Source organism: Streptomyces diversicolor, assembly GCF_057537855.1.
On record NZ_BAAJXA010000005.1, the window covers coordinates 1 to 57,671 of the forward strand.

Consider the following 57,671-nt stretch of genomic DNA (forward strand, 5'->3'; position numbering starts at 1 on the left):
CGCTGGGAGAAACCCACCCCCACCGGCCGGACACCGACCCCCGGACGAGTCCGGCGAGGTTTTGCCCGCCTGGCACACCGACTCGGCACTCCCGCCAAACAGCCAAAACCCACCAGACCAGGCCCCGGACGCCCACAAGGCACCCACCGACCCCCACGCCAGCGCTACCCCGTCATCACGAAACAACAAACCAACCGCGACAGAAAACGAACCTGAGCAAAAAACTCAAGCTTTGGGGGGCGGCCCGTCGTTGGTTGGGTGCGGGTTCGTTGTGGCTGGGCGCGCAGTTCCCCGCGCCCCTTTGGGGGTGGCCCGTCGTTGGTTGGGTGCGGCTTCGTTGTGGCTGGGCGCGCCGTTCCTCGCGCCCCTTTGGGGGCGCGGCTTGGGGCTGGTTTGGGCATGGTGCCGGCCAGCCGCGGGGGTGGCCGGCACCTGTGGGGTTCAGAGGTCAGCGGACGTCGACGAAGTCGGCCTTGGAGACGGCGGCCGCGGTGTCGGCGGTGCCGGCGTAGGACCAGCGGTAGTCGCCGTCGGCGAAGGCGCGGACGGTGGCGGACACCGTGCCGTCGGCGGCGGTGTTGACGGTCTTGAGGGTGGTGAACTTGGTGCAGCCCTTGAGGCGGAACTGCAGCTGCACGGGCCGGCCGGCCGCCGCGGCGGCGTAGGTGCCGGTCGCCCAGTCCGCGTTCTGCACGCCGCCGGTGACCGTGAGGGTCCTGCCCCACTTGACCCGGTCCGGGGCGTCGACGCCGACGTGGGTGTCGCGCCGCAGGTCGAAGCCGGCGGCCTTCTCCAGGAATTCGGCGTCGCCGTCGGCGGCGATCGCGTAGGCGCTGACGCTCCAGGCGCCCGCCTGGGAGGCGTCGGCCGGTGCGCTGCCCGGGGTGAGGGTGAAGGTGAGGGTGCAGGTGCTGGTCGCGGCGGTGGTCGGACCGCAGGCCGCGGTCGCCGGAACCGTGCTGTCCTGGCTGGTGTACGAGCCGTGGTAGAGCGTGGCGTTGATCTGCTCGAAGCCGGACGGGTCGGTCGCGGTGACCTCCACGGTGACGGTTCTCGCGCTCGTGCCGAGGACGACGGGGTCACCGCTGTTGACGACGACGCCGGTGATGTCGGTGTCGCCGAACGTCTCGTCCGCGTGCGCGGCCGGAACGGCGAGGGCGGACAGGGCCACGACGCCGCAGGCGGCGAGGGCGGCGGAGTAAATGCGCATGCGAATTCCTCAAATCGTACGCCAAGGTCCGCCAATTTCCGGTCGGCGGGCCTGAATTGACGCCTGCACTGTACTCACTTTGTGGAGATTCAGGAACGTTTTTGGCAGCGGAGTGAAGGACATCGCCATTTTTCCGTCGAAGAAGTGCGGGCGAATATCGGGTGCGCCGATTCCATGGAAAACCGAAGGGGAAATTCGACTGGAATTTCAGCGGACCTGGCGACCACCTACGCGTACCGGGGCCCGCGCGCCGCCGCGGCGGAGCCGTCGCCCACGCCTCACGGTCGCGGTACGGCGGCCATGTGAACGAGGGGCAACTTTCCGATGAAGCATGCCGGGTACAGTAAAGACAGGGCAATCGTTGTCAATCACGTCTCACTACTCTGCGGATGCCGCACGAACGACGATCCGTCGTCGCACCGTGCGGCCTTCCTGACGTCGGGAACCGCAGGGGTGGGGATGGATGGCGGCAAGACAGGGGGGCGCGGCCGTACCCGGCACGCGCTGTCAGATAGACATATCCGCAGACGGAAGTTACCTGTGGCGGCTCACCGCCACGAACGGGCGGGTGATCGCCGTGGCGGCCCTGACGTACCGCAGTTACGAGGAGTGCCGGGCGGCGTTCGAGCAGATGTGCGCCACCGTGGCGGGATTAGCCGGGGGTGTGCACCACACCTCTGAGGGGAACGGCTGGGTCTGGCGGCTGCGGGACCCGGCCGGCGGCACCCTGGCCGTGTCGTCACGTGCCTATGAGCGGCACTCGACCTGCCAGGCCGCCTACGAACGTTTCCGGGCGCTCCTGGCCGACCTGGGCTCGGCCGGGGTGATCGCGTGGGACGACGCGCACTGACCTGAACCGGCCGTCGGCCTCGCAGTTCACCAGCGCACGAAGGGGTCCGGACCCGCCGCACCGGCGGGTCCGGACCCCTTCGTGTCTTCACATCGCTGCGTTCACGTCAAACCCGGAAGTTGCCTGTTAGGGATGCCTCGTTCATCTTTGTGTGCGCAGAAGTCCACTGGGCCTCAGGAGCGTCGGCACATGTGACGACGCGACTGTATGAGCGACCTGTGGCCCCGGCGGACGATCCTCCCAGACGCCTGTACGCCGACCCCGGTGTGGCCGACCGTCTGTTCCGGGGTGTGCTGCGCGGGGGCGGCACCCTGGTGCTCGCCATCATGCTGCTCGTCGGCGGCTTTCTGACGTACCGGGCCTGGCAGGCGCTGTCGGTCGCGAAGTGGGGCTTCATCACCACCGAGACCTGGGAGCCCGAAGGCGGCAACTTCGGCATCGCCGCCGTGCTCGTCGGCACGATCCTCGTCGCGCTCGTCGCCATCGTGTTCGCGGTTCCGATGGCGCTCGGCACCGCGCTGTACATCTCCGAGTACGCCCCGCCGAGAATCCGGCAGACCCTCATCAGCATCGTCGACCTGATGGCCGCGGTGCCCTCGGTGGTCTACGGACTGTGGGGCCTGTTCTTCTTCCAGGGCCACGTGGTCAGCCTGTCCCGCTGGCTCGCCACGTACTTCGGCTGGATCCCCCTCTTCGAGGTCGACGGCGCCGACCCGCGCGACCCGCTCGCCACCGCCACCGTCTACACCTCCTCCACCTTCATCGCCGGCATGGTCGTGTCCCTGATGGTCGCGCCGATCATCTGCTCGGTGATGCGGGAGGTGTTCTCGCAGGCCCCGGTCGGCGAGCGGGAGGGCGCGTACGCGCTCGGCGCGAACCGCTGGGGCATGATCCGCAGCGTCGTGCTGCCCTTCGGCAAGGGCGGCATGATCGGCGGCACCATGCTGGGCCTGGGCCGGGCGCTCGGCGAGACCATCGCCGTCTACCTGATCATCTCACCGGTGTTCGTGATCCAGCCGCACATCCTTCAGAACGGCACGAGCACGGTCTCCTCGCTGATCGCCCTGCGCTACGGCGAGGCAAGCCCCCTCGGCATGTCGGCGCTGATGGCCGCGGGCCTCGCGCTCTTCCTGCTGACCCTCGTCGTCAACTTCGCCGCGTCGTCGATCGTCGCCCGCAGCCGTTCCGGCGCGGCGAGCGACTCCTGAGGAGCCCGAGCCCGATGACCGTCACCACCGCACAGAGCCCGCCCGGCGACCAGGGGCCGCAGCCGGACCCGGCGGGGCCGCCCGAGCCGCCGGCGGCGGGCACCACCCTGCCCGCGCGCCGCAAGACGCGCACCGAGTCACGCCGCAACCTGTCCACGCTGCGCGCCACCGACGTGTACGCCATGCTCGGCGCCGGCGCCGCGTCCCTCTGCGTCACCTGGCTGATGTTCGACCGGATGCTGCCCTTCAACGGCGTCCTGGGCTTCATCGTCGTCGCCTACCTGCTCTTCCTCGGCCTGTACGCGCTGCTGGTCTCCTTCGACGAGGACGGGCCCGCGGTGCGCGACCGGGTGGCCGCCGCCGTCGTGCAGAGCCTCGGCGTGGTGATGCTGGCCGTGCTGGCGTTCGTGGTCGTCTACACCCTCTACGAAGGCCGCGACGCGCTGCCGCACCTGAACTTCTACACCGAGTCGATGGCCGACGCGGGCCCGATCGAACCGCTCGACGTCGGCGGCATCCTGCACGCGATCGTCGGCACGCTGTGGCAGATCTCCATCGCCCTGCTGATCTGCATCCCGGCCGGGCTGGTGTGCGCGGTCTTCCTGAACGAGGTCCCGGGGGCCTTCAGCCGGTTCGTCCGCACCATGGTCGAGGCGATGACGGCCCTGCCGTCCATCGTCGCCGGCCTGTTCATCTACGCGACCTTCATCCTGGCGCTGGGCTTCGACCGCTCCGGCCTCGCCGCCGCGCTGGCGATCTGCGTGATGATGCTGCCGATCGTCATCCGCGCGTCGGACGTGGTGATCCGGCTGGTCCCGGGCACGCTGCGGGAGGCGTCGTACGCCCTCGGCACCTCGCGCTGGCGCACGGTGTGGCACGTCGTGCTGCCCACCTCACGGTCCGGACTGACGACGGCGATCATCCTGGGCACGGCCCGCGGCGTGGGCGAGACCTCGCCGGTGCTGCTGACCGCCGGTTACACCGCGGAGCTCAACGCCGACCCGCTGCACGGCCCGATGGTGTCGCTGCCGCTCGCGACCTTCGAACTCGTCAAGTCCCCCGAACCCACCTACATCGCCCGCGGCTTCGGCACCGCGGCGGTGCTCCTGGTGCTGGTGCTCGTCCTGTTCGTCATAGCCCGCATCATCGGCGGACGCGGACCGGGCCAGCTGACCCGCCGTCAGGAGCACCGCCGGGTCAGGGCCTCCCGCCGGGACGCGAAGCGCTTCACGACGTACGGCCCCGCAGACCAGCCGTCAGACAGACCCGCACCGACGAGGAGCACCCCGTGATACCCGCACTTGTCCGTCGTCGTCCGCGCGCTACGCGCGTGTACCAGGCGCTGGCGCTGCTCGTCGCCATGGTCTGCGCGCTGCTCGCCGCCCATCCGCCGAACGCCTTCGCGGACACCTACACCAAGATCAGCGGCTCCGGTTCCACCTGGAGCTCCAACGCGATCGAGCAGTGGCGCCGCAACGTCCGCCAGCAGGGCATGACGGTGAACTACTCGGCGGTCGGCTCGTCGGTCGGCCGTCAGCAGTTCAAGAACGGCACCTCCGACTTCGGTGTGTCCGAGATCCCCTACGGTCTCAACGACCTCGGCCAGTCGGACCCGCCGCCCACGCGCAAGTACGCCTACATGCCGATCGTGGCCGGTGGTACGTCGTTCATGTACAACCTGAGGATCGGCGGCCGGCAGGTCACCAACCTCAGGTTGTCCGGCGAGGTGCTGACCAAGATCTTCACCGGCAAGCTGACGATGTGGAACGCGCCGGAGATCAAGGCGGACAACCCCCGGCTGAACCTGCCGGCCCGCCGGATCGTGCCGGTGGTCCGCTCCGACGGCTCCGGTACGACCGCGCAGTTCACGCTGTGGATGTCCAAGGAGTACGGCTCCCTGTGGAACGACTACTGCCGCCGGGCGGGCAAGCCGACGCCGTGCGGTCTGACGTCGTACTTCCCGGTGATCCCCGGCTCCGGCTTCGTCGCCCAGTCCCAGTCGCTCGGCGTGGCGGGCTACGTCAAGCAGTCCCAGGCCGAGGGCGCCATCACCTACGTCGAGTACTCGTACGCCAGGAACGCGGGTTTCCCGGTCAGCAAGGTCCTCAACCACTCCGGCTACTACGTCGAGCCGACCGCATCCAGCGTGGCGGTCGCCCTTACCAAGGCCGAGATCAACAATGACCCGCGCTCCGCGAACTACCTGACCCAGAAGCTGGACAACGTCTACACCTTCGGGGACAAGCGCACCTACCCGCTCTCCAGCTACAGCTACATGATCATCCCGACCAAGGAGGAGAGCGGCTTCACCAAGGCCAAGGGGAGGACGCTCAGCGCCTTCAACAACTACTTCCTCTGCGAGGGCCAGCAGCAGGCCGACCGGCTCGGTTACTCGCCGCTGCCGAAGAACCTGGTGGAAGCCGCCATGGACCAGACGCGGAAGATCCCGGGTGCCGTGAGTGCCGACATCGACATCAACAAGTGCAACAACCCGACCTTCTCCGGCGGCAAGAACCTCCTGATCCAGAACGCCCCCTACCCGCAGGCGTGCGACAAGAAGGGCTCGGACCAGTGCGCCGCCGGTACCGGTGGCGCCAAGACCCCCACGCCGGTCAACAACGGTGGTTCCGGCGGGTCCGGCTCGGGCGGCGGCTCCGGCTCCGGCGGTGCCGGCTCCACGGGCGGCTCGGGATCGACCGGCGGCTCGGGCTCCACCGGCTCGGGAGGCTCGACGGGCGGCTCCTCCGGCGGCAATGCGGCGGGCGGCACCGGTGGCACGGGCGGCACGAGCGGCGGCACGGCCGTCGACCCCGACACCGGTCAGGTCCTCGGCGACGGCCAGTCCACCGGCGACGCCTCCGTCGCCGCAAGCCCGGTCTCGCTCGGCGCTGACGACGCCCTCGGCCTGCGTACGGCGCTGATGGCGCTGTCGGCCGTGCTGCTGGTCGGCGTGGTCGTCGGGCCACCGGCCGTCGCGCGGGCGATGGCCAACCGGACGCGCCGCAAGGGCGGTGCGGCATGACCGAGCTGCTGACCGGGCGGCCCCGGCCGCGCATCCTCGTGGCCGTGGGCTGCCTGCTGGCCGGACTCGTGGTGGCACTGCTGCCGGTGCCGCCGGCGACGACGCCCGCGGTGGCGGCGGACAACGAGAACTCCGCGGTGACGAAGTCGGGGACGAAGGGCAAGTACGACGACTTCTCCGACCTGAAGGTGACCGTCCACCAGACGAAGAACCTGCACTCCCAGAGCGTGCGGGTCAGCTGGGCGGGTGGGGCTCCCACAGAACCGGAGGGTTTGTTCAACCGCAACTACCTCCAGATCATGCAGTGCTGGGGCGACGATCCGACCGGTCCCGACCGGGAGCAGTGCGTCTTCGGCGCCGGCACCACGGTGGGGGCGGGGAACGGCCGGATCGTGCGCTATGGGACCGGGACGGCCTCCGGCAGCGAGGACGACCCCGAGGAGGACGAGAAGTACACGGGCTCGTTCCCCTTCGTCCCCTTCCGCCCGGCCAACGGCGAGCCGCCCACCACGTCGTCTCACGACTACACCTACTTCGGTCTGCTGGACAGCAACGAGCAGAAGGCCGTACGGACCTTCGCCAACGGCACCGGCGAGACGGAGTTCGAGGTGCAGGACGGGGTGCAGGCGGACTACCTCGGCTGCGGCGTGAACACGGCGCCCTCGGGCAGTGCTCCCGCTCCGCGCCCCTGCTGGCTGGTGGTCGTGCCGCGGGGCACCCACGAGCCGAACGGCAATGTGGTCAGCGACAGTGACAAGCTCGTCTCCTCGCCGCTGTCCGCGACGAACTGGGCGCAGCGGATCGTCTTCCGGCTGGACTTCCAGCCGGTCGACGAGTTCTGCCCGGAGGGCCAGGCCGAGCGGGCCGTACCCGGCTCCGAACTCGCGGACGACGCCGTCTCGTCCTGGGCCCCCAAGCTGTGCACGACCACGGGGAGCACCTTCACCTTCAACCGCGGGCCCGAGGACGCCGCCAGGAACGAGGTGCTGGGCGCGACCCAGGAGACGCCCGCCATGGGCGTCACCGTCGATCCGGTGCCTCGGTCGGGGGACGGGGCGCGTGTCGTCCACGCGCCGGTCGCGGTGTCCGGGCTCGTGATCGCGTTCTTCGTCGAAGGCCCGTCCGGGATGATGCAGGAAATGAAGCTGACTCCTCGGCTTGTGGCCAAGATGCTCACGCATTCGTATGTGCGTGACGTCCCTTATGCGACCAACTGCAACCCTCAGCCCTGCCCGCCCGGTGAGCCGGCCCCACCCGAGTACATCAAAAACAATCCGCTGAACTACACCAAGGACCCAGAATTCCTGGACCTCAATCCGGAGTATGCCCACCTGGATTCCCAAACAGAGCCGCTGAGCCTCATGGTTCCGCAGGGCGACTCCGACACCACGCGGGTCATCTGGGACTGGCTCAAGTCGGACAAGGAGGCCAGGGAATTCCTCTCCGGGAAGGCGGACCCCTGGGGCATGGTGGTGAATCGCCACTACAAGGAGCTGGACCTCGCGAGCAACGCGTCCCCGACCGACTACCCCAAGTCGGATCCGACCGTGGCGACTCCCATCGGCAATGACTTCAACGACTCCCTGGAGTACACGATCCTGGACCTGGACCCCTACACGCTCGACCTGCATGACGGAGCCGTCAAAACCCGACGAGGCAACAACGGCCGCACCATCAATTACGTGGCCAGGAACGGTGAGGTGCCGGCCAAGCTGGCCAACCAGACCCCGGTGCCGGGCAGGCAGTGTGCCATAGCGATCGTCGACGCCGCGTCGGCCGCGCGTTACGGGTTGCAGACCGCGGCGCTGCGCAACGCGGACGGGAATTTCGTGAAGCCGTCGGCCGGCACGTTGCAGGCGGGCGTCGGTGTCATGCGCCCGTCGCCGGACAACTCCCGTGTGCTCAAGCCGGATCCGGCACGTGCCAAGGGCCAGGCGTATCCGCTGACCGCCGTGACCTACGCGGCGGCCTCGGTGGACCAGGGCGCGAAGGACCGCAAGGCGTACGCCGACTTCATCCGGTACGCCGCCGGACCGGGCCAGACGCAGGGCCGGGCGGTCGGCCAACTTCCCCCCGGCTACGCACCGTTGTCGGCCGAACTGCGCAAGCAGGCGAAGGCCGCCGCCGACGACCTGGAGCGCGGTGACCCCGCGAGCGGTACCTCACCCGACGATCCGAACGCGAACGGTTCAGGGGGACTCACCGGCGGGGCCGGCACCGGAGGAGCCGACTCCGGCGTGGCCGGCGGCGGGACGGGCGCGGGCGGTACCGGGTCCGGCGACACCGGCGGGCCGTCGTCCGAGGCATCCGCCGCCAGCGGCTCGGCGCCCCCTTCGTCAGGGCCGCAGCAGAATATCGGTCAAGCCAAACCAGGAATAACACCAGGCGACATCCTCGGTGTTATCCGCTGGGTTCTTCTGGCCGTCCTCTTTTTGGGCGGAGCATCAGGTCTTGCGGGCCCGGTAATGCTTCGCTATGCGCAACGGCGGACTCCCTAGGAGACACCTAGGAAGCCTTCCCGTAACCTTTCCCTCGTTGGGAATTTGTTGGTCACCGACGCGAAATTCTGGAAATGTATGCGGTGGCCGGCCGACGGGTCGGCAGCACGAAAATCCGGATTCAGCTTGAACGTCCAGTCTTCGGAAATCCAGAAAACAAGGGGTTCAGAAGTGAACGTCAAGTCTTACGCCAAGGTCGGTGCCGCCGTCGGTACCGCGGTCCTCGGTCTCGGCATCCTCGCCGCCCCGGCTTCGGCGGACCCGTCCTCGTCGACCGACTACCGCACCCTGGCCGCGGTCGGCTCGGACACCACGCAGTACGTCGTGAACGGCCTCGCCAACGGCACCGCTGTCGTGGACTCCACCGGCGCCAAGATCATCGCGTCCTGGGACGCCGTCACGCCGGCCGGTGGCACCGACCCGTACAAGACCAAGGCGGCCGCGGAGTGCCAGTACACCCGCGCCCAGACCAACGGCTCAAGCAACGGCATCGCCCGGCTGTCCGAGGACATCACCAACGGCGGCTCCACCTGCATCGACATCGCCCGCTCCTCGCGCGGTCCGAAGGCCAGCGTGCCCGGCACCGACCTCACCTACGTCCCGTTCGCCCGTGACGCGGTCACCTACGCCACGGACCTCGGCAGCACCGTGCCGTCCGACCTGACGGTGGCGCAGCTGAAGAGCATCTACACCAACTGCACCTACACGGACGCGACGGGCGTGCACACGGTGGCGCCGCTGCTGCCGCAGGCCGGCTCGGGCACCCGTCAGTACTGGCTGGACTCCATCGGTGTCACCACTCCGGGCGCCTGCGTCAACGGCAGCGTCCAGGAGCACGACGGCACGGCGATCACCGCCGCCAACCAGCTCATGCCGTACTCGGTCGCGCAGTGGATCGCCCAGGGCAAGGGCCTGTCGGACGTCCCGAACCGTCGTGGCGAGTCGCGTCTGCGGAACATCGCGGGCCAGTCCCCGACCACCGGCTCGGGCTCCTCGATCGCGCTCAACACCAGCTTCATCTTCTCCCGTGACGTCTACAACGTCGTCCAGACGTCCCGGCTGAACGAGTCCGCGATCTCCAGCGCGCTCTCCAAGATCTGCGCCGCGGGCACCGTCATCCAGAACTACGGCTTCGGCACCATCTCCAACTGCAACGCGCGCAACGTCACGGGTGGCCTGAACTCGTGATCGTCGTCTGAACCTCGCGTGACGGCCGGGCACCCTCCAGGTGCCCGGCCCCACGTGCTGTCCCGGTATCCATCAACCGACCGTCCCCCGGGGGGCCATCGCCATGTCCTTGCTCCACCCGTTCCGAAGAGCGGCGGCCATCGCGGCCGCCTGTGCCGTGCTCGCCCTGGGCGTTGTGGCCCTGGTGGCGTCCCAGTCCCAGCCCGCCCGGGCGGCGTCCGTCGGTGAGTTCACCATGACGCCAGGCAGCGGCAAGCTGAGCGATGAGCAGCCCTTCAGCGGTTCCATCGGTCTTCCCAGCAGGTGCCCTGACGCCTCGATCGAGGACGTCAATTGGTACAGCAACCTCAATCTCTATGTGGTCAAGGCAGACGGCAACGAAGCCACGGCGCTGATGGGTATCGGCAACGGAGGGCCTTACACCCAAGCGACCTCGACGGTCTCACTGGCCAAGGCCGACAACCCGGGGCTGGACGTACGCAGCCTGACCAATGTCTTCAGCGGCGACGGAACATACGAGTTGCGCGTGTACTGCGTGGACAATTATTCATGGGACAAGCCCAGCGAGGTTTACGTGCCGGGTAACCCCTACTGGTCCCAGAAGATCACCGTCACCGGTGACGACTGGGTCGTCGGCGAAGGGGCGAAGGCCACCAGCGTCGCGCTGATCAGTGATCCCGTCTCCGCCGAGCCCAAGCAGGAGGTGACGTTCACCGCGACGGTCACGCCGGCGGACGCGTCCGGCACCGTGACCTTCCTGGAAGGCGAGAAGTCGCTGGGCGAGGCCACGGTCGCGGGCGGGAAGGCCGAGTTCAAGACGAAGGACCTGGCCATCGGGACCCACAACGTCGTCGCCCGGTTCACCCCGACGGACACCACCAAGTTCGGGGCCTCCGAATCCACGCCCGCACGGGTGGACGTGCAGCCGGCGAGGGTTGAGATGCTGGACGCCGCATCAGGCGAACGACTCACGGACAACCCCGAACTGAAGCGCGGCCAGACGGTGAAGCTCACCGTTCACAGGTGCCAGCCGAACACCACCTTCGCCATGGCCATGGAGCGGAACGACGCCGAGTTCCCCAGCGCGAAGTCCGACGCGAACGGAGACGTGACCTGGGCGGAACTCACCGTCCCTGACGACGCCGTCGAAGGCCAGAGCGGGTGGGATCTGACCCCGAGATGCAGCAGCGACGGGTCGGGCAGCTCCGTGGGCGCCGTGCCGTTCACCGTGCCCGCCCCCACCGACGAGTCCCCGAGCGGCGACCCGTCGGACGACCCCACCGATGAGCCGACGGACGAGCCGTCCGACGAGCCGACCGACGGGCCCACGGGCGACACGGCCGGTACCACCGGCGGCGGCAGCACCACCGGCGGCGACTCCGCTTCCGGCGGCGGCTCCACCTCCGGCGGCACCTCGCCCTCCGGCGGCCTCGCCTCCACCGGCAGCCAGATCGCCCTGTTCTCCGGCGTCGGCGCCGTCGTCCTCACCGCGGCCGGCATCGCCTTCGTACGGTACGGCCGTCGCAACGGGCTGCTGACCTTCGGCGAGCCCCGCTCGTAACGGCAGGCGGACGTACGGGCGGCGGGCCCCCACCCCGCCGCCCGCACCGCCGTTTCTCCCCTCGACACCTCTTCACAGGAGCGCTTCCCGTGACCGTGCTGTCCCCGCCCCCGCCGGCCGAGGCGCCGCCGGCGCCGGCGCCTTCACCCGAGCCCGAGACCGGCTCCGGGCCGCCGCGGGCAGAACGCGCCGGCTTCGCCTTCGCCGGGGCCGCGCTGTGCGTGCTCGCCGCCCTGCTGCTCGGCTTCGCCGCCAACCTCACGATCGTGGGACACCTCCAGCACGCCCGCGACCAGCAGACCGCGTACGACGAGTACCGCCGCCAACTCGCCCTCGGGGTCGCACCGGTGGGCCAGCAGGCGTACGACGGCAAGATGCTCACACCCGGCGCGCCCGTCGCGCTGCTGCGGATCCCGGCCCTGGGCCTGAAGGAAGTGGTCGGGGAGGGCACCACCTCGGGCGTGCTGATGTCGGGCCCCGGCCACCGCCGGGACACCCCGCTGCCGGGGCAGGCCGGCACCAGCGTGATCATGGGCCGCCAGTGGGGGTACGGCAGCCCGTTCAACGACCTGCACCGACTGCCCGCGGGGGCCGAGATCGAGGTGACGACGGGCCAGGGCAAGGCCACCTACCGGGTCACCGGCATCCGCCGGGAGGGCGACCCGCTGCCGCCGGTTCTCCAGCAGAACGAGGGCCGGCTCACGCTGATCACCGCCGAGGGCAGCCCGTACACCCCGTCCGGCACGATCCGCGTCGACGCGACGCTGACGAGCGGCGTCCAGGCCAGCCCGCCGCGCCCGCTCGCACCCGGCTGGATCGACGACTCCGAGCAGGCCCTCGGCAGCGAGGACGCGGCCTGGCTGCCGGTCTTCCTCTGGTCGCAGGGGCTGCTTCTGGCCGCCCTGCTCACCATGGCCGCCCACCGCGCGTGGGGCCGCTGGCAGACCTGGATCGTCGGCATACCCGTACTGGCCGCGTTCGGTCTCGCCGTCTCCGGCGCCGCCACCCGCCTGCTGCCCAACCTGCTCTGAACGACGAGGAGTCCAACCATCATGTCCGACACGACCGACACGACCGACACCCTCGTCGACGCGATCCTCGACCCGACGAAGCGGATGACGGCCGTCAAGGCGCCCAGGCGCGGCGCGGCCACCGCGCAGAGCGACCCGGCCACCCTGGAGGCCGACGCCATCTCGGCCTGGTTCGGCAGCCACAAGGTGCTGGAGCAGGTCTCGCTCACCATGCCCGCCCGCAAGGTCACCGCGCTCATCGGCCCGTCCGGCTGCGGCAAGTCCACGTTCCTGCGGATCCTCAACCGCATGCACGAACTGGTCGGCTCGGCCTCTCTCTCGGGCCGGGTGCTCCTGGACGGCGACGACATCTACGACCGGGGCCGCCGCATCACCCACGCCCGCCGCCAGATCGGCATGGTCTTCCAGAAGCCCAACCCCTTCCCGGCGATGTCCATCTACGACAACGTCACCGCGGGCCTGAAGCTGGCCGGCGTCAAGGCGGGCCGCGAGGACAAGGACCGGCTCGTCGAGGAGTGCCTGACCAAGGCCGGCCTGTGGAAAGAGGTCCGCGACCGCCTCCGCCAGCCCGGCGGCGCGCTCTCCGGCGGCCAGCAGCAGCGCCTGTGCATCGCGCGCTCGCTGGCGGTCCGACCCCGCGTCCTGCTGATGGACGAGCCGTGCTCCGCCCTGGACCCGACCTCGACGCGCCGCATCGAGGAGACCATCCACGAACTGTCCGACGAGGTCACCATCGTGATCGTCACCCACAACATGCAGCAGGCGGCCCGCGTCTCCGACCAGTGCGCCTTCTTCCTCGCCGAACAGGGCACCCCCGGAGTGATCGTCGAACACGGCCCCACGGACGCGATGTTCAACAGCCCCCAGGACCCCCGCACCACGGACTACGTCAACGGCCGCTTCGGATAGGACCGAAGCGACCCCGAACAAGGAGTTCAGACGTGACCATATGGTCTCGTGTCAAGATCGCCGCAGTTCTTGGTGCCGTAGTTCTCGGTGCCGGAACCTTAGCCGCTCCGGCTTCGGCGGACCCGTCCTCGTCGACCGACTACCGCACCCTGGCCGCGGTCGGCTCGGACACCACCCAGTACGTCATGAACGGCCTCGCCAACGGTACCGCTGTCGTGGACTCCACCGGCGCGAAGATCATCGCCTCATGGGACCCCGTCACGCCGCCCGGTGGCGCCGACCCGTACAAGACCAAGGCAGCGTCGGAGTGCCAGTACACCCGCACTCAGACCAACGGATTCGGCGTCCACCGGCTGTCCGAGGACATCAGCAATGGCGGCTCTATCTGCATCGACATCGCCCGCTCTGATCGTGGTCCGAAGTACACCGCCCCCGGTACCGCCCTCACCTACGTCCCGTTCGCCCGTGACGCGGTCACCTACACCACGGAGCTGGGCAGCACCGTGCCGTCCGACCTGACGGTGGCGCAGCTGAAGAGCATCTACACGAACTGCACCTACACGGACGCGACGGGCGTGCACACGGTGGCGCCGCTGCTGCCGCAGTACTACTCGGACGCCCGGCAGTACTGGCTGGAGTCCATCGGTGTCACCACTCCGGGCCCGTGCGTCAATGGCACCATCCAGGACAACGACGGTACCGCGATGACGGCCGCCAACCAGCTCATGCCGTACTCGGTCGCACAGTGGCTCTCGCAGGGCAAGAACCTGTCGGATGTTCCGAACCGTCGTGGTGAGGCGCGTCTGCGGAACATTGCGGGCCAGTCGCCCACCATCGGCACGGGCACCTCGCTCGCGATCAACGCGACCTACATCTTCTCCCATGACGTCTACAACGTCCTCCAGACGTCCCGGCTGACCGAGCTCGCGATCTCCAGCGCGCTCTCGAAGATCTGCGCCGCGGGCACCGTCATCCAGAAATACGGCTTCGCCACCATCTCCAACTGCAACGCGCGCAACGTCACGGGTGACCTGAACTCATAACCGCTTCTGACCCCGGTCCCGGTCGGACCCCTTCCTTTCGAGCCACCTGACCGTTCAGCCCCCTCGGTCCGGTCCGGTCGAGTCAGGGCGAGGGCCTGCCGGGTGTCCCGAACCGCCGTGGTTCATCGCGTCAGCGCTCCCTCGTCGGCCCGTACCCGACCACCGATGGAAGGCGGCCTGTACTCGTGACCGCCGTCCGGGCCGCCACCCGACCGTTCAGCACCTGAAGTCCGAAGACCTCGACCAAGGAGTTCGGAAATGAACGTCAAGTCTCGCGTCCGCGGCGCCGTCGTCCTGGCCGCCACGGTTCTCGGCATGGCAGCACTGACCATCCCCGCCTCGGCGGACGACACCTATCGCACCCTGGCGGCCGTCGGGTCGGGCACCACGCAGGACGTGATGAGGGGTCTGACCGAGGGGACGGTCGTCGTGGACGCGGCCGGCAGCAAGATCATCATGTCCTACGACGGCGACCCGTCGACCGGCGGCAGTGATGTGATCGTCACGAAGAACCCCATGACGGCCCCAGGCTGTCGCTTCTCGCGCGCGTCCACCAACGGCTCCAGCAACGGCCTCGCCCGGCTGGCCGACGACATCCTGACCAACAACGGTGTCCACTGCATCGACATCGCCCGCTCCTCCCGTGGCCCGAAGACCCCCGGCACCGTCCTGACCTACGTCCCGTTCGCCCGTGACGCGGTCACCTACGCCACGAACCTCGGCAGCACCGTGCCGATGAACCTGACGAAGGCGCAGCTGAAGAGCATCTACACGAACTGCACCTACACCGACGCGACGGGTGTGCACACGGTGGCGCCGCTGCTGCCGCACGCCGCCTCGGGCACCCGGCAGTACTGGCTGGACTCCATCGGTCTCGCCGACGTCGCGGTTGGTACGTGCGTCACGCAGGGCATCCAGGAGCACAACGGTACGGCGATGACCGCCGGCAACCAGTTGATGCCGTACTCGGTCGCTCAGTGGATCACCCAGGGCAAGGGCCTGGCGGATGTCGCGAACCGTCGCGGTCAGTCGCGTCTGCGCAACATCGAGGGCCAGTTCCCCACCACCGGTTCGGGCACCACGATCGGGCTCAATCCGAGCTTCATCTTCTCCCGGGACGTCTACAACGTCGTGCAGACGTCCCGGCTGAGCGAGCCTGCGATCTCTGAGGCGCTCTCGGACATCTGCGCGGCGAGCACCGTCATCCAGAACTACGGCTTCGGCACCATCTCCAACTGCAACGCGCGCACGCTCACGGGCGGCCTGAACGGCGCCAACTCGTGATCGCCGGCTGATTGCTCGTCACGCCCGAGCACATCCCTCCTCAGAGGCTCACGACCAAGGAGTGCACACGTGAACGTCAAATTTCGCGTCACGTTCGGCGCCGCCCTCGGTGCCGCGGCTCTCTGCCTGGGCATCCTGACCACCCCGGCCTCGGCGGACCCCGACCCGATCACCGACTACGGCCGTTTGGCGGGCGCCGGCTCGCAGACCACAGAAGCTGTGATGAACACCCTGGGCAACAGCATCACGGACTACTCCGGCAGCAGGCTCATCGCGTCCTGGAACGCCAGCGGCTCCTCTCTGATCAGGACGAAGGCCAACTGCGAGGTGGTGCGGCCCACCCCCGGCTCCGACGACGGCTCCGACGCCGGTATCGACGTGCTGGGCGGCTGCATCGACTTCGCCCGTTCCACTCGTGGGCCGGTAGCCAGCGGTTCGCGTCTCACGTTCATTCCGTTCGCCAAGGACGGTGTCACCTACGTCACCCAACTCGGCAGCAGCGTGCCGACGGACCTGACGAGAGCGCAGCTGAGGGGCATCTACCAGGGGTGCACCTACACGGACGCGACGGGCGTGCACGCGGTTCAGCCGCTGCTGCCGCCGCACGGCTACCGGAAACTCTGGCTCGATCACCTCGGCCTCAGCGAGGTGCAGGTCGGCACCTGTGTCGGCCGGACCAGCGGTTCGAACGACGGCAGGGAGATCACCAACCCCAACCAGCTCATGCCGTACTCGATCAGCCAGTGGATCGCTCAGTCCCGAGGGCTGCCGAACGTCTCGGACATCCGCGGTGCGGCGCGTCTGCGCAACATCGACGGGCGCTCCGCCACCACGGGCTCGGGCACCAGCCTGGCACTCAACCCGAGCGCCCTCACCCATAACGTGTACAACGTCGTCCGGACGACCAGCCTCAACGATCGGTTCGTCATGGAGGCGTTCGTCGGTTCCACCTCGAAGGTGTGCCAGAGCAGCAGCACCATCAGCCTCTACGGACTGGCCCCGCTGCCGACATGCGGAGATGCAACCATCGGGGGCGAGCGATGACTCCCAGCGTCCCGGTGCGACGGCCTTCGGGTCGGTGCCGCGTGAGTACGTGAGTACATGAACGGATTCCTTGGATGAAAGACCTCCTCCACGTGACCGGCACGGAGCGACCCGGCCGTACGGCGGCCCGTACCGCCGCCGCACGCCGGGCGGCCGCACGTCCGGCCGCCATACCCCGGGCCGTCCTCGTGGCCGTGGCCGTCGTGGCGTCCGCCGTGCTCGCGGGATGTGCCGTGCCCGGGGCGGGCGGCAGGCCGGTGGCGGGGCAGCCCGCGGGTGCCCCGTCCACCGTGCCGGCCGTCGACCGGGTGCCCACGGCGGTGGCCGAGCCGATGCCTTCCGGCACGCCGACCCAGGCCCTCCCGCCGGAGCCTGCCCCCACACCGGCCACCACCACTCCGCCGCCTCCCGCACCGTCCCCGAGCAGGTCCACCGCGGCTCCGAAGACCGCGGTGCCGGACCTCTCCGACACGGCGCCTCCGTCCCCCACCACGCGCTCCAGCGCCACCCCTGCCCGGCCGTCACCCGAAGCCTCGCCCTACGCCGATTCCTTCGACCGGCGCAGCCGGGACGGCTCGACCACGCTGCGGATCGGCTCCTGGTCCGCCGAGGTCGTGCGGGGCGGCCAGGGCGCCGTGGACGCATGTCAGGACGCCGTGCAGTGGACGGGGCCCGAACTCGGCACCGAGGACGGCTACGCGCTGCGTACCGCCGTCATCGTGGGCCACGACTACTGCGGCTTCTCACGGTTCGCCAAGCTGCCCGTGGGCACGACGGTCACGGCCACCACCCCGCGCGGCACCTTCACCTACCGCGTGTACGCCACCTACGTCTCGCCCGGCCGCGGCACCCCCGCCCACGGCCTGTACTGGGGCGACCTCACGCTCCAGTCCTGCGTGGGCGAGAACACGGGCTTCAGCTATCTCGTGCGGGTCGAGCCGTAGGCGTCTCCCCGGTTGTTCGTCTCCCCTTGGTCCACAGGAACAGGCCAGGCGTCCCGCCGCGGGTGCTCGCCGCCCAGCGTCCAGCGCGAGGAAGCCGGCCCACACCCACGCCCCGAGCGCACCGAAGTCAGGAGTGACCCATGTCCCGTCCGCTCGTCAGGTCCCTTCGCGCAGCGGGTGCGCTGCCGCGTGCCCGGCATGGTCTGCGGGGCGCGGCCGTCGCCTCGTGTGCCACGGTCGTCGCGGCCCTGCTCACCGCGGGTTCCCAGGCCCCGGCGCCCGTCTCGGCGGCTCGCACGCCGCAGGACGGGGGTGTGAACGTGCCCGGCGGGTTCGTGGCCCCGGACGCGCCGCTGCCCGAGGTCCCCTCCCAGGGCGACGACTCCTACCACGTCGAACTGCCGCCTCTGAAGGGCGCGTCGGGCGCGGCGAAGCTGTGGGGCGAGCGGGCGGCGAAGCCCTCGCCGCGGCGGGTCGCGGCCGAGGCCGGGCTGCCGTCGACCGTGTTCGACGCCTATCGGAAGGCCGCGGCCTCGGTCGGGCGCACCGACCCGGCCTGCGCACTGCGCTGGGAACTGCTCGCGGCCATCGGCAAGGTCGAGTCGGGCCATGCGGGCGGCGGCGCCGTCGCGGCGAACGGCGACACCCTCACCCGGATCACCGGCCCCGCCCTCGACGGCAACGGTTTCGCGCTGATCCTCGACAGCGAGAACGGCGTCTGGGACGGCGACACGGTCTACGACCGGGCCGTGGGCCCCATGCAGTTCCTGCCGACCACCTGGAAGACCTGGGGCGCGGACGGCAACGGCGACGGCGTCGCGAACCCCAACAACGTCTACGACGCCGCCCTGGCCGCCGGCCGCTACCTGTGCGCCGGCGACCGCGACCTGGGCACCGCGGCCGGCCTGGAGCGGGCGATCCTCAGCTACAACTACTCGCGCGACTACCTCAACCTCGTCCTCGGCTGGATGGAGTTCTACCGCCGGGGCGTGCACACCGTCCCCGACGGCACGGGCGTCGTCCCGAAGAGCCCCGGGGCCGGCGGCCACACCCAGGCCACGAACCCGGTGCACGGTGACGACGCGGACGGCGGGAAGACCTCCGACGCGCCCGGCTCCGCGCCCGGCGGTGCCGGCACGCCGTCCACCGGGCCCGTGCCGCCCAGGCGGACGCCGTCCCCGTCGCCGTCCCGGCCCGCCACACCGTCGCCGCCGTCCAGCGCGAGCCCCACGCCGACCCCGGACCCGACCGCCGAACCCACTCCCGCCCAGACACCGAGCCAGACCCCCGACCCCGTCGGATCCCCGCAGACCCCCACCCAGTCCGCCCCGGCCCCCGAGCCGTCCACCGAGGCCCCGGCGTCCCCGACGCCCGCCGAGACCACTCCTGATCCCACCCCGACCGACACCACCGCCCCCGCGGCCTCAGGTACGGGCACCGACCCGTCGCCGACAGACTGACCGGCGGCGCCCCGGGCGCGCGGGAAGACGGGACCCGCCGACGGCCCCGGACCCTGCGACGGACCCGGGCACGGGGGGCCCGGGCTCGGGGGTCCGGGCATGGGGCGCTCGGCTCTCCGTGCGTCACGGGGCGCTCGGCCATACCAGGAGCATGTACGCGCCGCAGTACGCCGAGCCCGCCACCGCCGCCGTCAGCACCAGCGCCCGGTACCGGCGCGAGGCCCCGGACAGATGCACCGCGAGCGGCAGCAGCAGCGGGAAGCCGGGCAGCAGGAAACGGGCGCGCGGGAAGTAGACGCCGCCGCTGCACAGGACGATCACCAGCAGCACTCCGGTGAACACCAGCAACGGCGCCGGCTGCCGGTCCCACACCGACAGCGCGAACAGCACCACCGAGACCAGCATCGTCAGGCTCACCACGACCAGGAACAGCTCCGGCCGGTGCTGCTGCCCGAACAGCTGGCGCAGCCGGTGCAGGGTCTCATGGCCGCCGTCCAGTTCGTTGTGCCACATCCGCTGCACGGCGAAGTAGCCGTCCCAGCGGCCCAGCCGCAGCCCCACCCAGCCGAGGTACCCGCACCAGCCGACCGGGGCGAGCAGCGCGGCGGCCAGCACCCGGCCCGAGAAGCCGCGGCGCAGCGACAGCAGGGCGGCGACGGAGACCGCCGCCGCCACCGCGATCCCGGTCGGCCGGGTCAGCCCGGCCAGACACGCCCCCGCACCGGCCCACAGCCAGCGCTCGTCCAGCACGGCGTACAGGGTCCAGGCGGCGAACACCGTGAACAGCGACTCGGTGTACCCCATCCACTGCACGAGGCCGACCGGCAGCGCCGCCCACAGCGTGGTGAGCAGGACGCCCGCACGCCGCCCGGCCAGCCGCTCACCGACGGCGTACACGCCCCACGCCGCGACCAGCGAGGCCACCACGGCGATCCCCAGACCGGTGCTGGCCCGGCTGCCCGGGGTGAGCACGGCGACGGCCCGCACCAGCAGCGGATACAGCGGGAAGAACGCCAGGTTGTTGTGGTCGAAGGCGACACCCAGCTCGTGCGCGTACCCGTGGTCGGCGATCCCCAGGTACCAGCGCGAGTCCCACTCCCTCGCCAGCATCGGCCAGATCCCGTGCCCGCGCCGGTGTGCCCACACGGCCAGGAACAGCAGCCCCACGACGTGCACGGCGAGGAAGGCGGCCAGCGCGGGCGCCGCGCGCCGCAGCCCGTACAGCAGCGCGCGGGAGGGGACACCGGCCGGTACGGGGGGCCGCCGGGTACCCGGGATGTGTCCGCTGGGGGCGGTGTCGGGGGCGGTCGAGGACACGCGGCGGCTCCAGTACTCGGCGGGCGGTACCGGTTCACCGTTCCCGCAGAGTGCGCCGGAGTGCGGCGGGTGCGTCAGCCGTGCCCGCGAAATCACCCTTTGGGGTGCACCCGTTCGTCCCGGGCGCACCCCGTAGGCGACCGCCCGCGCCTCAGATGCCGGCGGCCGTGGCCAGGTCCCGCTTGAGGGCGTCCAGCAGGCCGGCCGCGCGGTTGCGGGCGGCCGGCAGCCCGGCGTGCCCGGCGACCGGGACGACGGCCTCCAGATAGCACTTCAGCTTGGGCTCCGTGCCGCTGGGCCGGACCACGACCCGGGCGCCGTCGAGGGTGTAACGCAGCCCGTCGGTGGGCGGCAGCCGGTCCGAGCCGTCGGCCAGGTCCTCGGCCCGGACGACGGCGAGACCGGCCAGTTCGGCCGGCGGATGCGCGCGCAGCCGCCGCATGGCGTCCGAGATGACCGACAGGTCCCGCACCCGCACCGCCAGCTGATCGGTGGCGTGCAGCCCGTGCCGCACGGCCAGGTCGTCGAGGAGGTCCGGCAGGGTCCGCCCTTGCTCCTTCAGCTCGGAGGCCAGCTCCGTGACGAGCAGCGCGGCGGTGATGCCGTCCTTGTCCCGCACGCCCTGCGGGTCGACGCAGTAGCCGAGGGCCTCCTCGTAGCCGTAGCGCAGACCCTCCACCCGGGCGATCCACTTGAATCCGGTCAGTGTCTCCTCGTACGGCAGCCCGGCCCGCGCGGCGATCCGGCCGAGCAGCGAGGAGGACACGATGGACTCGGCGAAGGTGCCGGTGGCGCCGCGCCGGACCAGGTGCGCGGCGAGCAGCGCGCCGACCTCGTCGCCGCGCAGCATCCGCCACGCCCCGCCGTCCCGTACGGCGACGGCGAGCCGGTCCGCGTCCGGGTCGTTGGCGATGACCAGGTCCGGTTCGCTCGCGCGGGCCTGCGCGAAGGCCAGGTCCATCGCGCCGGGCTCCTCCGGATTGGGGAAGGCGACGGTGGGGAAGTCCGGGTCGGGCTCCGCCTGTTCGGCGACCAGGACCGGTTCCGGGAACCCGGCGCGGGCGAAGGCGGCCAGCAGGACGTCCTTGCCGACGCCGTGCAGGGCCGTGTAGACGGTGCGCGCGGTACGCGGCGAGCCGTCGGCCAGCACGGCGTCGGTACGGGCGAGATAGGCGTCCAGGACGGAGTCGTCGAGGGTGTCCCAGCCCCCGTCCGGACGCGGTACGTCGTCGAGCGAGGCGATCGCGTCGATCTCGGCGGCGATCTCGTGGTCGGCGGGCGGCACGATCTGCGTGCCCTCGCCGAGGTAGACCTTGTAGCCGTTGTCCCGGGGCGGGTTGTGACTCGCGGTGACCTCCACGCCGGCGACGGCCCCCAGGTGCCGGATCGCGAAGGCGAGGACCGGGGTGGGCAGGGGCCGCGGCAGCACGGCCGCGCGCAGCCCGGCGCCGGTCAGCACGGCCGCGGTGTCCCGGGCGAAGTCGGCGGACTTGTGCCGGGCGTCGTAGCCGATGACGACGAGCCCGCCGGTCTGCCCCTGCTTCCCGAGGTACGCGGCGAGACCGGCGGCGGCACGGATGACGACCGCGCGGTTCATCCGCTGCGGCCCGGCACCCAGCTCGCCGCGCAGCCCGGCGGTGCCGAACTGGAGGGTGCCGCTGAAACGGGCCGCGAGCTCCGTGTGGTCCCCGGCGTCGATGAGCTTGCCGAGTTCCTCGCGGGTGTCCGGGTCGGGGTCCTCGGCCAGCCACGCCCGGGCCCGCGCGAGGAGTTCGTCGTGCACGATCGGTCAACCTCCGTTGTTCTGTGTCCGGTTGATGCTCTCAGCGGGTCGAGCGAAGCCGCAGCCGAACGACAACACATCACGGCCCTTCCGGCGGAGCGCCACGTCCTACAGCCGTCCCAGCACCTGGGCCAGCAGCGACCCCATCCGCGTCGCGCTGTCGCGGCCCGCCTGCAGGACCTCCTCGTGGTTGAGGGGTTCACCGGTCATGCCCGCCGCGAGGTTCGTCACCAGCGAGATGCCCAGCACCTCCGCGCCCGCCTCGCGCGCCGCGATGGCCTCCAGCACCGTGGACATCCCCACCAGGTCGGCGCCGATCACCCGGGCCATCCGGATCTCGGCCGGTGTCTCGTAGTGCGGGCCGGGGAACTGCGCGTACACGCCCTCCTCCAGCGTCGGGTCGATCTCCTTGCACAGGGCCCGCAGCCGCGGCGAGTACAGATCGGTCAGGTCGACGAAGTTCGCCCCGACGATCGGGGAGGTTGCCGTCAGGTTGATGTGGTCGCTGATCAGCACCGGCTGCCCGGGCCGCATGCCCTCGCGCAGCCCGCCGCACCCGTTGGTCAGCACCACGGTCTTGCAGCCCGCGGCCACGGCCGTGCGCACCCCGTGCGCCACGGCGGCCACGCCCCGGCCTTCGTAGTAGTGCGTGCGCCCGAGGAAGACCAGCGCGCGCCGGTCCCCGATGGCGTACGAGCGGACCGTGCCGCCGTGTCCCTCGACCGCCGGCGCCGGGAAGCCCGGCAGCTCGGTGACCTGGAACTCGGCGTCGGGGGCGCCCAGGGCGTCGACGGCGGGTGCCCAGCCGGAGCCCATCACGAGGACGACATCGTGGGTCTCGGCGCGTGTGAGCGCGCGCAGGCGCGCGGCGGCCGCGTCGGCGGCGGCGTAGGGGTCGCCCTGGATGTCGTCCGGAAGAAGAGATGCGTTCACGCGGACGAGCGTAGCCGGTTTGTGCCTACGCGCGTAGATGATGGGGGTGACGGGAATGCGATCGTTGTCTTGTCGTTCCCCAACGGGGCGCTGCGCTTGCTTGGGCGGGGTGGGGGGAGGGGGTGTGCTGTCCGTGTTTGGCTGCGGCTTTGTTGTGGCTGGTCGCGCCGTTCCCCGCGCCCCTTTGGGGCGCTGGCATGGGTGCTGGGTGCTGTTATGGGGGGCTGTGCTGTCGGTGGTTGGGTGCGGCTTTGTTGTGGCTGGTCGCGCCGTTCCTCGCGCCCCTTCGGGGGCGCTGCCGTAGGTGCTGGGGGCTGTTATGGGGGGCTGTGCTGTCCGTGTCTGGCTGCGGGTTTGTTGTGGCTGGGCGCGCCGTTCCTCGCGCCCCTTTGGGGGCGCTGCTGTTGGGGTGTCGCGTCTGCGTGGTGGAGCCGCACATTGATGTAGCCTCGCGGCCCTTCGGGGGTCAGCAGGGGCGTTTGCGTAGTTCCATCACGTAGTCGTGGGGGGCGCCTGCTGATTCCGCCGCGTCGGCGATCTCGCCCAGGTAGCGGGCCGACGGCAGGCCGCCCTCGTAGGCGTTGAGCACATACGTCCACGCCGGCTCCTCGCCGTCCAGGGTGTGCACCCGGACCCGTAGCCGCCGGTAGATGTCGAGCCCCACGCCCTCCCACCGGTCCATGGACTGCTCGTCCATGGGGGCGATGTCGTACAGGCCGACGAAGACCTGGCACAGCGGGTCCTCGACGATCGTCGCCAGCGCGCCCTCCCAGCCCAGCTGCTCGCCGCCGAAGGTCAGCCGCCAGCCGTTCAGCCAGCCGGTGGCGCGCAGCGGCGAGTGCGGGGCGCGGCGGGACATCAGCCGGGCGTCGAGATTGCCGGCGTATGCGGCATAGAGCGACATGGGTCGAGGGTACGGCAGCCGAAACTTCCGTCCCCCAAGTCCCTGGCACAACCTCCGTGCCACCGGTTCGCCCCACCGGCCCCACAGATAACGGAACGCACACCACCGCCGCCCCCGGGCAGTACCCCCTTGAGGGGTGCGGGACAATGGGGTACGTGACTCGGATCGTGATCATCGGTGGCGGACCCGGCGGATACGAAGCGGCGCTGGTGGCAGCGCAGCTCGGCGCGGAGGTGACCGTCGTCGACTGCGACGGCCTCGGCGGGGCGTCGGTGCTGACCGACTGCGTGCCGTCGAAGACCCTCATCGCCACAGCCGAGGTGATGACCACCTTCGACTCCTCCTACGAGGAGCTGGGGATCATCGTCGCCGACGACACGCCACCCGCGGAGCAGGCCGCCCGCGTGGTCGGCGTCGATCTCGGCAAGGTCAACCGCCGGGTCAAGCGGCTCGCGCTCGCCCAGTCCCACGACATCACCGCCTCCGTCACCCGGGCCGGCGCCCGGGTCATGCGCGGCCGGGGCCGTCTGGAGGGCATGCAGGCGCTGGACGGCTCCCGCAAGATCGTCGTCACCGCCGCCGACGGCAGCGAGGAGACGCTGACCGCCGACGCCGTGCTCATCGCGACCGGCGGTCACCCGCGCGAGCTGCCCGACGCCCGGCCCGACGGCGAGCGCATCCTCAACTGGACCCAGGTCTACGACCTCACCGAGCTGCCGGAAGAGCTGATCGTGGTCGGCTCGGGCGTCACCGGCGCCGAGTTCGCCGGCGCCTACCAGGCCCTCGGCTCCAAGGTCACCCTCGTCTCCTCCCGTGACCGCGTGCTGCCCGGCGAGGACCCGGACGCCGCCGCCGTCCTGGAGGACGTCTTCCGGCGCCGCGGCATGAACGTCATGGCCCGCTCCCGCGCCGCCGCCGCCAAGCGGGTCGGCGACGCCGTGGAGGTCACCCTCGCCGACGGGCGGGTCATCACCGGCTCCCACTGTCTGATGGCCGTCGGCGCCATCCCGAACAGCACCGGACTCGGCCTGGAGGAGGCGGGCGTCAAGCTGCGCGAGTCCGGGCACATCTGGACCGACAAGGTGTCCCGCACCACCGCGCCCGGTGTGTACGCCGCCGGTGACGTCACGGGTGTCTTCGCCCTGGCGTCCGTCGCCGCCATGCAGGGGCGCATCGCCATGTACCACTTCCTCGGCGACGCGGTGGCCCCGCTGAACCTGAAGACGGTCTCCTCCAACGTCTTCACCGACCCGGAGATCGCCACCGTCGGCTACAGCCAGGCCGACGTCGACGCCGGCAAGATCGACGCCCGGGTGGTGAAGCTGCCGCTGCTGCGCAACCCGCGCGCCAAGATGCAGGGCATCCGCGACGGCTTCGTCAAGATCTTCTGCCGCCCCGGCACCGGGATCGTGGTGGGCGGTGTCGTGGTGGCGCCGCGCGCCTCGGAACTGATCCACCCCATCTCGATCGCCGTCGACAACAATCTGACGGTCGAACAGATCGCGAACGCGTTCACCGTGTACCCGTCCCTGTCGGGCTCGATCGCCGAGGTGGCACGCCAGCTCCACACCCGCAAGGAGACCGGCGAGGGCTGATGCCGCCGGGCCCGACTCCCCGCTGGTCACGGGGAGTTGTCGCGCATGCGTGCGGCATAGTCCGGGCGGATTGGCCTTATACCACTCCCGACCCTGCCGTGCGAACAACTTCTGTTATTCGGCGCAAACTGCTGAAAGCAGACGGTCGTTGGGGTTACTGTCAGTTTCGTGTTCGCTGCAGAACGTCGCCAATTGATCCTCGAAATGGTGCGAGCGAACGGAGCCGTGTCGCTCCGTGAACTCGCCCGCGTCGTCCAGACCTCAGAAGTGACCGTACGGCGGGACGTGCGCGCACTGGAGGCAGAAGGACTCCTCGACCGCCGGCACGGCGGTGCGGTACTACCGGGCGGATTCACGCGCGAGTCCGGCTTTCCGCAGAAGTCACATCTCGCGACCGCCGAGAAGACGGCCATCGCCGACCTCGCCGCGGGACTCGTCGAAGAAGGCGAGGCCATCGTCGTCGGCGCCGGGACCACCACCCAGGAGCTGGCCCGCCGGCTCGCCCGGGTGCCCGGGCTGACCGTCGTCACCAACTCGCTGCTGGTGGCCCAGGCACTGGCGCACGCCAACCGCGTGGAGGTGGTGATGACCGGCGGCACCCTGCGCGGCTCCAACTACGCCCTCGTCGGCTCCGGCGCCGAACAGTCGCTCCAGGGGCTCCGGGTGTCCAAGGCATTCCTCTCCGGCAGCGGTCTGACCGCCGAACGGGGGCTGTCCACGTCCAACATGCTGTCCGCGTCCGTCGACCGCGCGCTGGTGCAGGCCGCCGCGGAGGTCGTGGTCCTGGCCGACCACACCAAGCTGGGCACGGACACCATGTTCCAGACGGTGCCGACCGATCTCATCACCCGACTGGTCACCGATGAGCCCCCGGTCCACGACGATCGCGCCGCCACCGAGCTCCAGGCCCTCGCCGACCAAGGGGTGCAGATCGCCGTGGCCGGGGCTGCGGGCAGTCCGGGGGGTGATCAGATCCCCGCGCGCCAGCAGCGCCGGGACGTGCCGCTGCCCGGTCAGCGGCGCGGGCAGGTCCCGGGGCCGGGGCTGCGTACGGCGGCGGTGCTCGGTGCGGAGCAGCAGCCTGCGGTGGCTGAGCGGGGGCGGGTGGCGGACTTGCGCAGACGGTGAGCTGCGCTCCGCTGGGTTTGGCCGCGATGTGCCGTCCGTCGGCTGCGGGTTTGTTGTGGCTGGGTTGCGTCGGTGGGGCCGGGATGCGCCGTCTTCCGTCTGCGGGTGCGTTGTGGCTGGGCGCGCCCGCGCGGCGGAGCCGCAGATTGATACAGCCCCGCGCCCCTTTCGGGGCGCTTTCGGTGGGGTCTGTTTAGTGGGTCAGGCCGCGTAGGGTCAGGTGGAGCAGGCGGTCTGGCAGGGTTGGGTCGGTGGGGGTTTCCGCTGCCGCCAGGCCGATCGCGTGGGTGAGCTGGAGCAGGTCGCCGATGGTGACATCCGCGCGTACGGCGCCCGACTCCCGGGCCCGGGCGAGCAGCGCGCCGCCCGCCTCACGGATCGGTGTGCCGCAACGGGCCAGCGCCGAACCGGAGTCGGCGGATTCGGACGACACCGACATCAGCGCCAGCGCCAGACCGCGGTACGCCCCGGCGTGCGCGACCACCTCGCGCAGCCATGTCACCAGGGCCGAGCAGGGCTCGGGGGCGTGCAGCAGTTCGCGTGCGCGGGCGACGAGTTCACCCACCGCGTCCTCGAAGACGGCGCTCATCAGGGCGTGCCGGTTCGGGAAGTGCCGGTAGAGCGTGCCGATCCCGACCCCGGCGCGCCGGGCCACGTCCTCCAGCGAGGCGTCCGTGCCGTGCTCGGCGAACGCCGCGCGGGCCTGCGTCAGCAGCCGCTCGTAGTTGCGGCGGGCGTCGGCCCGCATGGCACGCGGGGCCCCGGCACTCTCCTGTGCGAACACGCCCGCCATGCCCTCCACCCGCCCTCTTTCCGCACCCCGGACTGCCTCCAGGATGCCATCGTGGAGGGAGGTCAGGGGCCGGGCCGCCCGCCCGTCGCCGGCCGCGCGGCACCCCACGGGGCATACACCGTGCCCGTGGGGCGTGCGTACGGGGCGGTCGTCAGTCCTTGATCTCGCAGATCAGCGCGCCGGAGGTGAGGGACGCGCCGACCTCCGCGTTCAGGCCCTTGATGGTGCCCGTCTTGTGGGCGTTCAGCGGCTGCTCCATCTTCATGGCTTCGAGGACCACCACCAGGTCGCCCTCCTTGACCTCCTGGCCCTCCTCGACCGCGACCTTCACGATGGTGCCCTGCATCGGGGAGGCGAGGCTGTCACCGGAGGCCACCGGCCCGGACTTCTTGGCCGCCCGGCGCTTCGGCTTGGCGCCCGCCGCCAGACCCGTACGGGCCAGGCTCATGCCGAGCGAGGCGGGCAGCGACACCTCAAGGCGCTTGCCGCCGACCTCGACGACGACGGTCTCGCGGCCCCCGTCCTCCTCCGCCTCGGTGTCGGCGGGCGTCGCGAACGGTTTGATCTCGTTGACGAACTCGGTCTCGATCCACCGGGTGTGGACCGTGAACGGGTCCGTGTCGCCGGTCAGCTCGGGCGCGAACGCCGGGTCCCTGACCACCGCGCGGTGGAACGGGATCGCCGTCGCCATGCCCTCCACCTGGAACTCGTCCAGCGCGCGGGCGGCCCGCTGCAGCGCCTCCCCGCGGGTGCGGCCGGTGACGATCAGCTTGGCGAGCAGCGAGTCCCAGGCGGGGCCGATGACCGAGCCCGCCTCGACACCCGCGTCCAGGCGGACACCGGGGCCGGCCGGCGGGTCGAAGCGGGTGACCGTGCCGGGCGCGGGCAGGAAGCCGCGGCCCGGGTCCTCGCCGTTGATACGGAACTCGAAGGAGTGGCCGCGCAGCTCCGGGTCGCCGTAGCCCAGTTCCTCGCCGTCGGCGATGCGGAACATCTCCCGTACCAGGTCGATGCCCGCGACCTCCTCGGTGACCGGGTGCTCGACCTGGAGGCGGGTGTTGACCTCAAGGAAGGAGATCGTGCCGTCCGTGCCGACCAGGAACTCCACGGTGCCCGCGCCTACATAGCCGGCCTCCTTGAGAATGGCCTTGGAGGCCCGGTACAGCTCGGCGACCTGCGCGTCCGACAGGAACGGCGCGGGGGCCTCCTCCACCAGCTTCTGGTGCCGGCGCTGCAACGAGCAGTCACGGGTGGAGACGACGACCACGTTGCCGTGCTGGTCGGCCAGGCACTGCGTCTCCACGTGCCGCGGCTTGTCCAGATAGCGCTCGACGAAGCACTCGCCGCGGCCGAAGGCGGCGACCGCCTCGCGCACCGCGGAGTCATACAGCTCGGGCACCTCGTCCAGGGTCCGGGCGACCTTCAGGCCACGCCCGCCGCCACCGAAGGCGGCCTTGATCGCGATCGGCAGGCCGTGCTCCTCGGCGAAGGCGACGACCTCGTCGGCGCCGTTCACCGGATCGGGCGTGCCGGCCACCAGCGGGGCGCCCGCGCGCTGCGCGATGTGCCGGGCCGCCACCTTGTCGCCCAGGTCTCGGATGGCCTGCGGCGGCGGGCCGATCCAGATCAGGCCCGCGTCCAGCACCGCCTGGGCGAACTCGGAGTTCTCGGAGAGGAAGCCGTAACCGGGGTGGACGGCGTCCGCGCCGGACTCGCGCGCCGCGTTCAGGACCTTCTCGATGTCCAGGTAGCTGCCGGCCGGGGTGTCACCGCCCAGGGCGAACGCCTCATCCGCGGCGCGGACATGCAGAGCGTCCCGGTCCGGGTCCGCGTAGACGGCCACGCTCGCGATCCCCGCGTCCCGGCAGGCCCGGGCCACACGGACAGCGATTTCGCCACGGTTGGCGATGAGCACCTTGCGCACGATTGAGGCTCCCTCCTTGAAACAAGCCGAGTTTAGGGACTGCCGACACGGCACTTCGACCCGTCCCCACTGGTGAGCTTGCCCACACGGAGCGTGATACGAGGCCCGCTCGACCTGCGAAAGCCCTTGTCGCACCGTGGTACGCAGGACTCCACCGGAAAACCCTAGTCCTGTCATGTGGTCAAGGTCTCTGTGAGAGCGTGCTGCGGCGCACTTCGTTTCTTTGTGGAGTCCCTACGAATGGCCCAACGGTTCACTGGCGGCGGCAGAACCCTTGTCCCTTGGTTTACCCGTTAGTAGCGTTCGCGGTGGCCCGAACGTACTTCGGGTAACGGCAGATTTGCTCGGGCGGGTCGAAAGTGGGTGGGCCGGTGGTGCGCAGGCCGGTGGCATGGGTCGTGGCGGTCGTCCTCTTCGGCGAGGCGCTGTCCGTCGCCGCGCTGAACTGGTTCCTGGCGGTGGTCGTCGACCGGCAGGACATGTCCCTGGCCGGCCTCGACCCGGGCACCATGGCGACGTCCTCGAAGATCGGCGGAGTGGTCTTCGGCCTCTACTTCGCGCTGTGCGGCCTGGTCGCCCTGCTCGTCGCGCTGCGCGACCGGGCCCCGTCCGGCCTCGGCCGCGCCCTGCTGATCAGCGTCGCCGTGGTGCACGGGCTGCTGGGGGCCTTCGCCTGGGGGCTGGTGGGCCACGGCGCGTTCCTGGTCATGGTCGTCGTGCTCGCGCTGGTCGTCCTGCTCCTGATGACGTACGACGCCCGGCCCGGTACGGACCCGTCGGCGGGCGGTGACGCGCCGGGTGCCGGCGGGGCCCCGGAAGCCGCGGACGGCCCGGAGGCGGCGTACGGCCCGGAGGGCGGCGCCGAGGAACCGAAGGCCGCCTCCGGCGGCTCCGGTGCTCGGTGGCCCCGTGGAAAGGCGGTGCGGCAGCGGGGCGGCGCACCCGCGGCGGCCGCGCCGGGCGTCACTCCGCGGGTGTCCACAACTCCGTGATGGCGACGCCCAGTTCGGCCAGCAGCTTGCGCACCAGGGGCAGGCTGATGCCGATCACGTTGCCGTGGTCGCCGTCGATCCCCTCGATGAACGGGGCCGAGCGGCCGTCGAGGGTGAACGCACCGGCGACGTGGAGGGGTTCGCCCGAGGCGACGTACGCGGCGATCTCGTCGTCCGTCGGCTCCCCGAACCGCACCACGGTGGAGGCGGTCGCCGACACGTACCGCTTGCTCGTCGTGTCCCAGACGCAGTGCCCCGTCTGCAGGATCCCGGCCCGCCCGCGCATCGACTTCCAGCGGGCGGTGGCCTCCTCGGTGTCCGCGGGCTTGCCCAGCGCCCGGCCGTCCAGCTCCAGCACCGAGTCGCAGCCGATCACCAGCGCGCCCTGCGCCTGCGGCCGGGCCGCCACCACGGACGCCTTCGCCTCGGCCAGGGCGAGGGCCAGCTCGGCGGGGGTGGGCGCGGTGACCGCGTCCTCGTCGACGCCGCTGACGATCACCTCGGGGTCAAGCCCGGCCTGCCTGAGCAGCCCGAGCCGGGCGGGGGACTGGGAGGCGAGCACGAGCCGACGGCGGGGATGGTCTGTCATGCGATCAGCGTAACGGCGGCCCCGCCCCGCTCGGGTCCGGCCGGGTTCATCTCAGTCCGGCGACGGTCCGCTCCGCTTGGTTCGGCCGGGTTCATCTCAGTCCGGCGACGGTCCGCTCCGCTTGGTTCGGCCGGGTTCATCTCAGTCCGGCGACGATCATGGCGAGCACCATGCCCAGCGCCATGAGGAGGCCGAGCCGCCGCAACATGGCCTGCGCTTCGCGCAGTTCCTCGGGCGGCTCGTTCTCGGGGTCCGACCACAGCATGCCACTAGCGTGGGGCTGGGGCGGGGTGGGGGGCCTGAGTACGGGTACTCAAGTTGGTGGGCGGTGTCCTTGGTACCGTGCGCGGTTCCTCGCGCCCCTTTGTTGTTGCTGGCTTGGCCGGGGGCGAGTAGGCCCTGAAGGGGCGCGGGGAACTGCGCGAGCGGCCACGATGGTGCCGCAGACGGCCGACGGCACATCGCGGCATTCCCAGCGAAGCGCCTAGCTGGGCCAGTAGGTGCGGGGCCAGGTGGTTGGGCCTGGGTGGGGGACGTGGGTGGCGGCGATGCGGGCCGGGTCGGACCACGCGTCCCTGGGGGCCCGCGCACCGGACGGCGCGGCGGCCGCCGCAGCGGCGCGGACGCGGACCACCGCCAGCGCGGCGGCCAGCTCCTCCGGGGTCGGATTGCCCCGTACGACCTTGATGTTCATGCCGCCTCCCGACGGATCTAGAGAGGGATGTTGCCGTGCTTCTTCGGAGGCAGGGATTCCCGCTTCGTCCGCAGCTGACGCAGCCCACGCACGATGTGGCGACGGGTGTCGGACGGCAGGACCACCGCGTCGATGTAGCCACGCTCGGCTGCCACGTACGGGTTGAGCAGGGCGTCCTCGTACTCCTGGATCAGCCGTTCCCGAGTCGACTCGGCGCTGTCCGCCTCGGCGATCGTGCGGCGGTGCAGGATGTTGACGGCGCCCTGCGCGCCCATGACCGCGATCTGGGCGGTGGGCCAGGCCAGGTTGAGGTCGGCACCGAGGTGCTTGGAGCCCATGACGTCGTAGGCTCCGCCGAACGCCTTGCGGGTGATCACCGTGATCAGCGGAACCGTCGCCTCCGCGTACGCGAAGATCAGCTTGGCGCCGCGCCGGATGATGCCGGTGTGCTCCTGGTCCACGCCGGGAAGGAAGCCCGGCACGTCGACGAAGGTGATCACCGGCACGTTGAAGGCGTCGCAGGTGCGCACGAACCGCGCGGCCTTCTCACTGGCGTCGATGTCGAGACAGCCGGCGAACTGCATCGGCTGGTTGGCGACGATCCCTACCGGACGCCCCTCCACCCGGCCGAAGCCGGTGAGGACGTTCGGCGCGAACAGCGGCTGGGTCTCGAAGAACTCGGCGTCGTCCAGGATGTGCTCGATCACCGTGTGCATGTCGTACGGCTGGTTCGCGCTGTCCGGCACCAGCGTGTCCAGCTCGCGGTCCTCGTCCGTGACGGAGAGGTCCGCCTCCTCCGGGTAGGCCGGGGGCTCGCTGAGGTTGTTGGACGGCAGGTACGACAGCAGCTGCTTGACGTACTCGATCGCGTCCTTCTCGTCCCCGGCCATGTGGTGGGCGACGCCGGAGGCGGTGTTGTGGGTGCGCGCCCCGCCCAGCTCCTCGAAGCCGACGTCCTCACCGGTGACGGTCTTGATGACGTCCGGGCCGGTGATGAACATGTGCGAGGTCTGGTCGACCATGATCGTGAAGTCGGTGATCGCGGGCGAGTAGACGGCACCGCCCGCGCACGGTCCGAGGACCAGGCTGATCTGCGGGATCACCCCGGAGGCGTGCGTGTTGCGGCGGAAGATCTCACCGTACGCGCCGAGCGAGGCGACCCCCTCCTGGATCCGCGCGCCCCCGGAGTCGTTGATCCCGATGACCGGGCAGCCGGTCTTCAGGGCGAAGTCCATCACCTTGACGATCTTCTGCCCGTAGACCTCGCCCAGCGCGCCGCCGAAGACGGTGAAGTCCTGGGAGAACACGGCGACGGGCCGGCCGTCCACCGTTCCGTATCCGGTGACCACGCCGTCCCCGTACGGCCGGTTCTGTTCGAGGCCGAAGTTCGTGGACCGGTGCCGGGCGAACTCGTCCAGCTCGACGAACGACCCCTCGTCGAGCAGCAGCCGGATCCGCTCACGCGCCGTCAGCTTCCCCTTGGCGTGCTGCTTCTCCACGGCGCGTGCGGAGCCGGCGTGCGTCGCCTCCTGGATACGGCGCCGGAGATCCGCCAGCTTCCCGGCGGTCGTGTGGATGTCGATCTCGTGACGCTCTTCCGGCTCGGACATCGGGATGCGGCTCCCTGCCTGCTCAAAAAGGTGGGACGGTTGTTGATCCGCAGCGTAGTGGCGGCCCTATCGGTCGACAGTGCGGTGTTTACCACACCTAGGGTGGCTTGCATGACGCCGCGAGATCCAGCAGACGCGAACGACAACCGGTGGTCCGACCTGGACCGCCCGCCCCTCAACGGCACGGCGCTGCGGCGCGGGCTGGTGCGCGAGGGCGGCCTGTGGACCGAGGTGGAGGTGGTGCGGCGCACCGGCTCCACCAACAACGACCTGGTCGCCCGGGCCGCGGCGGGCGACGTGGCGGAGGGCGCGGTGCTCGTCGCCGAGGAGCAGACGCAGGGGCGGGGCCGGCTGGACCGCCGCTGGACGGCGCCGGCCCGCTCCGGGCTGTTCTTCTCGGTGCTGCTGCGCCCCGCCGAGGTGCCGGTGTCCCGCTGGGGCTGGCTGCCGCTGCTCACGGGCGTCGCGGTGGCCACCGGGCTGGCCCGGGCCGCGGGCGTCGACACGGCGTTGAAGTGGCCCAACGACCTGCTGGTGACCGTGGGCGGCGAGGAGCGCAAGGCCGGCGGGATCCTCGCGGAGCGGGCCGGGGACGACGGCGTGGTCGTGGGCGTCGGCGTCAACGTCACCCTGCGCGAAGCGGAACTCCCGGTGCCGCAGGCCGGGTCGCTGGCGCTGGCCGGGGCCGTGAGCACGGACCGTGACCCGCTGCTGCGGGCCATGCTGCGTGCGCTGGAGGACTGGTACGGACGCTGGCGCTCGGCCGGCGGCGACCCCTCCGTCAGCGGCCTGCAGGAGACCTACGCGGCGGGTTGCGCGACCCTCGGCCGCAGCGTGCGGGCGGAGCTGCCGGGCGACCGGGCCGTCGTGGGCGAGGCCGTGGCGGTGGACGGCGACGGCCGCCTGGTGATCGCAACACCGGAGGGCATCCAGGAACCGGTGGCCGCGGCGGACATCATCCACCTACGCCCCAGCTGACCCGCCGGCCGGCGGTCGCGCCCCGTAAGGGGCGCGGGGAACTGCGCGACCGGCCACGATGTGCCCGCGGGTGTGTACGGCGGTTGGGGCCCTGGGCGGCGGCGGGGGTCGGCTTTGTCGGCGGGGGCGTGCCCCGTCAGGGGCGCGGGGAACTGCGCGACCAGCCACGACGGCGCCGCAGTCGACAGGCGGCCGATCCCCTGGAAGGGGCCGCGGGGAACTGCGCGACCAGCCAAGACGTGCCCGCGGCTGCGCACGGCGGTTGGGGCCCTGGGCGGCGACGGGGGTCGGCTTTGTCGGCGGGGGCGTGCCCCGTCAGGGGCGCGGGGAACTGCGCGATCAGCCGCGACGGCGCCGCAGTCGACAGGCGGCCGATGCCCTGGAAGGGGGCGCGGGGAACTGCGCGACCGGCCACGACGGCGCCGCAGTCGACAGGCGGCCGATGCCCTGGAAGGGGCCGCGGGGAACTGCGCGACCAGCCACGACGTACCCGCGGCTGCGTACGGCGCCCGAGAGCCCCAGACTGATTGCGGGGGCAGGGGGGCTGCAAGCCCCCGGTGGACGCCCGCCACAACTCGGCGCACCCCCACCGACACCGAGCACCACACCCCCGGCCAAACCCCCACCGCACCCCCGGCCGAACCTAACGGAGTGAGCTGGCGCACACCTGCCGTAGAGTTGAGGCCGGTCGATACGTGACCGCGGCAGATCGGAAGGGCAGCAGGCGTGACCGTCGACGACACGGGCTCCGGCGCGGACGCGGACGGCCGGGTGAACCCTCCCCCAGCCTCGGCTCCGTACGACCAGGGGGACCCCCAAGCCGCCGACCCTGGCGAGGATCCGCTCACCCTGCGCCTGGAAACTCTCATCCTGGGCGCCGAGCGGCGCTACACCCCCTTTCAGGCGGCCCGCAGCGCAGGCGTCTCCATGGAGTTGGCCTCGCGCTTCTGGCGGGCCATGGGCTTCGCCGACATCGGCCAGGCGAAGGCGCTCACGGAGGCCGACGTACTCGCGTTGCGCCGCCTCGCCGGCCTCGTCGAGGCGGGCCTGCTGAGCGAGGCCATGGCCGTGCAGGTGGCCCGTTCCACCGGCCAGACCACCGCCCGGCTGGCCGAGTGGCAGATCGACTCGTTCCTGGAGGGTCTGACCGAGCCGCCGGAGCCGGGCATGACCCGCACGGAGGTCACGTATCCGCTGGTCGAACTGCTCCTGCCCGAGCTGGAGGAGTTCCTGGTCTACGTCTGGCGGCGCCAGTTGGCCGCGGCCACCGGCCGGGTCGTACAGGCCGGCGACGACGAGGAGATGGTGGACCGGCGGCTGGCGGTCGCCTTCGCCGACCTCGTCGGGTTCACCCGGCTGACCCGTCGGATGGAGGAGGAGGAGCTGGGCGAGCTGGTCGAGGCATTCGAGACGACCGCCGCCGACCTGGTCGCCGCCCGCGGCGGCCGGCTCATCAAGACCCTCGGCGACGAGGTGCTGTACGCCGCCGACGACGCCGGCACCGCCGCCGAGATCGCGCTGCGCCTCATCGAGACGATGGCGAACGACGAGACGATGCCGGAACTGCGCGTCGGGATGGCGTTCGGCACGGTGACCACCCGGATGGGCGATGTCTTCGGTACGACCGTGAATCTCGCCTCCCGGCTGACGTCGATAGCGCCGCGTGACGCCGTGCTCGTGGACAGCGCGTTCGCCGAGGAGCTGATCCGCACCGGGGAGGCGCCCGCATCGGAGGCGGAGGCGGCCGAGGCCGCGGCGGCGGCCGAGAAGGAGGGCGAGGAGCCGCCGGCGTACCGCTTCGCGCTCCAGCCGATGTGGCAGCGTCCGGTCCGCGGACTCGGCGTGGTCGAGCCTTGGCTGCTCACCCGGCGCGACGGCGCGTCCTGACGGGAACGGCCGGTCACGAACCGCCGGCCAGCGACAGGCCGATGCACAGGTTGAGGATCGGCACGCACACGCCGCTTCCCGGCCGGTCCTGCGTCGGGGACGGAGACGGGGCGGGTGCCGGTGCGGCGGAGGTCCGGCCGGGTGCGGGGGTGGGTGCGGGCGGTGGCGCGGCGCTCGCGGTGGCCGTCGGCGGCGCGGTGGCGCCGGGGGCCGCCGGGTCGGCCGTGGCGCCGGGCGCGTCCGCGCGCGGGGGTGTGGCGGTGGCGGGTGAGCGTTCCGGAGCCGGTGTGGCGGAGGGGTCCGAGGTGGCCGTGCCCGGGGCGTCGGTCCCGTCCTGTGCGGGGGACGCCGGGGGCCGGCCGGTCGGGCTGGTGCCGACCGTGGCGGCCGTACGCGTCGACCGGTCGGCGGTGGCCGCCTGACTCGGCCTGGGTTCCGCCTCGGCGGTGCCGGGTCCGCCGACCTGTGACTCGGGGGAGACCCTGACGAGGCTCAGCACACCGACGGCCAGTACGAGGCCGACGGCGGCCAGTGCCCTGCGCGGGCGACGCCTGCGGTGCCGTCCCCGCCGCCCACGAGCCCCCAGCCCACCCTCGCCCTTCACCACCCCAGAGCCAACCGCCCCCTCGGCCGCCGCTACATCCGCCGAGCTCGCTGTCGCCTCGGCTGCTGATACGTCTGCCGAGCTTGGTGTCGCTTCGGCTGCTGGTGCGTCTGCCGAGCTTGGCGTCGCTTCGGCTGCTGGTGCGTCTGCTGGGCTTGGTGTCGCTTCGGCTGCTGGTGCGTCTGCTGGGCTTGGTGTTCTGTCGGCCGCCGGTACGTCCGCCGAGTCCGGCGTCCCCTCCGCCGCCGGTGCATCCCCCGGGCCGGCCGGTCCAGGCCCCGCCGAGTCGGCTGCGTCCGCTGCGTCCGCCGGTCCCACCGGGGCAGGTACGTCCGAGGCTCCGGCCGCCGCGGATGTGTCGATGGAGCCCGGCGCATCCACCGCCCCCGGTGCCTCTGGCGGGCTGCCTGGCTCGCTGGAGTGAGGGGAGCCCAGCGCGTCGCTTGGGCGTGCCGGTCCAGCCGAGCCCGTCGAGCCGGGGGTACCCGACGCCGCCGATGCACCCGCCAAGCCCACCGCCGCGGAATCCGCAGGGCCCGTCGAGCCCGGTCCGTCCGTGGGCCCCGCCGAGCCGGGTAGCCCTGCCGCCCCGGTCGGCCCGGACGAGCCCGCCGACCTCGATGCGCCTGCCATCCCTGGCGCGTCAGCCGTTCCCGGCGCCCCTGCGGTGCCCGAGGCGTCTGCTGTTCCCGGCGCCCCTGCCGTACCCGAGGCGTCTGCCGTCCCCGGCGCCCCTGCCGCAGCACATGTGCCTGCTGGAACAGCCGGCTCCGGCGAGCCCGCCGGTCCCGATGGGCCTGTTGTTCCCGCCGGACGCGCCGTAGCAGACGTGTCTGCGGGGGCCGCCGGTCCCGGCGAGCCCGCCGAACCGGATACCTCTGCCGACCGTGATGCGCCCCCCGGGCCTGCCGCCCTGGGGGCGCCCGCCGGGTTTGCTCCCCTTGCGGTGTCCGCCGGGCCCGCCGCCCCAGGGGTGTCCGCCGGGCCCGCCGCCCCGGAGGGGTCCGCTGGAGTGTTCGTTGTGGCTTGCGCGTCCGGTGTGTTCGGGTGCGCGCCCCTGTGCGTCTGCGTCATCGCGATTCCTCCCCGCTCGCGCCCCCCGATGCGCCATGGCGCAGCGCACGTTATGCGTTCGCTCGGGTGCTCGACGGGGAGTCCGGGGATTGTCACTCGAACGTGGACCTCCGGGTCACCCCTTTCCCCGGCGTGGCCCGGCTGCGATGATCGGAGCGTCGGTGAGTTAACCCGCGTTAACCGGAGGGTGCCATGAGCGAGGAGCGGTTCGGGGAGTTCGTACGGGTGCGGCGGCACGGCCATGTCGCGGAGCTGGTGCTGGACCGGCCCAAGGCCATGAACGCCGTGTCCACGGACATGGCCCGCTCCATCACGGCGGCCTGTGCCGCGCTGGGCGCCGACCGGGACGCGCGGGTGGTGGTGCTGACCTCGTCGCACGAGCGCGCGTTCTGCGTGGGGGCCGACCTCAAGGAGCGGAACTCCTTCAGTGACGCGGACCTGGTGCGGCAGCGCCCCGTCGCGCGGGGCGCCTACACCGGCGTACTGGAGCTGCCCATGCCGACGATCGCCGCCGTGCACGGCTACGCGCTGGGCGGCGGCTTCGAACTGGCCTTGTCCTGTGACCTGATCGTGGCCGACGGCACGGCCGTGGTCGGGCTGCCCGAGGTGTCCGTGGGGGTCATCCCGGGCGGGGGCGGCACCCAGCTGCTGCCCCGCCGGGTCGGTGCGGCGCGGGCGGCCGAGCTGATCTTCTCGGCGCGGCGGGTCCCGGCGGCCGAGGCGCGTGAGCTGGGGCTGGTGGACCAGGTGGTGGACGAGGGCCGGGACCGCGAGGAGGCGCTGGCCTTGGCGGGCCGGATCGCCGGCCACTCGCCCGTCGGCCTGCGCGCGGCCAAGCGGGCGCTGCGGCTCGGGCACGGGCTGGATCTGCGGGCCGGGCTGGAGGTCGAGGACGCGGCCTGGCGCTCGGTGGCGTTCTCCGGGGACCGCGCGGAAGGGGTCGCCGCGTTCAACGAAAAACGCACGCCCCAATGGCCGGGCGAGTAAGAGAAGCAAGCCGCACGAGCCGGCCTGCCCTCCACCGGCCGCCCTGCCGCTCCGGGAAGCACCCGCCGCTCCCAAGAAGACCCGCTGGTGTGGGAGGCCATCGGCTGCTCCCGGGTGAGGCCGCTGGTGTCGGGGGACTACTGGCCCCGGGTGAGGCCGCTGGCGTCGGGGGACTACTGGCCCCAGGTGAGATCCGCCCTCGGGGGGCACCCACTGGCTCCGGGTGAGATCCGCCCTCGGGGGACACCCACTGGCCCCGGGTGAGATCCGCTCGCCTCGGGGGACGCCTCCCGGCCCGGATGAGATCCGCCGCCCTCGGGGCGGATCCGCCGCTCCCGGGGCCCACCCATCGCTCGCGGGGCCATCTTCGTCCCGGGCATCCGCCCCCGGAAGACACCTACCGCCCCCGGAAGGCACCTACCGCCCCCGGAAGGCACCTACCGCCCCCCGAAGACACCCACCGCCCCCGGAAGACTCCGCCGCTTCGGAAAGGCACCCGTCGCCCCCAGGGAGTATCCGTCGCTTCCCCTGAGGCACCTGTTCGGCATAACAATGTCCCTGTTCGTACCAAACGTCCCTAACCTGGAGTGATGGGTGAGGACAAGCGGCTGGCGGCCGTCGTGGCGTTGGCCCAGGGGATGGCGGCGGCGCACGCGCCGGCGGAGTCCTGGCAGGCGGCGGCGAGCGGTGCCTGCCGGGCGCTGGACGGGAGCTTCGCCGCGCTGTCGGTGTGGGAGCGCGACCGGGGCCGGCTGCGAGTCCTCGTGAACGTGGGGGAGCGGGCCCCGGACGAGGAGGAGTTCCCGGAGAACGAGACCTACCCGGTGCACCAGTTCCCCGAGATCACCGAGTTCCTGCACGAGCGGTGGGCGCTCGGCGGCGGCCCGCACGCCTGGGTGGAGACCGCCGAGGGAACCGCGGCCGGGCGCCCCGGCTACTTCCACCGGCGGGTCACCGCGCTGCGCCGCCGCGGGCGCGGCTGTTGCGTCGTCGCGCCGATCGTGCTGCACGGCCGCGCCTGGGGCGAGCTGTATGTGGCCCGGGCCACGGGGGCGCCGGTCTTCGACCGGGCCGACGCGGGCTTCGCCACCGTACTGGCGGCGGTCGTCGCCGCCGGGATCGCGCAGACCGAGCAGCTGGAGGAGGCCCGGCGGCTCGCGTTCACCGACGCGCTCACGGGGCTCGCCAACCGCCGGGCCGTCGACATGCGGCTCGACGAGGCCGTCGAGCGGCACCGCGCGGAGGGCGTGGTGGTGAGCCTCTTGGTGTGCGACCTCAATGGGCTCAAGCGGGTCAACGACACCTGTGGGCACGCCGTCGGCGACCGCCTCCTCGAACGCTTCGGCTCGGTGCTCTCGTTGTGCGGGGCGATGGTGCCGGGCGCCCTGGTGGCCCGTCTGGGCGGCGACGAGTTCTGTCTGCTCGCGGTCGGGCCGCCCGCCGACGACGTGGTGAAGGCCGCGGACGAACTGTGCCGTCGCGCCGCGGACTTGGAGCTGGGGGAGGGGGTGGCGTGCGGGGTCGCCTCGACCGCGGACGCGATCGGTCCGGTGCGTTCCGCGCGCCGGCTGTTCCGGCTCGCGGACGCGGCCCAGTACCGGGCCAAGGCGGAGCGCGCCGAGCGGCCGGTGGTCGCGGGGCGGGAGGGCCCGGACGATCCGGTCGTACGGCTGGCCGACGAGCCGTCGCCCGCGCGTGCCGAACGGCGCCGCTTCCGCGGACGCCAACCGTGAGGCGGTGGCGCCGACGGCTCCTCCGGGGCACCCCTCGCGGGGCTCTCCTCGGTAAGGGGCGAACCCGGTCCCCACTAGTGACAGTGTGACATTCAATGCGTACGCTCCTGAATATGGATATGCATACTGTGGTGGTGGGGACGTCCGGCGTCACCGCGTCCGACGTCCTCGCCGTGGCACGGGGCGACGCCCGGGTCGAACTCGCGCCCGAGGCGGTGGCGGCCCTCGCGGCGGCCCGCGAGATCGTGGACGCGCTGGCGGCCGAGCCGGATCCGGTCTACGGCGTCAGCACCGGCTTCGGCGCCCTGGCGACCCGGCACATCGGCCCGGAACTCCGCGCCCGACTACAGCGCAACATCGTCCGCTCGCACGCCGCCGGCATGGGCCCGCGGGTGGAGCGGGAGGTCGTACGGGCCCTGACGTTCCTGCGGCTGCGGACCCTGTGCTCGGGGCACACGGGCGTGCGGCCCGAGGTCGCGCAGACCGTGGCCGACGTGCTGAACGCGCGGATCACCCCGGTCGTCCACGAGTACGGCTCGCTCGGCTGCTCCGGCGACCTGGCCCCGCTGTCGCACTGCGCGCTGACCCTCATGGGCGAGGGCGACGCCGAGGGACCCGACGGGACCGTACGGCCCGCGGGCGACCTGCTCGCCGAGCACGGCATCCGGCCCGTGGAACTGCGTGAGAAGGAGGGTCTTGCCCTCCTCAACGGCACCGACGGCATGCTCGGCATGCTGATCATGGCCCTCGCCGACCTCGACACCCTCTACAAGTCCGCCGATGTCACCGCGGCCCTGTCGCTGGAGGCCCTGCTCGGCACGGACAAGGTGCTCGCGCCCGAACTGCACGCCATCCGGCCGCACCCCGGCCAGGCCGCGAGCGCCGCCAACATGCTCGCCGTGCTCAAGGGCTCCCAGCTGACCGGCCTGCCCCGGGTGGCCGGCGCCGCCCGCAGCGGGGCGACCGCCATCCCGTACGAGGAGCCGCGAGTCCAGGACGCCTACTCCGTGCGCTGCGCCCCGCAGGTCGCGGGCGCCGGGCGGGACACCGTCGCGCACGCGCGTCTCGTCGCCGAGCGGGAACTCGCCGCGGCCGTCGACAATCCGGTGGTCCTGCCCGACGGGCGCGTGGAGTCCAACGGCAACTTCCACGGCGCCCCGGTCGGCTACGTCCTCGACTTCCTCGCCATCGCCGCCGCCGACCTCGCGTCGATCGCCGAGCGCCGTACCGACCGGCTGCTCGACAAGAACCGCAGCCACGGCCTGCCGCCGTTCCTCGCGGACGACCCCGGCGTCGACTCCGGGCTCATGATCGCCCAGTACACCCAGGCGGCCCTGGTCAGCGAGATGAAGCGGCTGGCCGTGCCCGCCTCGGCGGACTCCATCCCGTCCTCCGCCATGCAGGAGGACCATGTGTCCATGGGCTGGTCGGCCGCGCGCAAGCTGCGTACCGCCGTCGACCATCTGAGCCGGGTCATCGCCGTCGAGCTGTACGCGGCGACCCGGGCGCTGGAGCTGCGCGAGGGAAGGGCACCGGCGCCCGCGTCGCAGGCGGCCGTCGAGGCGGTGCGGGCGGCGGGCGTGGGCGGTCCCGGTCCCGACCGGTTCCTGGCGCCCGACCTGGCGGCGGCGGACGCGTTCGTGCGCGGCGGGGGGCTCGTCGCCGCGGTGGAGGCGGTCACCGGGCCGCTGCGGTAGCCGGCGTGCGGGGGCCCGGCATCCGTCCGGGCTCCCGACGGCACCCCGCGGTACGGCGGGCGCCGGTCAAAGAAGCGTCAAGCGGGCCTAAAAACCGAGCCGTTCACGGCGTACGGAGTAGCCCACGAAGCCGGCGCCGAGGGCGAGGAGCACGGTGCCGCCGACGACGTACGGCGTGGTGTCGAAGCTGCCGGTGTCGGCCAACTCGACACCGTCCGCGGCCGGTGCGTCCGCCGAGTCCATCGAGCCCGTCGAGTCCATCGAGTACGCCGAGTCCGTAGCGGACACAGCCCTGGCCTGCTGGGTGGTCTGCGCCGCCGGGGACTGCGTTCTCGCCGGGGCGTCCGGTGTCGCGTTCGCGGACGGGACGAACCACAGGGCGCCCAGGAGGGTGCCCGCGGCGGTGGCGGTCAGCAGCGGACGGCGAGCGGATGACACGGAATATCGATCCCCTTGTGACGCTGGCGAATTGGCCGTGCGGGGCGATGTTAGTGAAAGTCGCGGGTCACAGGAAAGTCACGGGAGGTTTCGGTCGTACGCTCCCGCCATGAGCACTCCAGAGACATCACGTTTTGTGCGCCTTCGCGTGGAGCTGGTCCTCGAAGTGGAGGACGCGGACGCCGTGACCAAGGCCGCCGTGCGCCGGGTCGCCGACGATCCGGAGATGCCGGATGCGGAACGCGCGCACGCCGAGGACGCTGTGACGGAAGACACCGCCGAGGCCCTTGCCTATCTTGTCGATCCGTTCGACCTGGTCAGCAAGGTGCCGGGGGTCGAACTCCAGCAGGCGTCCTGGTCGAGCGAGCGGACCGAGTACGACCCGGATTCGCCGGACTGGGACCTGGACGAGGATGATGGCGGGGGCGACGAGGAAGACGACGGCATCGGCTGAGCGTTCCGGGGGAATTCATGACCCCGGACGGCAACCGCCGTCCGGGGTTTCGTCGTCTCACAGGGCGCACGGACCGAAGCTCGCACCACCCCGCTCCGGCGAACGTGGTGCGCCCCACACATCCGAAGGGTGTGGAACGGGATGAAACGGTCGTAGCGTTGAAGGCTCTTGACAGGGTTCTCGGGGTATTCGCGGATCGGCAACGATGGAGAAATGTGTGATTACGGACAGTAAGCGGCGCAAGGGTCTACTGACCGCGTCCGCTCTGCTCGGTGGTGTGCTGGTGCTCACGGGGTGCTCCGGCGGCGATGCCAAGGCCGAGGGCGGCAAGGACACCTCGCAGGCGAAGGTGGACGAGGCGGCGGCCAAGAAGACGTCCGTGGCCCAGATCACGATCACACCCAAGGACGGCTCGAACAACGCCTCCATCAACAACTCCGCCGCCGTCACGGTGGCCAAGGGCACCCTGACGAATGTGACGATGACCACGGCCGACGGCACGGACGTCCAGGGCGAGCTGTCCGCCGACCGGATGAGCTGGAAGCCAAGCGCCCAGCTGGAACGCTCCACCACCTACAAGGTGGCCGCCGAGGCCAAGGACTCCGAGGGCCGCATCGCCCACGAGAACGCGTCCTTCACCACGGTCTCCCCGGACAACAGCTTCATAGGCAGCTTCACTCCGGAGGACGGCTCCACCGTCGGCGTCGGCATGCCCGTGTCGATCAACTTCGACAAGGCGATCACCAACAAGGCCGCCGTCCAGAAGGGCATCACCGTCACCTCAAGCAGCGGCCAGGAGGTCGTCTGCCACTGGTTCAACGCCAACCGCATGGACTGCCGTCCGCAGGACTACTGGACCGAGAACTCCACCGTCACCCTGAAGCTCGCCCTCGACGGCGTCGAGGGCGCGAGCGGCGTCTACGGCGTGCAGCAGAAGACGGTCTCCTTCCACATCGGCCGCAACCAGATCTCGTACGTCGACGCGCAGACCAAGCAGATGAAGGTCACGCAGGACGGCAAGACCGTCAAGACCATCCCGATCTCGGCCGGTTCGCCCGACAACAAGACCTACGAAGGCATCATGGTGATGTCCGAGAAGTTCAAGGAGACGCGCATGAACGGCGCGACCGTGGGCTTCACCGACGACGACGGCAAGGGCGAGTACGACATCAAGGACGTGCCGCACGCCATCCGTCTCACCAATTCCGGCACCTTCGTGCACGGCAACTACTGGGGCGCGAAGTCCATCTTCGGCGCGGTCAACACCAGCCACGGCTGTGTCGGCCTGTCCGACACCAAGGGAGCCAACGACCCGAACACGGCGGGCTCGTGGTTCTACAACAACTCGATCATCGGTGACGTCGTGGTCGTCCAGAACACCGGTGACAAGACCGTCGCCCCGGACAACGGCCTCAACGGCTGGAACATGGACTGGGCCCAGTGGAAGGCGGGTTCGGCCGTCTGAGCCACGACGCGCCACCCCACCGCTCGACCGATGCCGCCCCCGACCCCCGCGGGCGGCATCACCCGTCCCCACCCCTCGCCCCCGTCCCTGGTCCTTGGCTCTCGTCCTCGGCCCTTGGCCCTCAATCCCTGGCCCTTGACCCTTGGCCCCCGGTCCTTGGCCCTTGGCCCCCGGTCCCTGGCCCCCGGTCCCGGTCCTTGGCCCTTGGCCCCTGGCCCTTGGCTCTCGGTCCCTGGCCCGGTCCTTGGCCCTTGGTCCTCGGTCCTTGGCCCTTGGTCCTCGGTCCCTGGCCCTCGGTCCTCGGCCCTGGCCCTTGGCCGCGGTCCCCGGCCCTTGACCCACGGCCCTCGGTCCCTGGCCCTCGGCCCTGGCCCTTGGCCCTCGTTCCCCGGTCCCCGGCCCCGGTCCTTGGCCCCAGTCCTCGGCCCCTGGCCCCAGTCCTCGGTCCCTGGCCCGGTCCTTGGCCCTCGGTCCTTGACCCGCGGCCCTTGGTCCTTGGCCCCGGTCCCCGGCCCTTGACCCGCGGCCCTTGGTCCTCGGTCCCTGGCCCTTGGCCCCCGGCCCCCCTCGGGTCCTCGGCCCTTGACCCCCGACCCTCGGCCTTGACCCCCGGCCCCCCGGCCCCCCGGTCCTCGGCCCCTGGCCCCCGGCCCCTGGCCCTCGGCCCTGACCTCTGGCTCCTGGCCCCGGCGTCGCGGGGGTCGGTGCCGCGGGGGTCCGTGCGGGCTTCTCATGTGTCTCTTATCGCGGCCTTATGCAGTCATCAGGGTCCGTCCCTAGCTTGCGGCCCATGTTCTTCACCTACCTGAGGCGCGAACTGCGCCGCCGCAGAAAGGCGGCCCTGGTCGTCGCCTCCGGACTCGCGCTGGGCATCGCGCTCGTCATCGTCGTCACCTCCGTGTCCAACGGCATGGGCAAGGCACAGGACAAGGTCCTCCAGTCGCTCTACGGCCTCGGCACGGACATGACCGTCACCAAGGCGTCGGAACCGAGCACCAGCAGCTCACAGCGCCCGCGCTTCCAGTTCGACGCCCGCGGCAGCGACGACGACTCGAAGCAGAGCAGCGACCGGGTCATGGTGCAGGGCTTCACCACGCTGGCCTCATCGACCGTCTCCGAGGTCGCCGACCAGCAGGGCGTGTCGAGCGCCGTCGGCGGGCTCAGCCTCAACGTGTTCAAGGTCAGCGGCCAGTTCACCCGCGGCCAGTTCCAGCAGAACCAGCAGGGCGGCGGCATGCCCGGCGGCGAGCAGGGCGGCGGCAGCGGCCGGCCGCAGGGCGAGGTCCGCGGCGGCGGCGCCGACTTCGACATCAACCAGTACACGGTCTACGGCACCGACGTCACCCGGACCGGCCTCGGCCCGCTGACCTCCTCGAAGATCACCAGCGGCCGCACCTTCAAGACCACCGAGACCGACGCCAAGGTGGCGGTCGCCGACTCCGCGTACGCCAAGGAGAAGAAGTACAAGGTCGGCAGCACCGTCACCGTCAAGGACGTCAAGTACGAGGTGATCGGCATCGCCACCGCCGACAGCGGTGACGCGGCGGCCAACCTGTACATCCCGCTCAAGCAGGCGCAGACACTGGCGGACCAGAAGGACAAGGTCACCACCATCTACGTCAAGGCGGCCGACTCCCAGCAGATCGACGCCGTCAAGAGCGCCATCCAGAAGAACGTCTCCGGCACCACCGTCACCACCTCCGCCGACCTCGCCAAGACCGTCTCCGGTTCGCTGTCCACCGCCTCCAGCCTCGCCACCAGCGTCGGCAAGTGGCTGTCGATCGCGGTGCTCGTGGCCGCGTTCCTGGTGGCCGGTCTGCTCACCTCCTCCGCCGTCTCGCGGCGGGTGCGCGAGTTCGGCACGCTCAAGGCGCTGGGCTGGACGTCGGGCCGGGTGACCCGGCAGGTGGTCGGCGAGGCCGTCGTCAACGGACTGGTCGGCGGCGCGCTCGGCATCGCGGTCGGCCTCGTGGGCGCCTACGTCGTCACCGCGATCAGCCCGACCCTTGAGGCGCAACTCGGCAGCGCCGCCGGCCAGGCGGGCGGCCCGGGCGGCGGCGGGGGCGGCGGGGCCTTCATGGGCGGTCCCGGCCGGCAGGCCGCGAAGTCCCTGGAGGTCGCGCTCACCGCGCCGGTCAGCGTCACCACCATCGCCGTGGCGGTCGCCCTGGCCGTCGCCGGCGGGCTGATCGCGGGCGCCTTCGGCGGATGGCGGGCGTCCCGGCTGCGTCCCGCGGACGCGCTGCGGCGGGTCGAGTAGGCGCGGCGCCAGCCGGCGGCCCGGCCCACCGACCCCACTCTCACCCGTATTCCAGGAGTTGTTCCACCCATGTACGAACTCACCGGCGTCACCAAGCGCTACACGCGCGGCAAGGACACCGTCCACGCCCTCGACGGCGTCGACCTGACCATCGGGGACGGTGACCGGCTGGTCATCCAGGGCCCCACCGGCGGCGGCAAGTCGACGCTGCTGCAGATGCTCGGCGGCCTGGACCGGCCCAGTTCCGGAGAGGTGGTCCTCGACGGCGTCGACCTGGCCAAGCTGCCCGAAGCGCGGCTGACCCGGGTGCGCAGCGAGAGCATCGGCTTCGTCTTCCAGTCCTTCAACCTGATCCCGACGCTCACCGCGCAGGAGAACGTCGAGACGGCGCTCGTCCCGCTCGGCGTGAGGTCGGCGGACCGGCGCGAACGTGCCGCGCAGGCACTGAAGTCGGTCGGGCTCGGCGAGCGGCTCGGACATCTGCCGTCCGAGATGTCCGGCGGTCAGCAGCAGCGCGTCGCCATCGCCCGGGCGCTCGTCAAGCAGCCGAAGGTGCTGCTCGCCGACGAACCCACCGGCAACCTCGACGAGGGCATGCGTGACGAGATCATGGATGTGCTCGAACGCATGTGGAAGGAGCATGGGTTGACGTTCATCATGGTCACCCACGACTCCTCGATCGCCCGCAAGGCCCCGCGTCTCGCGACCCTTCGCAAGGGAAAGATCACCGTGAAGGAGAACACGGGCGCCTGATGGGGCGGAGGCCGTATAGCACCGGGCCCAGGTGTTCAACCGCGCGGTTTGGTAACGGTGTTCCGTCCGCGCCGTAACACTTTCCCGGTACGCTTCTCACCTTTCTCTCATCTCTTGAGTCCGCTGAACACCCCCCGGCATACTGCGTGTTCCGGGGGGTTGACGCGCATGCGTACGAGATGTCCCCCGGCCGGGTGAACGGGGAATTCGCCCGGTACTCCATCTCCCAGGGGGAGTCTTGCGCAGACAAGTGAAAACCGCGGCGGCGGCCACCGTGGCCACCGCCGCTGCCGTTGCCCTCGCCGCGGGAATGACCAGCCCGGCATCGGCGAAGCCCGAGCAGCAGCGCGCGGCCGGCGCCGCCTCCTCGCTCACGGCCAAGCACCGCGTCACCCTGATCACCGGTGACCGGGTCGCCGTGGACGCCAAGGGCCGCATCGTCGGCCTGGACCGCGCCAAGGGACGCGAACACATACCCGTCGAGATCCGCAAGGCCGACGGGCACACCCTGGTCATACCCGCCGACGCGGCCCGCCTGGTCGCCTCCGGCACGCTGGACCAGCGGCTGTTCGACGTCACCGAACTCAACAAGGCCGCCACCCGCAAGGCACAGCGCAACGGCCTGAAGGTCATCGTCGGCTACCGCGGCACGGCCGGCGCGGCCAAGGCCGACGTCCGTGACGCGGGCACCCTCAGGCACAGCCTGAAGTCCCTCAACGCGGACGCGGTGCAGACCCCGGTCAAGGACACCCCGGCGCTGTGGGACGCCGTCACCAACGGCGACCGAACCGCCTCCGGCATCGCACACGTCTGGCTGGACGGCGTCCGCAAGGCAAGCCTCGACAAGTCCGTGCCGCAGATCGGCGCCCCCACCGCGTGGGCGGCCGGCTACACCGGCAAGGGCGTCAAGATCGCCGTCCTGGACACCGGCGTCGACACCACCCACCCGGACCTGAAGAACCAGGTCGTCGAGTCCAAGAACTTCACCCCGGCCGCCGACGCCACCGACCACTTCGGCCACGGCACGCACGTCGCCTCCATCGCGGCCGGCACCGGCGCCAAGTCGGGCGGCACCTACAAGGGCGTCGCCCCCGACGCGAAGATCCTCAACGGCAAGGTGCTGGACGACACCGGCTCCGGCGACGACTCCGGCATCCTCGCCGGCATGGAGTGGGCGGCCCAGCAGGGCGCCGACGTCATCAACCTGAGCCTCGGCGGCTACGACACCCCCGAGATCGACCCGCTTGAGGCCGAGGTCAACAAGCTCTCCGCGGAGAAGGGCATCCTGTTCGCGATCGCCGCGGGCAACGAGGGCCCCGAGTCGGTCGGTTCGCCGGGCAGCGCGGACGCCGCGCTCACCGTCGGCGCCGTCGACGACAAGGACGCCCTCGCCGACTTCTCCTCCACCGGACCGCGCAACGGCGACGGCGCCATCAAGCCCGACGTCACCGCGCCCGGCGTCGACATCACCGCCGCCGCGGCCCCCGGCAGCGTCATCGACAAAGAGGTCGGCGAGAAGCCGCCCGGCTACCTGACCATCTCGGGTACGTCGATGGCCACCCCGCACGTCGCGGGCGCCGCCGCGCTCCTCAAGCAGCAGCACCCCGACTGGGGCTACGCCGAACTGAAGGGCGCCCTGACCGCCTCGACCAAGGGCGGCAAGTACACGCCGTTCCAGCAGGGTTCGGGCCGCATCCAGGTCGGCAAGGCCATCAAGCAGTCCGTGATCGCCGAACCGGTGTCGCTGAGCTTCGGCACCCAGCAGTGGCCGCACACCGACGACCAGCCGGTCACCAAGCAGCTGACGTACCGCAACCTCGGCGACAAGGACGTCACCCTCGACCTGGCCGCCACCGCCACCGACCCCAAGGGCCAGGCGGCCCCGGCGGGCTTCTTCACGCTCGGCGCGACCAAGGTCACCGTCCCCGCGGGCGGCACGGCCTCCGTCGCCCTCACCGCCGACACCCGGCTGGGCGGCACCCTCGACGGCGCCTACTCGGCGTATGTGACGGCCACCGGCGGCGGCCAGAGCGTGCGCACGGCCGCAGCGGTGCAGCGCGAGGTCCAGTCCTACGACCTCACGCTGAAGCTCATCGGGCGCGACGGCAAGCCGGCCCCGTACTACAGCGCCGACCTGACCGGTGTCTCCGGCCTGGCCAAGGACAAGTGGCTCAGCCCGTACGACGCCTCCGGCACGGTCAAGGTGCGCGCGCCCAAGGGCACGTACGTCCTCAACTCCGCGGTCTTCGGCGACCCCGAGGACGCCGCCAAGGGCGTCGACTGGATCGCGCAGCCGAAGCTGAGCGTCACCAAGAACCAGACGGTCACGCTGGACGCGCGCAAGGCCAAGCCGGTGGACATCACCGTCCCCGCCGCCGCCAAGTCCGAGTTCGCGATGCCCGAGTTCGACATCCAGACGAACGACGGCGTGTACGGCTACGGCTGGTTCCTGGACTCCTACGAGAACTTCCGCACCGCCGGTCTCGGCCCGCAGATCACCGACGGCTCGCTGTACCAGCAGTGGGACGGGCACTGGAGCAAGGGCGCCAAGGAGCAGTACGACATCACCCGCGGCGCCTCCGTCAAGCAACTCGCCACCGGCTACACCAAGCACTACAAGGCGTCCGAACTGGCCACGGTGAAGGTCGCCATGGGCGCGGCGGCGAGCGGCAAGAAGGGCGTGATCGGCGCGTACGGCTGGCTGCCGGGCGGCACCGGATCCTCCTCCATCGGCATCCAGCAGTCCCTCCCGGGCACCCGCACCCTGCACCTGTCCGCGCAGGGCGGCGTGCAGTGGCAGTTCGACTTCCAGCAGGACGGCGGCGTCGACGCGGAGGGCTTCCCGATCGGCGAGGCGTACTACACGCTGGGCGGGCCGCAGACCCTCAAGGCCGGCAAGAGCTACTCGAAGACCGTCAACAAGGCGGTGTTCGGGCCGCGCCTCAACACCGAGTTCGGCCTGTTCCGCGAAGGCAACCAGATCTACGGCTCGGTGCCGCTGTTCGCGGACGGCGCCAAGAACGCCGGCTCCTCGAAGTTCACCTCGGTGACCACGACCCTGTACCGGGGCAGCACCAAGGTGGGCTCCAACGACGACCCGCTGTTCGGTGAGAAGACCTTCAAGGTCCCCTCCGGTGACGCCCAGTACAAGCTGACCACCTCGGTGAAGCGGAGCGTCAAGGTCGCCGCGGCCTCCACACGGATCGACGCGAGCTGGACCTTCCGCTCGAAGAAGCCGACCGGCAGCACGATCGCCAAGCTCCCGGCCTCCACGGTCCGCTTCAACGCCAAGACCGGCCTGGACAGCCGGGTCACGGCCGGCCAGAAGGCCACCTTCCCGGTCACCGTCGAGGGCGCGGCCGCGGGCCGCAACCTGAAGTCCCTCACGGTGTACGTGTCGTACGACTACGGCCAGACCTGGAAGAAGGTCGACGTCAAGCACGGCAAGATCACCGTGAAGAACCCGGCCAAGGGGAAGGCCATCTCCTTCCACGCCAAGATCGCCGACAAGAAGGGCAACAAGTCGACGATCTCCATCTACAACGCGTACTACGCCAAGTAGCCGCCTGGTAACCGCACCCACCAGGGGCATGACGGACCCGGTCCGTCATGCCCCTGCGTGCTGTCACGGCGACGACGACGGCACACGGGCGGCGTCCCGGCCCCAGCTGGCCAGCAGGCGCAGCCCGTCCGCCGACGCGGAACCCGGCTCCGCGTGGTAGGCGACCACCGACTGGCCGCCGCCGCCGGTCACCTTGAACGTCTCGAAATTCAGCGACAGCTCCCCGACCAGCGGATGGTGCAGCCGCTTGACCCCATGGGTCTTCTCCTGGACGTCGTGCCGCGCCCACAGCTCCCGGAACTCCGCGCTCTTCACGGACAGCTCGCCGACCAGCGCGGACAGCCGCGGATCGTCGGGATAGCAGCCCGCGTCCATGCGCAGGGTGCACACGATGTCGATCGCCTTCTGCTCCCCAGTCGACGAACAGATCCCGGTACTCGGGCCGCAGGAACACCAGCCGGGCCCAGTTGCGCTCGCCCGCCGGCAGCTCCGCCCAGTCGCCGAAGACCGCCGCCGCCATCCGGTTCCACGCCAGGATCTCCGAGCGCCGCCCCACCACGTACGCCGGTACGCCGTCCATCGTGTCCAGCAGCTGGGTCAGCGCGGGCCGCACCTGCTGGGCCCGCCCCAGCGCCTTCTTCTTGTGCTGCTTGCCCTTGGCGAGGTGCGTCAGATGCGCCTGCTCGGCGTCGTCCAGCCGCAGCGCCCGCGCGATCGCGTCCAGCACCTCGGCCGACACGTTCCGCCCGTTGCCCTGCTCCAGCCGTGTGTAGTACGCCACCGACACCCCGGCCAGCTGGGCCAGCTCCTCGCGGCGCAGTCCGGGCACCCGGCGGTGCCGGCCGAAGTCCGGCAGCCCCACGTCCTGCGGCTTCAGCCGGGCCCTCCTGGTGCGCAGGAACTCGCTCAGCTCGGCGCGCCGGTCCAGCGGACGGCCTGCGGATTCGGGCTGTTCGTCCATGGCCCCAGTATCGGCCGTATTCCATGGTCGTACGTCCCTGTTCCTGACCCCGCCAGTAGTAGGCACGCCGGTCGTAGGCAGAAGCGTGACCTGGGCGGACGTCCACCGCTGCGGCACGCTGGACGTCGTACCCGGCCGGAAGGCAGCCGGGCACCACCCCCCTGCTAGGAGAGACAACGGCATGACCACTGTTGCTGCGTACGCCGCTCCCGCCGCGAAGGCCCCCCTGGAGCGGACCACGATCGAACGGCGCGCGGTCGGTGAGTTCGACGTCCTGATCGACGTCAAGTTCGCCGGTATCTGCCACTCCGACATCCACCAGGCCACCGAGGGCTGGGGCACCGCGATCTTCCCGATGGTGCCCGGCCACGAGATCGCCGGTGTCGTCTCCGAGGTCGGCCCCGGCGTGACCAAGTACGCCGTCGGCGACCGCGTGGGCGTCGGCTGCATGGTCGACTCGTGCCGCGTCTGCGACAACTGCAAGGCCGGCCTGGAGCAGTACTGCGTCAAGGGCCCGACCTGGACGTACAACGGTGTCGGCAAGGACGGCGAGCCCACCTATGGTGGCTACTCGCAGAAGATCGTGGTCGACGAGAACTACGTCGTCCGCATCCCCGACGGCCTCGCCCTGGACGTGGCCGCGCCCCTGCTGTGCGCGGGCATCACCACCTACTCCCCGCTCAAGTACTGGAACGCCGGCCCCGGCAAGAAGGTCGCCGTCGTCGGCTTCGGCGGTCTCGGGCACATGGGCGTCAAGATCGCGCACGCGCTGGGCGCGGAGGTCACCGTCCTGTCCCAGTCCCTGCGCAAGCAGGACGACGGCCGCCGGCTGGGCGCCGACCACTACCACGCCACCAGCGACCCGGAGACCTTCCAGAAGCTGAAGGGCACCTTCGACGTCATCCTGAACACCGTCTCCGCGCCGTTCGACTTCGCCCCGTTCCTGGCCCTGCTGCGCACCGGCGGCGCCATGGTGAACGTCGGCCTGCCCGAGGAGCCCGTCGAGATCACGCTGTCCTCGCTGTTCGGCAACCGCCGCTCGGTGACCAGCTCCAACATCGGCGGCATCGCGGAGACCCAGGAGATGCTGGACTTCTGCGCCGAGCACGGCCTGGGCGCCGAGATCGAACTGATCCGCGCCGACGAGATCAACGACGCGTACGCGCGCGTCCTGGCCAGCGACGTCCGCTACCGGTTCGTGATCGACACCACCACCATCTGACGGCCCGGCCCGGCCCGGACCGGACGGCCCGGCCCCTGGAGCCGGTGCCCCGGCGCTGACTTAAGCAAGCCTTGCCTTGGTTTGTGCCGGGGTATGTTGGTGGTGAGGAGGTCCCTACGATGACCGTGAACCTGAACCACACCATCGTCGCCGCGCGGGACAAGCGGGCCTCGGCCAAGTTCCTCGCCGACATCCTCGGGCTCCAAGTCAGCCCGGACTTCGGTCCGTTCACGCCCGTCGAGATACCCAACGGCGTGACGCTGGACTTCATGGAGACGCACGACGACACCATCGCCCGGCAGCACTACGCCTTCCTCGTCTCCGAGGAGGACTTCGACGCGATATTCGCCCGCATCGAAGACGCCGGGCTGACCTTCTGGGCCGACCCGGCACACCAGCGCCCCGGGCAGATCAACACCAACGACGGCGGTCGCGGGACGTACTTCGAGGACCCCAGCGGCCACAACCTGGAAATCCTCACCCGGCCGTACGGCAGCGGAGGCTGAGCCGGGAAGAGCAAGCACCGGCACCGGCACGGGCGCCGCGGCGGGCGCGGACGGCGCCGCGTCCGGCGGCGCGAGTGCCCGGCCGGCGCCGCGGGAACCGGGGAGCGAGAACCCGGAGAACCGGGAAGCGAAAGCCCGGAAGAAAACAGGACGGCGCTGTCACATTCCCTCGCCGGGGCGGTTCATAGCCGCAGGAGGGGCCCGCAGGAGGCCCACTCGACCCGACGAGGGAGCAGCCATGACGGCGTCGTCAACGTCACCCATCCTGGTCACCGGCGGAACGGGCACCCTGGGCGGCCATGTCGTACCGCTGCTGCGGGCGGCCGGCCACGAGGTGCGGATCCTCACCCGCGGGCCCCGGCCGTCCGCGGACGGCATCACCTATCTCACCGGCGACCTGCTGGCCGACGAGGGCATCGAGACGGCGGTGGCGGGAGCCCGCACGGTGCTGCACCTGGCGGGCGGCCCCAAGGGCGACGACGTGGCGACCCGCGCCCTGGTGCGGGCCGCGTCGGCCGCCGGCGTACGCCACCTCGTGTACATCTCCGTCATCGGCGCGGACCGCGTCCCGCTGGCCTGGCTGCGCTCGAAGCTGGACGCGGAGCGGGCGATCGCCGAGTCCGGCATCCCGTGGACGACACTGCGGGCGGCCCAGTTCCACGACCTGGCCCTCACCATGGTCGAGAAGATGACGAAGCTGCCCGTGCTGCCGGTCCCCGGCGGGCTGCGCCTGCAACCGGTCGACTCCCGCGAGGTGGCGGCCCGGCTGGTGGATCTGACCCTCGGCGCCCCCGCCGGCCTGGTCCCGGACCTGGCGGGCCCCCGATGCTACGACCTGGCCGCCCTGTCCCGCCCGTACCTCGACCTGCGCGGCCGGCGCCGGCGCCCGACCCTGCCGGTCCGCATCCCCGGGAAGGCGGGACGCGCCTACCGGGCCGGCGCCAACCTCACCCTGGAGGGCGCGCAGACCGGCAAGCGCACCTGGGAGGACTTCCTGGCGGAGCGGCTGGGATAGCGAAGTCACCGCCGGCACGGGGCGGTTGGAGCGGCGCGCCGGCAGATCGTCGCGGCTGTCGCCGCGTGTCCGGCCGCGTCGCGTGTGCGGCCGCGTGGCGGACGGGGCAAGCAACACGCGCACGCCCTGCGGATTGATTCCGCTCATCACGTGCCGGAGGCCATGCCGTGTCCGTACCGCCGGGAGGCGCGTTCACCGTGGCCGTTCGCCGACGGCACCGGGACGACCGCGGACGCGGTCCCGCGGGACAGGACGGCGATCCCGGCCCCGTGGCGGTCAGTTCGGCAACGACGCCGGACTGCCGCCGTTCGCCTCGAACCCCGCCACCGCCAGCGCCCGGTACACGGCGAACTCCGCGGCCGGATCGGCGGACAGCGTCCAGGGCAGCGCGCCCACATGCCCGTCCACATGCACCAGCTCGTTCATGGCCTCCGCCCAGCGCTCGGCGCGGACCAGGAAGAAGACCAGCAGGTGACGCACGTGGGCCAGCATCGGGTCGTCGGGGCGGGCCGCGTGCACCGCGTACAGCGCGCCGTGCATCGCCTTCGTGACGACCTCGCTCTGATAGAAGCCGCTGACCAGGTTCACCTCGGGAAGGTGCTCGAAGACCGCGAACAGGGGCATCGCGGCCAGCAGGGAGCCCTGCGGAGCACGGGCCGCGGCGGCCTCGGCGAAGGAGTACGCCAGCTCACGCGAGCCGTGCCACTTCTCGCACCAGTAGTGCAGGGCCGCGAGATGGGCGCCCATGTGGGTCGGGGCGCGGTCCAGGATCTTCAGCCACAGCTGCTCGAACTCCTCCCGCGGATACGCCAGTCCGCGGGCCACCGACAGCTCGATGATGTACGGGATCGGGTCCCCGGGCGCCAGCAGGGCCGCCTGCCCGCAGGCGTCCCTGGCCTCCTCCATGATGATCCGGAAGTCGTCCGTGCCCGGCGTGGACGTACGCCACGCCTGCTGCACCAGGAACTCCGCGTGCACCGCGGCGCCGCCCGCGTCCTTGGGCTGCTCGGCCCGCCACACCCGCAGCCACTGGCCGCCCGGCGTCTCGCTGACCCCGCCGGGCCGCTGCTGCAACTCCAGCGCCGCCGCGCCCGCGAAGGCCTGCACGCGCTGCCAGCGCTGCTCGCCCGCCGCCTCGGTGCCGGCCAGCAGCTGGGATGCCGCCCGGTAGTCCTGGGTGCGCTGCACCAGGTCGAGGACGTCCAGGAGGTCCTGGTCGGGGCCGGGCATCCGGATGTCCAGGTCCTCCTCGCGCACGAAGCCGTAGTTCGCCGGATCCGCCGCGTCCGGGTGGTCCGGCGAGACGCGCTCGATCACCCCACGCCTGCGCCGCAGGAGCGGGAGCACCACGAAGCTCAGCATGAGCAGCGCCATCAGGACCCAGAGAATCGCCATGCCTCAAGCGAACCAGACCCCCCCGACAATTGGCCAACCCACCCCGTTGCCAATGGCTGCCGCCCCGGTCGGCAGCGCCCGGTAGGGGCGCGGGGAACTGCGCGACAAGCCACGATGTCGCCGCAGACAACCGACGACACAGCGCGGCACATCCCGCGGAGCGCTCCGCGCGCCGCAGGCGATCGCTAGGGAAAACCCTTCGGTTCGGGCGGGGTCAGGCGTGGCCCGGTGGCTGAAGGCGCGGGCGCACTACGCTCGGGAGCCATGAGCGACAGGCACATCAGTCAGCACTTCGAGACCCGTGCGATCCACGCGGGCAACACCGCCGACCCCCTGACCGGCGCGGTCGTCCCGCCGATCTACCAGGTCTCGACCTACAAGCAGGACGGCGTGGGCGGGCTGCGCGGCGGCTACGAGTACAGCCGCAGCGCCAACCCCACCAGGACCGCCCTGGAGGAGAATCTTGCCGCGCTGGAGGGCGGCCGCCGCGGCCTCGCCTTCGCGTCCGGCCTGGCCGCCGAGGACGCCCTGCTGCGTACGCTGCTCACCCCCGGCGACCACGTGGTCATCCCCAACGACGCGTACGGCGGTACCTTCCGCCTCTTCGCGAAGGTCGTCGCCCGCTGGGGGGTGGAATGGTCCGTCGCCGACACCAGCGATCCGGCCGCCGTACGAGCCGCCCTCACTCCGAAGACCAAGGCCGTCTGGGCGGAGACCCCCTCCAACCCGCTGCTCGGCATCACCGACATCGCCGCCGTCGCCCAGGTCGCGCACGACGCGGGCGCGCGGCTCGTCGTGGACAACACCTTCGCCACCCCCTACCTCCAGCAGCCGCTCGCGCTCGGCGCCGACGTGGTGGTGCACTCGCTCACCAAGTACATGGGCGGCCACTCGGACGTCGTCGGCGGCGCACTGATCGTGGCCGACCAGGGACTCGGCGAGGAACTCGCGTTCCACCAGAACGCGATGGGCGCGGTCGCCGGCCCCTTCGACTCCTGGCTGGTGCTGCGCGGCACCAAGACGCTCGCGGTGCGCATGGAGCGGCACAGCGAGAACGCCACGAGGATCGCCGACATGCTCGGCCGCCACGCGCGCGTGACACGCGTCCTGTACCCCGGTCTGCCGGACCACCCCGGTCACGAGGTCGCCGCCAAGCAGATGAGGGC

At 71.4% G+C, this 57,671-nt stretch carries 44 protein-coding genes and 2 pseudogenes (1 of these 46 running past the window's edge); 31 read left to right on the forward strand and 15 right to left on the reverse strand.

Translation table 11 applies throughout. The features are described 5' to 3' along the window. Window positions 1-448: 448 nt before the first annotated feature. The gene (locus AC27LF_RS07070) at window positions 449-1,210 is read right to left on the reverse strand and encodes a DUF5707 domain-containing protein (protein WP_479656696.1); all 762 of its coding nucleotides are present in this window, start codon (window positions 1,208-1,210) and stop codon (window positions 449-451) included. A 463-nt stretch (window positions 1,211-1,673) separates the two neighbouring features. On the opposite strand from AC27LF_RS07070, the gene AC27LF_RS07075 reads away from it, so the two are divergent. From AC27LF_RS07075 to AC27LF_RS07140, 14 genes are all read left to right on the forward strand, one after another. After that, entirely contained in the window at window positions 1,674-2,060 is a 387-nt protein-coding gene (locus tag AC27LF_RS07075) for a DUF1508 domain-containing protein (RefSeq protein ID WP_479656697.1), read from the forward strand. Window positions 2,061-2,251: 191 nt separating this feature from the next. After that, window positions 2,252-3,268, forward strand: a complete 1,017-nt coding sequence (gene pstC / locus AC27LF_RS07080; RefSeq protein WP_479656698.1) for a phosphate ABC transporter permease subunit PstC — start codon at window positions 2,252-2,254, stop codon at window positions 3,266-3,268. Window positions 3,269-3,282: 14 nt separating this feature from the next. Next, a complete protein-coding gene (gene pstA / locus AC27LF_RS07085) occupies window positions 3,283-4,560 on the forward strand; it encodes a phosphate ABC transporter permease PstA (RefSeq protein WP_479656699.1) in 1,278 nt (425 codons plus the stop codon). Window positions 4,561-4,598: 38 nt separating this feature from the next. After that, on the forward strand, window positions 4,599-6,290 hold the full coding sequence (pstS, locus tag AC27LF_RS07090) for a phosphate ABC transporter substrate-binding protein PstS (RefSeq protein WP_487231268.1): 1,692 nt from the start codon (window positions 4,599-4,601) through the stop codon (window positions 6,288-6,290). Then, window positions 6,287-8,788, forward strand: a complete 2,502-nt coding sequence (locus AC27LF_RS07095; RefSeq protein ID WP_479656701.1) for a hypothetical protein — start codon at window positions 6,287-6,289, stop codon at window positions 8,786-8,788. The genes pstS and AC27LF_RS07095 overlap by 4 nt, the downstream gene beginning before the upstream one ends. 171 nt (window positions 8,789-8,959) lie before the next feature. After that, complete coding sequence (locus tag AC27LF_RS07100; RefSeq protein WP_479656702.1) at window positions 8,960-9,976, forward strand: hypothetical protein; 1,017 nt, start codon at window positions 8,960-8,962, stop codon at window positions 9,974-9,976. Between the two features lie 103 nt (window positions 9,977-10,079). Then, window positions 10,080-11,537, forward strand: coding sequence for an Ig-like domain repeat protein (locus tag AC27LF_RS07105; protein WP_479656703.1), 1,458 nt, complete (start codon window positions 10,080-10,082; stop codon window positions 11,535-11,537). 89 nt (window positions 11,538-11,626) lie between these two features. After that, entirely contained in the window at window positions 11,627-12,568 is a 942-nt protein-coding gene (locus AC27LF_RS07110; protein ID WP_479656704.1) for a sortase, read from the forward strand. A gap of 84 nt (window positions 12,569-12,652) precedes the next feature. Next, a complete protein-coding gene (gene pstB / locus AC27LF_RS07115) occupies window positions 12,653-13,477 on the forward strand; it encodes a phosphate ABC transporter ATP-binding protein PstB (protein WP_479656805.1) in 825 nt (274 codons plus the stop codon). 32 nt (window positions 13,478-13,509) lie between these two features. After that, window positions 13,510-14,520 (forward strand): hypothetical protein, encoded by a 1,011-nt coding sequence (locus tag AC27LF_RS07120; RefSeq protein WP_479656705.1) that lies wholly within the window; start codon window positions 13,510-13,512, stop codon window positions 14,518-14,520. Window positions 14,521-14,778: 258 nt separating this feature from the next. Further along, window positions 14,779-15,804 (forward strand): hypothetical protein, encoded by a 1,026-nt coding sequence (locus tag AC27LF_RS07125; RefSeq protein WP_479656706.1) that lies wholly within the window; start codon window positions 14,779-14,781, stop codon window positions 15,802-15,804. 69 nt (window positions 15,805-15,873) lie between these two features. After that, a complete protein-coding gene (locus AC27LF_RS07130) occupies window positions 15,874-16,848 on the forward strand; it encodes a hypothetical protein (RefSeq protein ID WP_479656707.1) in 975 nt (324 codons plus the stop codon). Window positions 16,849-16,922: 74 nt separating this feature from the next. Further along, window positions 16,923-17,792 (forward strand): sortase family protein, encoded by an 870-nt coding sequence (locus tag AC27LF_RS07135; RefSeq protein WP_479656708.1) that lies wholly within the window; start codon window positions 16,923-16,925, stop codon window positions 17,790-17,792. 140 nt (window positions 17,793-17,932) lie between these two features. Further along, on the forward strand, window positions 17,933-19,252 hold the full coding sequence (locus AC27LF_RS07140; protein WP_479656709.1) for a lytic transglycosylase domain-containing protein: 1,320 nt from the start codon (window positions 17,933-17,935) through the stop codon (window positions 19,250-19,252). A gap of 123 nt (window positions 19,253-19,375) precedes the next feature. Here AC27LF_RS07140 and AC27LF_RS07145 read toward each other — a convergent pair whose 3' ends face one another. The 4 genes from AC27LF_RS07145 to AC27LF_RS07160 all read right to left on the reverse strand — a co-directional run bounded on the left by AC27LF_RS07145 (window position 19,376) and on the right by AC27LF_RS07160 (window position 24,189). After that, complete coding sequence (locus AC27LF_RS07145) at window positions 19,376-20,569, reverse strand: glycosyltransferase family 39 protein (RefSeq protein WP_479656710.1); 1,194 nt, start codon at window positions 20,567-20,569, stop codon at window positions 19,376-19,378. Between the two features lie 151 nt (window positions 20,570-20,720). After that, window positions 20,721-22,352: a phospho-sugar mutase gene (locus tag AC27LF_RS07150; RefSeq protein ID WP_479656711.1), complete on the reverse strand. Its 1,632-nt coding sequence runs from the start codon at window positions 22,350-22,352 to the stop codon at window positions 20,721-20,723. 108 nt (window positions 22,353-22,460) lie between these two features. Further along, window positions 22,461-23,285 (reverse strand): purine-nucleoside phosphorylase, encoded by an 825-nt coding sequence (locus AC27LF_RS07155; RefSeq protein WP_479656712.1) that lies wholly within the window; start codon window positions 23,283-23,285, stop codon window positions 22,461-22,463. Between the two features lie 466 nt (window positions 23,286-23,751). Next, complete coding sequence (locus tag AC27LF_RS07160; protein ID WP_388703244.1) at window positions 23,752-24,189, reverse strand: gamma-glutamylcyclotransferase family protein; 438 nt, start codon at window positions 24,187-24,189, stop codon at window positions 23,752-23,754. A 146-nt stretch (window positions 24,190-24,335) separates the two neighbouring features. Between AC27LF_RS07160 and AC27LF_RS07165 the strand changes: the two genes are divergently transcribed. Together AC27LF_RS07165 and AC27LF_RS07170 are read left to right on the forward strand one after the other, a co-directional pair. Further along, window positions 24,336-25,784, forward strand: coding sequence for an NAD(P)H-quinone dehydrogenase (locus AC27LF_RS07165; protein WP_479656713.1), 1,449 nt, complete (start codon window positions 24,336-24,338; stop codon window positions 25,782-25,784). A gap of 204 nt (window positions 25,785-25,988) precedes the next feature. After that, on the forward strand, window positions 25,989-26,912 hold the full coding sequence (locus AC27LF_RS07170) for a DeoR/GlpR family DNA-binding transcription regulator (protein ID WP_479656806.1): 924 nt from the start codon (window positions 25,989-25,991) through the stop codon (window positions 26,910-26,912). Between the two features lie 193 nt (window positions 26,913-27,105). On the opposite strand, the gene AC27LF_RS07175 is transcribed toward AC27LF_RS07170, so the two are convergent. Beyond that, complete coding sequence (locus AC27LF_RS07175; RefSeq protein WP_479656714.1) at window positions 27,106-27,705, reverse strand: TetR/AcrR family transcriptional regulator; 600 nt, start codon at window positions 27,703-27,705, stop codon at window positions 27,106-27,108. Between the two features lie 151 nt (window positions 27,706-27,856). Next, entirely contained in the window at window positions 27,857-29,629 is a 1,773-nt protein-coding gene (locus tag AC27LF_RS07180) for an acetyl/propionyl/methylcrotonyl-CoA carboxylase subunit alpha (RefSeq protein WP_479656715.1), read from the reverse strand. Window positions 29,630-30,000: 371 nt separating this feature from the next. On the opposite strand from AC27LF_RS07180, the pseudogene AC27LF_RS07185 reads away from it, so the two are divergent. Further along, window positions 30,001-30,444, forward strand: a pseudogene (locus tag AC27LF_RS07185) (hypothetical protein); the annotation flags it as partial. 148 nt (window positions 30,445-30,592) lie between these two features. Here AC27LF_RS07185 and AC27LF_RS07190 read toward each other — a convergent pair. The 4 genes from AC27LF_RS07190 to AC27LF_RS07205 form a co-directional block, all read right to left on the reverse strand. Further along, window positions 30,593-31,210: a Maf family protein gene (locus tag AC27LF_RS07190; RefSeq protein ID WP_479656716.1), complete on the reverse strand. Its 618-nt coding sequence runs from the start codon at window positions 31,208-31,210 to the stop codon at window positions 30,593-30,595. A 136-nt stretch (window positions 31,211-31,346) separates the two neighbouring features. Next, the gene (gene mmpB, locus AC27LF_RS07195; RefSeq protein ID WP_479656717.1) at window positions 31,347-31,475 is read right to left on the reverse strand and encodes a morphogenic membrane protein MmpB; all 129 of its coding nucleotides are present in this window, start codon (window positions 31,473-31,475) and stop codon (window positions 31,347-31,349) included. Between the two features lie 219 nt (window positions 31,476-31,694). After that, the gene (locus AC27LF_RS07200; RefSeq protein WP_479656718.1) at window positions 31,695-31,904 is read right to left on the reverse strand and encodes an acyl-CoA carboxylase epsilon subunit; all 210 of its coding nucleotides are present in this window, start codon (window positions 31,902-31,904) and stop codon (window positions 31,695-31,697) included. A gap of 17 nt (window positions 31,905-31,921) precedes the next feature. After that, complete coding sequence (locus tag AC27LF_RS07205) at window positions 31,922-33,514, reverse strand: acyl-CoA carboxylase subunit beta (protein WP_479656719.1); 1,593 nt, start codon at window positions 33,512-33,514, stop codon at window positions 31,922-31,924. A gap of 111 nt (window positions 33,515-33,625) precedes the next feature. Between AC27LF_RS07205 and AC27LF_RS07210 the strand changes: the two genes are divergently transcribed. Together AC27LF_RS07210 and AC27LF_RS07215 are read left to right on the forward strand one after the other, a co-directional pair. Continuing rightward, window positions 33,626-34,492, forward strand: a complete 867-nt coding sequence (locus tag AC27LF_RS07210) for a biotin--[acetyl-CoA-carboxylase] ligase (RefSeq protein ID WP_479656720.1) — start codon at window positions 33,626-33,628, stop codon at window positions 34,490-34,492. Between the two features lie 726 nt (window positions 34,493-35,218). Then, complete coding sequence (locus AC27LF_RS07215) at window positions 35,219-36,379, forward strand: adenylate/guanylate cyclase domain-containing protein (protein WP_479656721.1); 1,161 nt, start codon at window positions 35,219-35,221, stop codon at window positions 36,377-36,379. Window positions 36,380-36,392: 13 nt separating this feature from the next. On the opposite strand, the gene AC27LF_RS07220 is transcribed toward AC27LF_RS07215, so the two are convergent. Then, window positions 36,393-36,983 carry a hypothetical protein gene (locus tag AC27LF_RS07220; protein WP_479656722.1) on the reverse strand — a complete coding sequence of 197 codons (591 nt, stop codon included), beginning with the start codon at window positions 36,981-36,983 and terminating at the stop codon, window positions 36,393-36,395. A gap of 1,266 nt (window positions 36,984-38,249) precedes the next feature. Between AC27LF_RS07220 and AC27LF_RS07225 the strand changes: the two genes are divergently transcribed. From AC27LF_RS07225 to hutH, 3 genes are all read left to right on the forward strand, one after another. Next, window positions 38,250-39,044: an enoyl-CoA hydratase/isomerase family protein gene (locus AC27LF_RS07225; protein ID WP_479656723.1), complete on the forward strand. Its 795-nt coding sequence runs from the start codon at window positions 38,250-38,252 to the stop codon at window positions 39,042-39,044. Between the two features lie 590 nt (window positions 39,045-39,634). Beyond that, complete coding sequence (locus AC27LF_RS07230; protein WP_479656724.1) at window positions 39,635-40,777, forward strand: GGDEF domain-containing protein; 1,143 nt, start codon at window positions 39,635-39,637, stop codon at window positions 40,775-40,777. Between the two features lie 119 nt (window positions 40,778-40,896). After that, complete coding sequence (gene hutH / locus AC27LF_RS07235; protein ID WP_479656807.1) at window positions 40,897-42,474, forward strand: histidine ammonia-lyase; 1,578 nt, start codon at window positions 40,897-40,899, stop codon at window positions 42,472-42,474. 87 nt (window positions 42,475-42,561) lie between these two features. Here hutH and AC27LF_RS07240 read toward each other — a convergent pair whose 3' ends face one another. Continuing rightward, window positions 42,562-42,912: an LPXTG cell wall anchor domain-containing protein gene (locus tag AC27LF_RS07240; protein WP_479656725.1), complete on the reverse strand. Its 351-nt coding sequence runs from the start codon at window positions 42,910-42,912 to the stop codon at window positions 42,562-42,564. A gap of 109 nt (window positions 42,913-43,021) precedes the next feature. Between AC27LF_RS07240 and AC27LF_RS07245 the strand changes: the two genes are divergently transcribed. From AC27LF_RS07245 to AC27LF_RS07265, 5 genes are all read left to right on the forward strand, one after another. Then, window positions 43,022-43,366, forward strand: a complete 345-nt coding sequence (locus AC27LF_RS07245) for a hypothetical protein (protein WP_479656726.1) — start codon at window positions 43,022-43,024, stop codon at window positions 43,364-43,366. A 205-nt stretch (window positions 43,367-43,571) separates the two neighbouring features. After that, complete coding sequence (locus AC27LF_RS07250; protein ID WP_479656727.1) at window positions 43,572-44,831, forward strand: L,D-transpeptidase; 1,260 nt, start codon at window positions 43,572-43,574, stop codon at window positions 44,829-44,831. A gap of 790 nt (window positions 44,832-45,621) precedes the next feature. Further along, window positions 45,622-47,091: an ABC transporter permease gene (locus AC27LF_RS07255; protein ID WP_479656728.1), complete on the forward strand. Its 1,470-nt coding sequence runs from the start codon at window positions 45,622-45,624 to the stop codon at window positions 47,089-47,091. Window positions 47,092-47,160: 69 nt separating this feature from the next. Next, entirely contained in the window at window positions 47,161-47,844 is a 684-nt protein-coding gene (locus AC27LF_RS07260) for an ABC transporter ATP-binding protein (protein WP_479656729.1), read from the forward strand. A 310-nt stretch (window positions 47,845-48,154) separates the two neighbouring features. After that, complete coding sequence (locus AC27LF_RS07265) at window positions 48,155-51,406, forward strand: S8 family peptidase (protein ID WP_479656730.1); 3,252 nt, start codon at window positions 48,155-48,157, stop codon at window positions 51,404-51,406. A 63-nt stretch (window positions 51,407-51,469) separates the two neighbouring features. Here the strand turns inward: AC27LF_RS07265 and AC27LF_RS07270 are convergent. Then, a pseudogene (locus AC27LF_RS07270) lies at window positions 51,470-52,367 on the reverse strand (helix-turn-helix domain-containing protein). Window positions 52,368-52,548: 181 nt separating this feature from the next. Between AC27LF_RS07270 and AC27LF_RS07275 the strand changes: the two are divergent. From AC27LF_RS07275 to AC27LF_RS07285, 3 genes are all read left to right on the forward strand, one after another. Further along, a complete protein-coding gene (locus tag AC27LF_RS07275; RefSeq protein WP_479656731.1) occupies window positions 52,549-53,589 on the forward strand; it encodes an NAD(P)-dependent alcohol dehydrogenase in 1,041 nt (346 codons plus the stop codon). 119 nt (window positions 53,590-53,708) lie between these two features. Further along, window positions 53,709-54,095 (forward strand): VOC family protein, encoded by a 387-nt coding sequence (locus AC27LF_RS07280; RefSeq protein ID WP_479656732.1) that lies wholly within the window; start codon window positions 53,709-53,711, stop codon window positions 54,093-54,095. A gap of 238 nt (window positions 54,096-54,333) precedes the next feature. After that, window positions 54,334-55,110 carry an SDR family oxidoreductase gene (locus AC27LF_RS07285; protein WP_479656733.1) on the forward strand — a complete coding sequence of 259 codons (777 nt, stop codon included), beginning with the start codon at window positions 54,334-54,336 and terminating at the stop codon, window positions 55,108-55,110. A 276-nt stretch (window positions 55,111-55,386) separates the two neighbouring features. Here the strand turns inward: AC27LF_RS07285 and AC27LF_RS07290 are convergent, their stop codons facing one another. Beyond that, window positions 55,387-56,505, reverse strand: coding sequence for a hypothetical protein (locus tag AC27LF_RS07290; protein ID WP_479656734.1), 1,119 nt, complete (start codon window positions 56,503-56,505; stop codon window positions 55,387-55,389). A 264-nt stretch (window positions 56,506-56,769) separates the two neighbouring features. Here AC27LF_RS07290 and AC27LF_RS07295 point away from each other — a divergent pair, with 264 nt between their 5' ends. Then, window positions 56,770-57,671, forward strand: the 5' portion of a protein-coding gene (locus tag AC27LF_RS07295) for a cystathionine gamma-synthase (RefSeq protein ID WP_479656735.1). 253 nt of this gene lie beyond the right edge of the window; only the first 902 of its 1,155 coding nucleotides appear in the window; its start codon is at window positions 56,770-56,772; its stop codon lies beyond the right edge, outside the window.

Bases quoted from the DNA above. Each gene is read 5' to 3' on its own strand.
- AC27LF_RS07070 (WP_479656696.1), bottom strand. From the start codon at position 1,210: ATGCGCATTTACTCCGCCGCCCTCGCCGCCTGCGGCGTCGTGGCCCTG.
- AC27LF_RS07075 (WP_479656697.1), top strand. From the start codon at position 1,674: ATGGCGGCAAGACAGGGGGGCGCGGCCGTACCCGGCACGCGCTGTCAG.
- pstA (WP_479656699.1), top strand. From the start codon at position 3,283: ATGACCGTCACCACCGCACAGAGCCCGCCCGGCGACCAGGGGCCGCAG.
- AC27LF_RS07095 (WP_479656701.1), top strand. From the start codon at position 6,287: ATGACCGAGCTGCTGACCGGGCGGCCCCGGCCGCGCATCCTCGTGGCC.
- AC27LF_RS07105 (WP_479656703.1), top strand. From the start codon at position 10,080: ATGTCCTTGCTCCACCCGTTCCGAAGAGCGGCGGCCATCGCGGCCGCC.
- pstB (WP_479656805.1), top strand. From the start codon at position 12,653: ATGACGGCCGTCAAGGCGCCCAGGCGCGGCGCGGCCACCGCGCAGAGC.
- AC27LF_RS07125 (WP_479656706.1), top strand. From the start codon at position 14,779: ATGAACGTCAAGTCTCGCGTCCGCGGCGCCGTCGTCCTGGCCGCCACG.
- AC27LF_RS07135 (WP_479656708.1), top strand. From the start codon at position 16,923: ATGAAAGACCTCCTCCACGTGACCGGCACGGAGCGACCCGGCCGTACG.
- AC27LF_RS07140 (WP_479656709.1), top strand. From the start codon at position 17,933: ATGTCCCGTCCGCTCGTCAGGTCCCTTCGCGCAGCGGGTGCGCTGCCG.
- AC27LF_RS07160 (WP_388703244.1), bottom strand. From the start codon at position 24,189: ATGTCGCTCTATGCCGCATACGCCGGCAATCTCGACGCCCGGCTGATG.
- AC27LF_RS07165 (WP_479656713.1), top strand. From the start codon at position 24,336: ATGGGGTACGTGACTCGGATCGTGATCATCGGTGGCGGACCCGGCGGA.
- AC27LF_RS07170 (WP_479656806.1), top strand. From the start codon at position 25,989: ATGGTGCGAGCGAACGGAGCCGTGTCGCTCCGTGAACTCGCCCGCGTC.
- AC27LF_RS07175 (WP_479656714.1), bottom strand. From the start codon at position 27,705: ATGGCGGGCGTGTTCGCACAGGAGAGTGCCGGGGCCCCGCGTGCCATG.
- AC27LF_RS07190 (WP_479656716.1), bottom strand. From the start codon at position 31,210: ATGACAGACCATCCCCGCCGTCGGCTCGTGCTCGCCTCCCAGTCCCCC.
- mmpB (WP_479656717.1), bottom strand. From the start codon at position 31,475: ATGCTGTGGTCGGACCCCGAGAACGAGCCGCCCGAGGAACTGCGCGAA.
- AC27LF_RS07200 (WP_479656718.1), bottom strand. From the start codon at position 31,904: ATGAACATCAAGGTCGTACGGGGCAATCCGACCCCGGAGGAGCTGGCC.
- AC27LF_RS07205 (WP_479656719.1), bottom strand. From the start codon at position 33,514: ATGTCCGAGCCGGAAGAGCGTCACGAGATCGACATCCACACGACCGCC.
- AC27LF_RS07210 (WP_479656720.1), top strand. From the start codon at position 33,626: ATGACGCCGCGAGATCCAGCAGACGCGAACGACAACCGGTGGTCCGAC.
- AC27LF_RS07225 (WP_479656723.1), top strand. From the start codon at position 38,250: ATGAGCGAGGAGCGGTTCGGGGAGTTCGTACGGGTGCGGCGGCACGGC.
- AC27LF_RS07230 (WP_479656724.1), top strand. From the start codon at position 39,635: ATGGGTGAGGACAAGCGGCTGGCGGCCGTCGTGGCGTTGGCCCAGGGG.
- hutH (WP_479656807.1), top strand. From the start codon at position 40,897: ATGCATACTGTGGTGGTGGGGACGTCCGGCGTCACCGCGTCCGACGTC.
- AC27LF_RS07245 (WP_479656726.1), top strand. From the start codon at position 43,022: ATGAGCACTCCAGAGACATCACGTTTTGTGCGCCTTCGCGTGGAGCTG.
- AC27LF_RS07250 (WP_479656727.1), top strand. From the start codon at position 43,572: ATGGAGAAATGTGTGATTACGGACAGTAAGCGGCGCAAGGGTCTACTG.
- AC27LF_RS07255 (WP_479656728.1), top strand. From the start codon at position 45,622: ATGTTCTTCACCTACCTGAGGCGCGAACTGCGCCGCCGCAGAAAGGCG.
- AC27LF_RS07260 (WP_479656729.1), top strand. From the start codon at position 47,161: ATGTACGAACTCACCGGCGTCACCAAGCGCTACACGCGCGGCAAGGAC.
- AC27LF_RS07265 (WP_479656730.1), top strand. From the start codon at position 48,155: ATGACCAGCCCGGCATCGGCGAAGCCCGAGCAGCAGCGCGCGGCCGGC.
- AC27LF_RS07275 (WP_479656731.1), top strand. From the start codon at position 52,549: ATGACCACTGTTGCTGCGTACGCCGCTCCCGCCGCGAAGGCCCCCCTG.
- AC27LF_RS07280 (WP_479656732.1), top strand. From the start codon at position 53,709: ATGACCGTGAACCTGAACCACACCATCGTCGCCGCGCGGGACAAGCGG.
- AC27LF_RS07285 (WP_479656733.1), top strand. From the start codon at position 54,334: ATGACGGCGTCGTCAACGTCACCCATCCTGGTCACCGGCGGAACGGGC.
- AC27LF_RS07290 (WP_479656734.1), bottom strand. From the start codon at position 56,505: ATGGCGATTCTCTGGGTCCTGATGGCGCTGCTCATGCTGAGCTTCGTG.